Source organism: Catenulispora sp. GP43 (assembly GCF_041260665.1).
In the GTDB taxonomy this organism is placed as follows: domain Bacteria; phylum Actinomycetota; class Actinomycetes; order Streptomycetales; family Catenulisporaceae; genus Catenulispora.
Genome location: NZ_JBGCCT010000048.1, coordinates 1 through 51355, shown reverse-complemented (window position 1 = coordinate 51355; position 51355 = coordinate 1). Strand labels below are relative to the sequence as shown.

Genomic DNA, 51355 nt, shown 5'->3' with positions numbered 1-51355 from the left:
GCCGAGATCCGCCGCCTATTCACCCGGATCGGCACGCAGGCCCAGCACCTGCTGTTCACAATCGGCTGGAGCATCTGGCGCCGTCATCATCAAAAACGCGCTCAACGCAGCCACTTCCGACGACGCGGCCAGACCCCACCCTAACCACCAAGTGCGGCTGCAGTACTAGCCGCCGTTGACCGCGATGCGGTCGATGGCGGCGGCCAGGTCAGCCATGGTCTGCAGGATCTCGGCGGGATCGGATTCCGGCGGGGCGTGGTAGGGGCGCAGGATGGTGGCGGCGTCGAAGCCGCGGGCGTTCAGGACGCTGGCGGTCATGGTGCGGGCCAGGTCCAGGCCGGTGGCCGGGTCGTCGACGAAGACGCCGTAGGCGTTCCTCATCGCGGTGTCGAGGTAGTCGACGTCCTCGGGGGTGAGGCGGCGCGGGAGGGTCGAACCCGGGTAGACGCGGAACCATGCAGTCATCGTGTCCTCCTTGTCGGTGCGGTGTTTCATGGCCGCTATGTCCGCGTCTTCCCATGCCAAACGGTGGTAGTTGTTTAGCGGCGGGGTTCCGGGACATTGCGTTGTACTGACGATGCGTTCGAATCAGCGACTTCTGCGAGGCGGCGTCATGCAGCATTCCTGCGGTACCGAACCGGTCGATGTGGGCAGCACGGCCCGTCGTAAATCCGGTGGGCGGCGGGGGCGCGCGCTGCCCGAGCAGTCCGGTGTCAATTCCCTGTCTTGGTCGTTTCCCGGGACCCCGGCGGATGTGTCGTGTTCGCGGCAGTGGCTGGCGGTCGCGGCCACCGAGGTGTGGGGCGACTGCGAGGACACCGATCGGCTCGTGCTCGCCTACAGCGAGATCGCGACCAACGCCGTCGTGCACGGCGCCGGGCCGGTGACGGTGGCCGCGCAGATCTGCCCCACCAGCGCGCGCTGCGAGATCGCCGACCGGTCGGCGCGGATGCCGAGCATCCGGCACGCGAGCGCCGCCGACATCGGCGGGCGGGGGCTGGAGATGGTGCAGCTCACCGTGGACCGGTTGCAGGTGGCGGCCGATGAGGCGGGGAAGACCGTGTCGTTCGAGGTGGGGCGGCACGATGACGGCCGGGGGCAGGCCGCGGGCTCGGGGGACGGGTCGTAGGAGCGCTATTTAGCCGCTTTGGCCACTTTGGCAGTTTTGACGGCTTTGGCGACTGTAGCAACAGTGGCGGCTTTGGCTGCTGGCGCCGACTCGCCGGGCAGTTCCGCGAGCAGTCTGAGGAAGGGCCCCACCAGCAGATCGTGCTGGGCCGGGTGGCGGAACGGAAGATCGAGGTGGACGACGTAACGGTTCCGCCGGCCGACTCGGCTGCGCGTCACGTAGCCGGCGGCGTCCAGGTCGGCGATGATCGCTATGGCGGCACGCTCCGTGATCCCGGCCGCCGCGCTGATGTCCCTGATCCTGGCGTCGGGGTTCCTGGCGATCTCGACCAGGACGTGGCCGTGTGACGTCAGCAGGGTCCAGGCATCACGTTTGCGGTCATTCGCCACGTCGCGGATCATACCGAATCGGGTGAGTCGTCACCCTGTTCGGCGGCGCCGGACAGCTGATCCCCGGTACCGTTCATATGTAAAATTAAGCATGAAAAGGAGATCAGGTATATAGACGCGGGCGGGAGGACGCCATGGCCGGCCTTTCGCAGGGCTGCACATCTGTCGGGAAGGACATGCTGGCGCGGCTCATCGCAGCGGTCAGGGTCAACGAGGTGGTGGCCTGGACCGATGCCGCGACCCACGCCGAGCGAGAGGTCGCCGCGCTGTGGGGTGACCGCGCACACGCCGGACGGGCGGCGCCGGTCGAGGTGACGACCGAGGTGCTGTACCAGCTGGCGGCCGCGGCCGACACGGCGATCGGCGCGCGGCACGCTTCGGGCTCCGAGTGGGCCCTGCAGGTCGGGATGGACCTGGCCGAGGTCCGCAAGCTCATCGCGGAGGCGACGACAGCGGCTGAGTGAGGGGTTCGGCAAGCGGGGCAGGCAAGGCAACGGCCAGGCAGCCCGCAGCACAGAGAAGACCGGCCCTGCGGGCGCTACACCCGGGGCCGGCCGGTCGGCGCGCAGCCGCTCAGCGAACTCCTTACTTGTTCAAGTGCTCCTTGGCTCGCGCGCCCAGCTGCTCGACCTTGCCCTTGGCCTCCATGCCCTCGTCGTCGGTGACGGCTCCGGCCACTTCCCGGACCTTGCCCTTCGCCTCCTGGCCGGTGTTCTTCACCGTGTCCTTCGCCTTGTCGGCCGCGTGGGCGGCGTGGGCCTTGTCCTGGTCGGCCTGGCCTTCGGCCTGCATGCGCTCGTTGCCGGTGACCTTGCCGGTGGCTTCCTTGGCCTTGCCCTTCGCGTCCTCGACCGCGTGCTTGGCCTTGTCACTGACGCTCATGGTGGATCCCTTCGTCGAGCTGTTCCTCGTGAAGCGCCCTCGTAGCCCGTCGCACGGGGATGAAACGGGCGTTTAGTTCCCGTGGGGCTGGGCACCCGGCCACGTATGTGCCGTTTGTTCGCCATGACCAGCGCTCCGGAGCGCGTGCGGGCCACGTTCTGGCTCCTGGACGCCGCGGACAGCCTGTCCGCGCAGAGCAGGCGGGATCCGGACGGGACCGGGCTGGGCTACTTCCGGCCCGACGGCGAACCGGTGCTGCACAAGGCTCCCATCGCCGCGTACGAGGACCGGGCCTTCGCCGAGGAGGCCGCGACCGTTGAATCCTCGACCTTCATCGCCCACGTCCGCTACGCCACCACCGGAGCGCTTTCCATACGCAACACGCACCCCTTCTGTGCCGACGGCCGCATGCTGGCCCACAACGGCGTCATCGAGGGCAAGGACATCCTCGAACGGCATCTCGGCGACGCCATGGCCCAGGTGCGCGGTGACACCGACTCAGAACGCTTCTTCGCGTTGGTGAATCGCGAGACCGAGGCCGCCGGCGGCGATGTGGCCGCCGGCCTGGAGTCCGCGGCGCGCTGGGTCGCCGAGAACCTGCCGCTGCTGGCTCTCAACATCGTGATGACCACCGCCGACAGCCTGTGGGCGCTGCGCTATCCCGAGACACACAGCCTCTATCTGCTGGAACGGCGCGCCGACGGTCCCCACCAAGGTCGCGGCCTGGACCAGAACGGGAGCGGCGGACGCATGCGGGTGCGGGCCGACGGCCTCGCCGACCGGTCGTCCGTGGTCGTGGCCAGCGAACGGCTCGACGACCATCCCGGCTGGCGTGCGCTGCGCTCCGGCGAACTCGTACATATCGGTCCCGACCTGCACGTCACCAGCCGTATCGCGCTCCCGGACCCGCCAGCGCATCCGCTCACGCTCGCAGACCTCGATCCGCACGCCGCACAGGCTCAGAGAACGAGCTGAACCCCGGCCAGCGGACCCGGCGTCAACCTCGTTCCATTGCCACAGGGATATGGTGGAGGAATGGAGGAGGCAGAGGAACGTCGAAGGTGGACGCTGCTCACCTCCCACGGACACGTCCTCGTGGAGATCGCCCGCAATCCGCGGGCCCGCGTGCGGGACATCAGCGCGATCATCGGCATCACCGAGCGTGCCACCCAGGCCATCATCGCCGACCTCGAACGGGCCGGGTATGTGCAGCGCGTCCGGGTCGGACGGCGCACGCGCTACGTGGTGCACATGGACAATCCGTTCCGGCACGCGGCACAGGACGGCCTCCAGGTGGGGCCGTTTCTGGAGATGCTCGCCGGCACCAGCACCCTGGCCGCCGCGGTGACGCCTGAGGAAGGCATCACCCCCGAAGACCTCATGGTGAACCCTGTCGTCGCGCTGCCGGATCCGCTCGCCGCAGCCGGCGCCGGTGCAGAACCGACCGCGATGCCCCCGGCTCCCCTTGCGGCACCGGAGCCCCCGGAACTCCCCGGGTCCCCGGCCGGCGGGGAATACCCGAAGAATTGATCACGATTCGCGCTTCCGCGGGTATCATCGCGGCGTGGCAGCAGGCGACGGCAGGCGCGACGCGTGGACGTTGCTGACCTCGCACGGCCGCGTCCTGGTGGAGATCGCCCGTGATCCGCAGGCCCGTATCAGAGAGCTGAGCGCCGCGGCCGGGATCACCGAGCGGGCCACCGCCGCGATCATCGCCGACCTGGAGGCCGCCGGATACGTGACCCGCAGCCGGGTCGGGCGGCGCAACCACTACGCCGTGAACCTGGATCTGGGCTTCCGCCACGCGGCCCAGCGCGATCTGCAGGTGGGCCCGTTCTTGGCGTTGCTGTCGGGAAACCACGGTGCCGGAACGGCCGTGGAGCGGGATAAATCTCTCAAGGGCGTGTGAAGCAGCGGATCCGGGTTATCCGGCGTCGGTGAGTCTTACCGCTGTGAGCGCTGTCAGCCAGGGTCTGTTGGGCAACCGCTACCGGCTCGGTGAGCGCATCGGGCTGGGCGGCGCGGCCGAGATCTACCAGGCCGCCGACCTCCGCCTGCGGCGTGCCGTCGCGGTCAAGGTCCTCAGGACCGGTGACGACCGCCGCGACTTCACCGCGCGCTTCGTCGAGGAGGCACGGCTGCTCGCCGCCGTCGACCACCCGAACCTCGTCCCGCTGCTGGACGCCGGCCGGCACGGCGCGTGGCGCTATCTCGTGATGCCGCTGATCCACGGCGAGGACCTGGCGCGGATCATCGGGCGCGGACCGCTGCCGCCGGCGGAGGTCGCACGGCTGGGCGTCGCCTTGGCCGACGCGCTGGACCACATCCACTCGCGCGGCATCGTCCATCGCGACCTGAAGCCCGCCAACGTCCTCGTGGAACCGGACGGCGGGATCTTCCTGGCCGACTTCGGGGTCGCCCATGCGTGGGACGGTCCGGTGCACACCGGCAGCGGCCTGGTGGTCGGCACCGCAGGGTACATGGCACCGGAGCAGGCGCAGGGCTGCGGGCCGATGCCCGCATCGGACGTATTCTGCCTCGGGCTGGTCCTGCTCGAAGCGCTTACCGGGCAACCGGAATACCCCGGTCCGGCCTTGGACCGGATCGCCGACGTGGTCAACAGGCCGCCGCGCATCCCGGCGGACCTTTCGCCGCGGTGGCGGGCCCTGCTCGCCACGACGTTGCGCCGCGAGCCCGGCAGGCGTCCGACGGCCGGGCAACTCAGGGACCTGATCCGCGCGGAATGCGAGCAAGCCGCTCCGGCCGGGCCGGCTCACCCGCGGCACCGCCGGCCGACCGAACCGGCCGAACCGGCCGAACCGCCCATATCAGCATCACCATCAGCACCCAGAGTCGTCCCACCGCTGGCTGCGTCACCGTTTATCGCCGATCCGACTGGACACCCGGAGGACTCCGCCGGATCCGACGGATCGGCGGACACGCAGCGATGCGGGAGGAGTGACTTCAGTGACCGAGACCTCAAGCGACGACGTCATCGCCGTCCTTACGCACGATCATCGGGAAGTCCTGGCGCTCTTCGACGAGCTGGACAGGACGCGGGACAGCGCCGATCCGAAGCGGCGTAAGAACCTGGCCGACCGGGTCACGATCGAACTCGTCCGGCACGCGACGGCCGAGGAGCAGTTCCTCTACCCCGCCGTGCGTCTCAACGTCGACGGCGGCGCGGAACTGGCCGACCGCGAGATCGGCGAGCACGCACAGGTCGAGCTGGCCCTGAAGGAACTCCACGGCATGCAGCCCGACGACGAGCCGTTCGAGGCGACGCTGCGGCTCGTCATCGACCTGGTGAGCGCGCACATCGCCGAAGAAGAACAGATCCTGTTCCCCCGCTTGCGGGCCGTGTGCACCGCCGAGGACCTCGTGGCGATCGGCAAGATGGTGACGACGGGCAAGAAGCTCGCCCCCACCCGGCCCCATCCGGGCGCCCCCGACACGCCGCCGGGGAATCTCACCGCTCCCGGTCTCGCGGTCGTCGACCGGATCCGCGACGCGTTCAGCGGCCGCGGACGCGAAGCCTGAAGACCCTGAAGACCCTGAAGGAGTAGCAGGTGATGACGAACGAATTCGACATCCACACGGCGACCGAGGCGGCGGAGGAGGCCGGCGCGGGCCGCCCTGCCCGGCCGCGGGACGTCTCACTGCTCGACGACGAGAAACGCGCGGCGTTCCTGGGCGAATGGCAGGCGGTGCAGACCGGTTTCGCCACCGACCCGCAGCGCGCCGTCGAGGCCGCCGAGCGTCTGGTCGCCGCCTTGGCCGAGAGCGTCGTCCGGCGGATTGACGAGATCGCCGACGGCGTGAAGGGGTCCGCGACTCCAGGTGCCGACGAGGAGGCCCGGCGCGAGCACTTGCTCCGCTGCCGCGAGGCGTTCCACCTCCTCATCGACAGCTGACATCCGGCCCGGACCGACACTGAGAATCGAGAAGCGAGAAGCGAGAAGCGAGAAGCGAGACCACACAAGCAGACATGCAGAGGAGTGGTGGCAATGGCGCACATCGTCGACGAGGGAATCGGCATGCTCCAGGCGGCCGGGCATAAGGTGCAGGACGGCGTCAGCGCCGTGCAGAAGCAGGCACAGAAGCAGACGCAGAAACAGACGCAGAAGCGGAAGAAGTCCGCTTGGCCGGCGCGCGCGGCCGGACTGGCCGCCTCCGTAGCCGGGGCGGTCACGGCGTTCCTCGTCAGCAGCAGGCTGGTTCGCTCTCGCCTCGGCCGACGCGGGCAGTGATCCGCGCATGGGCATCCGATGACCCCGGCTGTGGCCATGGACCACGGAAGCCCACAGGCACGCCCCGGCGAACCGGAATCCGGACGGACCGTCGTCACGATCCACATCCCGGCCCAGCCCGAGTACATCGCGGTCCTGCGCGCGGCGTGCGGGCAACTCGCGCCGCGGCTGGGCTGCGGCTCGGCCGAGACCGCCGACCTGCAACTGGCGGTCGACGAGGCGTGCGGGTTCCTGCTGCGCACCTGCCTCACGGCCGGCGGCGATCCGGAGCAGGACGGCGGCCTGGCGGCGTCCTTCGTCGTGGCAGGCCCGAGCCTGCACATCACGGTGCAGACCCAGGCCGACGTCTTCATCTCCCCGGACGACGACGAGTTCGCCGGCCCCATCCTCACCGCGCTGGTGGACGACTTCGCCTGGCATGTGGAGGGCTCGGCCGTCCGGGTGGAGATCCGGAAGCAGCGCGCGGACGGGATGCGGGGATGACCACGCCGCAGGATCGACCTGGGCCGGCGCCCGGCGACCTTAGCCAGGGCGACGTTTGCCGGGCCGGGGCAGGGGGCACGAGGGCCCTGTCGGGGTGCGCAGCTGCCTGCCCGGCGGAGGTGAAGGCATGACGTGCGATGAAGAGTTCAACGCCTTGCGGCGGGCGGAGCAGGATCTAGCCGCTTGGCGGGAGCTGCATTCCCGCCCGAGCGCCGCTCCCGAGGCCGAAGTCCTGCGGCGGTCCGCGGAACTGACCGCCGCTCTCCGCGAGAGGCAGGACGCCTACAACAGGTGCCGGGGAGCGAAGATGGCGCACGACGACTTCGAGGCGCTGATGCGGGACGAAACCGGTGCGCCGCTCGGTGGCGGCGCCGGGCCGCCGATGTAGCAGCGCAGATGTAGGGGCGCGCGCGACACCGACACCGACACCGATCGCGACGTGCGGTGCCACGCGCGACGCGCTAACCAGCAGCGCCACCGAGGCGGGCCCGGACAACGGTCCCCTGACCCGGCGCCGAGCGGATCTGCAACAGGTCACACACCTGGTTGACGATCCACAGCCCGGCGTTCCCGCCCAGCCCGCCGGTGGGCCGGCGGCGCCCGGCCAGCGGGTCGGTGATCACACCGTCGTCCCGTACCTCGCACACCAGGGCCGCGACATCGCGCCACAGGCGCAGGACGCCGGCTCCGCCGCCGTACTTGATGCTGTTCGCCGCGAGCTCGCTGACGACCAGGACCGCATCATTCGCTCCCCGGCCGCCCACCACGGGCTCGGCGAACTTCGCGACGTGGTCGCGCAGCTCTCTGAGGCTGTCCAGGTCGAAACCGAGTTCCCACACCGGCCCCGACGGTTCCTCCAGGGGCTCGTCGGACATGGCGGTCCGGCTGAATCCGGAGCGCGGATAGCTGGCGCTGCGCTCTCTGGTGTCGTGGGCGACGACGCTGGGGTGGCTTCGGTGCACGCTGTCGATCACCGGCTGCGGCAGCGCTTCGGCGTCGTAGGGGCACAGCAGCCACCAGGCGGGGCCGGTGTCGAAGGCGGTGTTGAGCAGTTGCTCGTGATGCCGGCATTCGGCGATCTCGCTGGGGGTGCGGCCGCTCCAGATCGGTTCGCCGACCCCGCGGAAGCCCCGCGCGGTGGGCGCGTTGCGGTCGACCCAGTCCTGCCAGGCCGGGATGATCCGGGCCGGGTTGCGGCCGGTGAGCGCCATGTCGAGGAACTCGACGCGGTCGGCGTCCCGGCCCAGGGCACGCCGCAGCAGCGCGGCGCGGGCCGCGATGACCGCGACCAGCACCGCCTCGCCGGCGTCCAGCCCATCGCGCACGAACGCGGTGGTACCGGCCAAGAAATGCTCATCCCCGGAATACAGAAACGCCTCGTGGCGGAACGTGTCCGCCGAATCGAGGGTCTGAGCAGCGAAGGGAAGCCTGCTCACGCTCTCACCTCACCATGAACGACTGACCACGGATTACCGCTTTGGCCCGGACTAAACGAACAGGTGGACGAAGAATGGTCCGGGTGCGGCCTCGATTCGGTCACGGAGCCCGCGGTCTCGGATCCGCTCGTCCGGGGGCCTCACTCCCGAAGCCCGATACACGAGATATAATTCATGTATCAGTTGACAGAGTTGTCGGCGATACCGAAAGCTGGAGCCGCCACCGGCGCCGGCACGACGCCGCACCGGGGCCCACAACAAGGAGCCGGCCATGGAGTTCTCTAGTACCGCGACACGCATCGCGGACCGCGTGGTCCTGACCGTCGCCGGCGACATCGACCTCGCCGCCCACGGCCGGTTCCAATCCGACCTCGACCAGGCCTGGGACGCCGACTGCGACCTGGTCATCGACTGCTCCCGCGTCACCTTCCTGGACTCCATGGGACTGCGTGTGCTGGTCCATGCCATGCAGCGGGCCTCCACCCACGGCCGTGACATCGCTCTGGCCGCTCCTTCCGAACCCGTCCAGCGTGTCCTGGACCTGGCCGGCATCAGGAGCCTGTTCACCGAGATCGGACCCGTCGCCGAAGCAGGAGCCGAAGCCGATTCGGATCACGCCGTCTAAGCGGCGCGCGTCTGGGTACCCGCACTCCCTGACGGCGAAAGGAGAATCATGAGGCCACCTCGGATCATGGTCCTGGGCGATTCGCTCGCCAGCGGGATGCAGGACGACTACACGTGGCGCTGGCAGCTGGCCCAGCACTTCCGGCGTACGGGCACGGCGGCCGAGTTCGTCGGTCCGCACACCGGGACGTTCTCGATGTACGAGGATCCGGTGCTCCTGGCTCTCGTGGAAGGACGCCCGGTACCCACCGGGCCCGATGTCGGCAACCCGATGACCGGCCCCTATCGGGAGGGCGGCTTCGAGGGCGGGCACTGCGCGCGCCCCGGATGGACGGCGAACTCCGCGAAGGCGTCGGTGCGCGAGCACGTCGCCGCCGAACGCCCCGATTTCCTGCTGGTCCAGTTGGGCTTCAACGACCTCGCGATGGTCGGGCCGCCCGACCAGGCGTTGCGGGATCTGGCGGCCGTCGTGGCCGAAGCCCGCGCCGGCGCGCCCTCGGCGGTCTTCCTGGTGGCGAACATCGCCGGAACCAGCACGTGGGGGAACGAGTGGTTCCGGGAGACGATCCGGGACTACAACGCCAAGCTGCCGTCCGCGCTCGCGGAGCTCTCGACGGAGCAGTCACCCGTCGCCTTGGTGGACGTGCACAGCGGCTTCGATTCCGACACCGACACCTACGACGGCATCCATCCGAATCCGGCCGGCGAGCTGGTCATGGCCGGCCGCTTCGCGGACACGCTGCGGCGGTTCGGCGTCGGCAGCGAGCCGTTGCGGACGCCGCGGACGCGGCCGCGTGAGCTTCCGTTGGCCGAGCCGACGATCGTCGCCGTACGGGCTCAGGACGACGCGAGCGTAAGGATCGAGTGGAGCCGGGTGCGAGGAGCCTCCGGCTATCAGGTCGCGCTGCGTGATGTCACGCTCGGGCAGCCGCGCCGGGTCGGGCCGATCCCGGTCCTGGGCGACCACTGGCTGGCCCAGGGGCTGACGGCGGGCCACGTCTACGAGTTCGACGTGGCCTCGGCGCGCGGCGGGACGCTGGGGCCGCGCTCGGAGCCGCTGCGGCTGGCCGCCGGGTGCTGAGGAGTACCGGCCGGCCGCTCAGCGGATCATCTGGAGCGTGCGCCGCTGCGGCGGGACCGGACCGCGCCGACGCCCAGTCCGATGACGAACAGGACGATCCCGATGACCAGGAGCCATAGCAGGCCCTTGATCACCACGCCCAGGACGCCGAACAGCACGGCCAAAACGAGAATGAGAAGTATCCAGCCCATGCCTTCATGATTCGCCGGTTTCGGCGAAGTCGCAGCCGCACCGGCTGGCGCTTGCGGTGATCGGGTGCGACACCGCTTTACTGCGGAGGCGCCTGCGGGGCCTGTGGGGCCTGTGGCGGCTGTGAGACCTGGGGCGCCTGCGGTGCCTGCGGAACCTGCTCCAAGAGGCGCTCGCGGTCCTGGTGCAGGCTGCGTGCCTTGCGCCGCAGCTGAATGATGCGTCCCGCCCCGGGCACGACGACGAGCAGCACGCCCAACGCCGCGGCCATCAGCAACGCGACGCCAAGCGGCGCGTTCCAGTGTGCGCCGTACAGGTGGATCTGGATGCGTTGGCCGTTCTGCAGGATGAAGACCAGCAGCAGCACCAGCACGACGGCGCCGCTGGCCAGCATCACCCACAGACCGCCCAGGCGGCTGCGCCCCGGCACCTTCTCGTGTTCCGGAGCGATCGTGGTCCCACCTGCTCCGGGCACCACCGCGCCACGGGCAGGGTCGGGTTCTTGTGGAGCGTTCCCAGCCATGAGCCCCGCTCCTCTCGCGTGTCGTTCTTCCGGATATAAAACCGTTCGCCCCCAATACCCCCATTCGGTCAAGTCAAGCCGTCGTAGCATGGGCAGATCAACACCCGCCGCCCGAGTGACGAAGGAGCAGCCGCTTGCGCCTGCTGCTGATGTCGGACACCCACGTCCCGGCCCGTGCCCGGCTGCTCCCCGAACCACTGCTGGACGCGGTGGACGCGGCCGACGTCGTGTTCCACGCCGGGGACTGGGTCGACGCCGACACCCTCGACCTGCTCCAGCAGCGTTCCAAACAGCTGGTCGCGGTCTACGGCAACAACGACGGGCCGGAGTTGCGGCGGCGGCTGCCGCTGGTGGCGGAGGTCGAGCTCCAGTCGTGCCGGTTCGCCGTGGTCCACGAGACCGGCCCGGCCAAGGGACGCGAGCAGCGGTGCGAAGCTCGTTTCCCCGGCATCGACGTCCTGGTGTTCGGGCACAGCCACATCCCTTGGGACAGCCAGGCTCCCGGCGGCATGCGGCTTCTCAATCCCGGCTCGCCGACCGACCGGCGCCGGCAGCCCTATGCCACGTACCTGACCGCGTCGCTGGAAGACGGGCGGCTCGGGAATGTCCGTGTGCACGAACTGCCGCGCCGGGGCTGAAGGCGATCGAGCCGCCTTCACTTGGCCGCGTTGTCGGCGCCGGGGTCTATCGTCGCTTGCCATGACGACAGATGAGCAAGGCGGGCCGCGCCTCCCCACCGACGAGGAAGAGAACCGGTTCTGGTCGTTGCTGGCCGAGGCACGGTCGGGGGCCGGCGGCTCGACGGAGCGGCTTCTGGAAGCCTTGTCAGATCTCTGCGAATCGATGTCGTCCAGCGAGCTCACCGACCTCGACCGGGTGGTGGAGCGCAAGCTGTACGACATCGACCGCGCCGACATCCACGCCGTCACCGACGGCTCGGACGACGGGTTCCTTTATGCCCGCGGGTACATCGTCGCCTCGGGCCGCGAGACGTACTACGCCGTGCTCGCCGACCCGGACACCGCGGAGGAGGACGAGGAACTGGAGGAGATGTGCTACTTCTTCGCCCATCTCCACGACAAGAAGTACGGCTCGTGGCCCGAGACGGGTTCCGGTATCTCGCGCGAGTCGTTCTCGAACGCTGAGGGATGGCGCTCGGCGTGATCCGGTGACTCGGTGACTCGGTGGCTCAGTTGTGCGAAAGAAGGGCGTCGGGCGCCACGAACTGCTCCACGCCCGCCGCCGCCGCCATCTGCTCCAGGGTGAAGGGGAACGGGTCGTAGACCGAGCCCGGCTGTTCGGTCGCCGAGCTGTTGTCGTAGCCGTCCACGGCCACGATGGTCAGGGCGGCTCCGGACTTCAGGACCCGCCTGGCCTTGGCCGAGACGCGGTCGCCGTTCTGCACCTCGCTGACGGTGACCGTGGAGCCGTCCTTCAAGGTCTTGGTGCTCTTCGGGATCCAGGCCGCCGCCCCGGTGCCGATGCCGGGTGCGCGGTTGGCAAGGGTCATGTCGCTGGACATCTGCGACGGGTCCGGCGCGCCGGGCAGGGAGAACGTGACCGAGACGAAGACCTGGGGGAGCTCCTCGCAGTCGGCCTGGTGCGGGTTCGAGGCCCGGCCCTGGTTGTTGTAGCAGAGGCCGGCCGAAGTGGCGACCGCCTTCCCCTTGACCATCGTCTCGCCCCACACGATGTCCGGCGCGATCACGCGACCGCTCGCGTCGGTCTCCACCAGATGCTTCCCGGCAGGGTCGAGGATGCCGTCGATGGCGCGCAGGGCCGGGCACTCCTGAAGGGCCACTTTCTTGCCCGTCGGATCGGACAGGGTCAGGACCGCGCTCACGTCCGCCGCGCAGACCGCGTCGTACGGCGCGGAGGTGGGGGCCGCGAGCGGGCTGGTCACGGCCTTCGTCGGGCCCGCGGCCGTCGTGGCCCGGCCCTGGCCGACGGCGCCCGGCAGGGCGGCGACCGCGATGCCGACCGCGGCGATGCCGGCGGTGGTGCCGCCGACGGCCGCGAGGCGGCGGGTGCGCGCTCCCCGGCGGCCGGCGGCGGCGATGCCGTCGGCGGTGAAGCTCAGCGGCGGCGCCGGGTCGTCGGCAACCTGGGCGAACATCGCGTGGACACGGTCGTCGTGGTTGTGCGTGTCATTCATCGATCCCACTCCTTGTCGGGCAGGCGGATGGAGGGTGCGGTGATCGGTTCGAGCAACGTGCGCAGCGCGGCCAGTCCGCGCGCGGACTGGGATTTGACGGTGCCGGCCGTGCAGCCCAGCACGTGGGCCACCTGCTCGACCGACATGTCCTCCCAGTACCGCAGGACCAGCGTCGCGCGCTGCCGGGGCGGGACCTTCGCGAGCGCGGCGAAGATCTCGTCGCGGTTCCCGAGCCGGACCTCGAACCCTGATCCGGCCCTGCCGTCCTCGCCGCCGGCCCCGTCCTCGTCCCGCATGTGCAGCCCGACTTCGGGCATCTCCGCGAAGGGACGTTCCCGGCGCCAGCCGCGCCGCCGCTCGTCGATCAGGCAGCGGACGAGAACCTGGCGGACGTACGCGTCGCGGCTGTCGCTGCGCTGGACCTTCGACCAGGACCGGTACAACCGCAACAACGCGTTCTGCACCAGGTCCTCGGCCTGATGCCAGTCGCCGCACATCAGATAGGCGGTACGGCGCAGCGCGAGGGATTGCGCGGCGACGTATTCCTTGAACTCTGCCTCATCTCTAAGGCGCATTCAGCAGCTCCCTCCCATGTCCCGCCTAGGACGGAAGGAATGAGGTTGCAGGTTGCACGAAGGACCGGAGAAGTTTCGCAGACCCTTAACCGGCAACCCTTATGAGAACTCTGATTCACACCGGGGAGCTGCGGGGAGGAGCCGTTCATGTTGTACGGGCGGTCGAGGATCTTCGACTTCGCGGAAGCCGCGTTGCAGCGCACTCACGCCCCGGTCCGGCCGCTCCCCCTCGTGCCGCTTCTGGGTCCGCACGGGGCCGGGGGCACCGCCGTCCTGGGACGGCTGGCGAAGCTGGCCGCGGACCATCCCGGTGCGGCGCTCGACCTCGCCGGCGCGCAGGACGTCGGCAGCGTGGTGTTCGCCGCGGTGCACGAATTGGGGCGCCAGCACATCCGCGGCGTCCGGCGGGTGCAGCACTTCCCCCGGCTCGGCGTCGTCACAGCGACACTCGGCTACTCCGGCAAGCCGGAGGACGGGCAGGCGTTCCGGGCGCATGTGCGTGACAGCCTCGGCACCGCGAACCTCGCCGCGACCCTGGAGTCCTGGACCGACCGGGCGGCCCCGCTGGTGGCCACCGCCGCGCCGCCGGACCTGACGCGGTTCCTGGTCACCGTGCTCGGGGCGCTGGTGTCCGGGGTCCGGGCCAAGCGGGTCGACGGCCTCGCCGAGTCGCTGGGCGGGTACGACCTGCTCAGAAGACAGACCAACAGATGGCGCGAAGGGCTCGAAGGCGAGCCGGGACAGATCGCGCAGCGCACGGTGGACCACCTTCTGGTCACCGCCTTCATCAGTGATCTGCGGGCCGACTTCAACCACGGCCCCTCGTACAACCAGCGCCGCTCCAATGCCTTCCTGCTCCTGGACAACTGCGACGACCAGACCGCCGTCGAGTTCCTGGAGCACATCGCCGACGCCCGCCGCCTGGCCTTCACCGCCGCCGTCGAGCCGGACCCGTTGCTGGTGTTCGCGGTCCAGCACGGCGAGTTCCACGACTACGAGCGCCGGCCCCTCTCCTCGACCGACCCCGCGCTGGTCTTCATCGAACCGGACCGGAACGAGCGCCGGGAGGACCATCCGCGCCTCTGGCTGCCGGTGAGCCTGGCCCCGCTGGTGCGCCCCGATGTACAGGCGATGATCGGGACCAGCCCGCGCGGCCGCATCGCGCAGGACACGACGTTCGTGCTCGCTCTGACCGCGGGACATCCGGCGGCGACAGCACTGGTCACGAAACTGATGGCGGAATTCGGCAGCGCCACGTTCGACGTCCCCGGGATCCTCGGTCGCGCGCTGCCCGACGAGCTCGAACTGCCGCACATCCCTCGTTCGCAGCGCGGCGGGACCGTGCTCGACGTGCTCCTGAGAACCCTGATACAGCTGAACCCGGCAGAGGCTCCCGGCGCGGATCCGTCCCCCATCGCGCGGCTCGCGGTCTGCGCCGCGACCGATCCCCTCGATCCGGACGGCGCCGACGCGGTGTTCCGCTATCTGCGCTGGCCGGACGGCGCATCGGCGGCGCTCGACGTCTTCAGGGCGGGCCTGTGGCTCGCGCCGGGGGCCGAGCCGCACCTGCACCCCCTGCTCACGCGCCTGCTGCGGCGTTGGCTGGCCCGGTTCCCGGCGTTGTGGACCGACGTGCATCAGGCCTATGCGAACTACTACGGCGAGAAGCCCGGCCCGCAAAGCATGATCCACACGTTGGCCCTGGTGGATCCGGCCCACCGCGATCCGCTCGCGACCGTGGTCTCGCACCTGGAGCGGGAGATCCGGCGGCGCTCGAAGGCGCAATGGCACGACCACCTCGCCGAGATCACCCGCGCGCCGGGCCGGATGCCGGTCTCCGACGACCCCTCCAACACGGTCAACCAGATCGCCGGGATCCGCGACGGCATGGACCTGCGCCGCACGATCGCGCGCCTGACGGTCGCCACCTGGCTGCACCGCGACGTCCCCATGGACCCCTACGAGAGGCTCGCGCCGATCGTCGCCGAGGAGGACGCCTCGTTCAGCGCCGGCTTCCCCCCGAACCAGCCGAATTGAGCGACCGACAGGAAAGGCCGGCTATGCCCGAGCGCCCCCGCACCCTCGTCCGCTCGCTCCGCCACTGGTTCCGGCGTCTGACGCTGCTCCAGCAGCGGCTCACTCAGGCGTTGGCGGTGGTGGTCTGCGCGGCCCTGGTTTTCGCCGGCTTCCAGCTGTGGCAGTCGGTGAAGCCGAACTCCTACTGCGCGAACCAGGGCTCGACGATCGTCCAGCACGCCTCCGGGGAATGCGTCGGCATCTCGGACGGCCGCTTCGTCTTCGCGCCGGAACTGGCCGACGTGGAACACCGCATCCTCGCGGAGAACCAGCTCGTCGCCGCCCAGCATCCCGGCGGGTACGTCAGCGTCGTGCTGCTGCTGCCGATCTCCGACAGCAGCGGCAGCATCGAGGCGATGTCGAACGTCCTGGAACAGCTCCGCGGCGCCTATATCACGCAGTACCGGGCCAACCGCACCACGGTGGACGGCATCGTGCCGGCGATCCAGCTGCTCATCGGTAACGACGGCTACCAGGCGAACCAGTGGCCGACCACGACGCGCATCATCAAGCAGACCGAGCAGCGCACCCACGTGGCGGCCGTCGCGGGCCTCGGCGTCAGCCTGACCACCACGATCGCCGCCACCGACTACCTGACCTCCCAGGCCGGCATGCCGGTCTTCGGCGCCACGGTCACCGCCAACGACTTCGACAACATCAGGAAGTTCGTCCGCGTCGCCCCGAGCAACCACGACACCATCGCCGTGGCCGTGCAGTACATCGGCAAGCAGTTCAAGAGCGCCCTCCTGGTCCAGGACGAGAACACCGGCGACGCCTACGACGGCACCCTGGTGACCGGCTTCGAACAGTTCGCCGACCCGGCGCACGCCCTGGTCGGCCGCGAGACCTTCGACAGCACCCCGCGCACCGCGGCGGCCACGGAGGCCGGCCGCGTCCAGGCGAACCTGATGATCCGCAACCGGATCAGCCAGATGACATCCAACATCTGCACCGCCCAACCGGCCGCGGTCCTGTTCGCCGGCCGCGGCGAAGACCTCGCCGAACTGGTCGCCGACCTGGCCGACCGCCCCTGCCTGAACACCCCGATCACCATCATCAGCGGCGACGACGTCACGAACCTGCCCTTCACCGACGCCGTCCGCAAAGGCCTGAGCACCAACGTCACCGTCGACTACGCGGGCATCGCGAACCCCGGCGAATGGACGATCCCCACTCAGGACCCGACCACGAGCGCGAAGGGCGCCCAGGGCTTCAAGGCCTTCAACGACTACGCCCAGCAGCTCTTCCCCGGCGCACCCCTCAGCGACGGCAACACCATGGCCGCCTACGACGCGATGCTCACCGCCGTCTCAGCCATCCGCCTCACCTCCCTGCCCCAACCCACCCTGGACGCGGTCGCCGGCGAACTCGGCGCCCTGCACGGCTCGAACGAGGTCCTCGGCGCGAGCGGCCCGCTGGACTTCTATGCCGACTACGACACCAGCAAGACCGGGAGCGACCCGGACGGCAAGCCGATCCCGATCCTGAAGCTGGCGCCGAACGGCGACGCGGCGGTGCAGTCGATGGAGATTCCGAAGAGTCAGGTCGCGCCGTAGCAAACCGCGCTAACCGGCCCGCAGCTCCCGCACAAACTCCCGCACATCCCCCACCAACTCCTCCGGCGCCTGCAACGAAGCAAAGTGCCCACCCACACCGAACTCCCGCCACCGCACGACCGTGTTCGCCCGCTCCGCGAGCCCCCGCACCGCGCGGTCCCCGAGGAAGTTCGCGACGGCGGTCGGCACCCCCGACGGCTCCGGCCTGCTCCCCCACGACGTCCCCGACTCCCGATAGAGCCGCGCCGCCGAACCCGCCGTGCCGGTCAGCCAATACGTCGCCACGTTCGTCAGAATCGCGTCGCGGTCGATCGGCGCGCGGTCGGTGGCCGTCGGATCCCAGTCCACGAACCACTCCAGGTTCCACGCCAGCTGGCCGGCCGGGGAGTCGTTGAGCGAGTAGGCGATCGTCTGCGGGCGCAGCGCCATCTGCGTCGCGTAGCCGTTGTGGCCGAACCACCACATCTGGTTCGCGACCGCCTTCTGCCGGTCCTCCTCCGACAGGTCGCTCAGCTCGTGGCCCGAGCCGCCCGCCGTCGCGGCGTCGGCGAGGGCGTTCACGTGCACACCCATGACCGCCTTCGGCGCCACCCGGCCCAGGGCACACGACACGAGGCTGCCGTAGTCGCCGCCCTGCGCGACGTAACGCTCGTAACCGAGGCGTGCCATCAGTTCCGCCCAGGCGCGGGCGATGCGGGGGACGTCCCAGCCGGTGGCGCCGGTCGGGCCCGAGAAGCCGAAGCCGGGCAGCGACGGGGCCACCACGTGGAAGGCGTCGGCCGGGTCGCCGCCGTGGGCGCGCGGGTCGGTCAGCGGGCCCAGGATGTCGAGGAAGTCGGCCGGGGTGCTGGGCCAGCCGTGGGTGACGACCAGCGGTGTGGCGTCGGGCTCGGGCGAGCGCACGTGCAGGAAGTGCACGTTCTGCCCGTCGATGGCCGTGGTGAACTGCGGGACCTCGTTCAAGCGGGCCTCGTGCGCGCGCCAGTCGTAGCCGGTGCGCCAGTACTCGGCGAGGTCGAGCAGGTAGTCGCGGTCGACGCCGTAGGACCAGCCGACGCCGGGCAGCGCGTCGGGCCAGCGGGTGCGGGCGAGCCGGTCGTTCAGGTCGTCGAGGTCCGCCTGCGGGACGTCGATGCGGAAAGGGGTGATCTCGGATGAAGTGCCGCTCATGAAGCAAGCATCTCCTCTGTGTAGGACAGTTTCGGTCCTACATGTGCGAGAAGATCGATCCATGTCGGAGACCACCCCTGCACGACTGCTGCGCCTGCTGTCCCTGCTCCAGATGCACCGCGACTGGACCGGCACCGAACTGGCCGAGCGCCTCGAGTGCACCACCCGCACGATCCGGCGCGACGTGGATCGGTTGCGGGAGCTGGGATATCCCGTGCACGCCTCGATGGGCCCGGTCGGCGGCTACCGGCTCGGGGCCGGCGCGAAGCTGCCTCCGCTGCTGCTGGACGACGACGAGGCGGTCGCCGTCACGCTGGGGTTGCAGGCCAACGCGACCGGCGGCGTCACAGGGATCGAAGAAGCCTCGCTGCGCGCGCTGACCAAGGTGGAGCAAGTGCTCCCCGCACGGCTGCGCCACCAGGCCGCCTCGCTGCGCGCCGCGGTGGTCGCCATGCCGCCGCGCTACGAGACCGGCGCCGGCGTCGGCGCGGAGACGCTCACCGCCATCTCGGCGGCGATCCGCGGCGCCGAGACCCTGCGCTTCGACTACCTGAGCCACCACGGCGACGGGACCCGGCGCGCCGTCGAGCCGCACCGGATCGCGCACTGGGGCCACCGGTGGTACCTCGTCGGCTGGGACACCGGGCGGGACGACTGGCGCACCTTCCGCGTCGATCGCATGACCCTGCGAACCCCCAACGGCCGGCACTTCGCGCACCGCCCCTCCCCCGACGGCGACGTCGCCGCCTACCTGCGCCGGACGATCTCGTTCGATCCGTGGCCGTACCGTTCCGTCGTCCGCGTCCACGTCCCCGCCGAGGAACTCACCGGACGCGTCGAGGGCATCATCACCCCGATCGACGAGCGCACCTGCCGGCTGGAGATGGGGTCCGACTCCTATGCGCTGGTCGCGCTGGTGATCGGAATGCTGGACGTGGAGTTCGAGGTCGAGTCGCCGCCGGAGTTGCGCGAGCATCTGGAAGCCCTCGCAGGCCGGTTCACCCGCGCCTCAGCCATCAAGTAAGGATCTTGAGCCCCTGTTGGTCTGGACCAATTTATGGCAAAGCCCATTGACTGGTCTGTACCAATTTTGTTCACTCCCAAGTGACCCCGCTCACGCCTTTCCCCCCACAGAGGAGTGGCTCATGACCCTTACTCACCGGCCGAGAAGTACTCGGCTGCTGGCGCTGCTGGCCGTACTGGCCAGCATGCTCGGCCTGGCGCTCGTCGCCCTGCCGGCCACGCAGGCCCACGCGTCGACCGCCTGCGCCGCGCCGTGGAGCTCCACGGTCGCGTACACCGGCGGCCAGACCGCCTCGTACAACGGGGACAACTGGTCCGCCAAGTGGTGGACCCAGGGCGACGTCCCGGGTAACAACGCCCAGGACGTCTGGGTGGATCAGGGTGCGTGCACCGGCGGGAGCGGCGGAGGCGGAGGGGGTGGCGGCAGCAGCTGTAGCTACCCGGCATGGGTGGCCGGCCAGTACTACAACGTCGGCGCCATCGTCACGTACACGCCTAACGGCAATCTCTACATAGCCACCAACGCCAACCCCGGCTACGACCCGACCATCAGCACTTGGTACTGGTCGCCGTACACCTGCACCGGCGGCGGTGGGGGCGGCGGAGGCGGAGGCGGCGGCTCCAACGGATTCGTCGTTAGCGAAGCGCAGTTCGACCAGATCTTCCCGAACCGGAACTCCTTCTACACCTACAGCGGCCTGGTTTCCGCCATCAGCGCCTTCCCCGGCTTCGCCACGACCGGAAGCACCGCGACGCAGCAGCAGGAAGCCGCGGCGTTCCTGGCCAACGTGGACCATGAGACCGGCGGCCTGGTCTACATCAGGGAGATCGACCAGTCCGGCAACTACTGCGCCAGCGAGTCCTACGGCTGCCCGGCCGGCAGCAACCAGTACTACGGCCGCGGCCCGCTGCAGATCAGCTGGAACTTCAACTACTACGCGGCCGGAAACGCTATCGGCGTCGATCTGCTCGACAACCCCGACCTCGCGGCGACGGACTCGGCCACCTCCTGGAAGACCGCGCTCTGGTACTGGATGACCCAGAACGGGCCCGGCACCATGACCGCGCACAACGCGATGGTCAACGGCGCCGGCTTCGGCCAGACGATCTGGGCCATCAACGGCAGCATCGAGTGCAACGGCGGGAACACCGCCGAGATGCAGGACCGGGTCAACGACTACGAGAGCATCACCGGCGTTCTCGGTGTCTCTCCGGGCGGGAACCTCACCTGCTGAACTGCGCGACCAACGATGGAGCCGGCGCTGATGGCGCCGGCTCCATCCGGTTATCCCGCCGCATGTACGGCCGCTGCTACATACCGGCGCTCAACGCGTCCTGCCCCGAGGACGTGCAGCGGTAGCCGGTCTCCTGCGCGGAGCTGGCACCGCCCCACAACATCCCCTTCTGATTGAACCCATATGTGTCCTTGGCGAGGATCGACGTCGCCTGCGTCGCCATGAACGACGCGAAGCTGTTGTCGTTCGCGTCGCGCGCGTACTCGTACAGGTTCCGGACGAAGATCCCCTTGAACAGCGAGTCGTCACTGTCGCAGTCGTTGTTCCCGACCGGCTCGCTGAGCACGCCGCCCGACACCAGCCGCGTCGTCGCGGCCTGCGCGATGGTCTTCGCCCGCGCCAGCAGGGTGCTGTCGCCACCCCGCGCGATCGACAGCTGCGCGAGGCCGTCGAGGATCACGCCCTGGTTGTAGGTGAACGTCCCGCCGCCGTTGTTCTTGCACGTGCCGTCGGTAGTGAGGCCGTCGTTGACCAGGCCGGACGAGTTGATCATCCCGGTGCCGGCGAACCACTGCCATTCGGCGTTCGCCCGGCCCAGATCGGTGGTGTTCTTGGTGTGGTTGTACAGGGCCGCGTTCAGCTTCAGGTACAGCTCGTTGGTGATGGCGTTCTTGTAGCCGGACGAACCGGTACTGGTGTTCCACCACACGCCGCCGCCGCAATAGCCGTCCCAGTGGCTCGCCATGATGTCGGCGTCGGTCTGGGCCATGTTCAGATAGTCCGAGACCCCGGTGTAGTCGTAGGCCCGCAGCCACGCCAGACCCCACCAGCCGATGTCGTCGTTGTAGCCGTAGGTGTCGTAGTTCTGGCTGATCTGGCTGCCGTCGTTGCGGAGGTTGTGGTACCAGACCTGGCGGATGACGTAGTCGTAGCTGTGGTCGCCGGTGCGCTGCAGATAGTCGATGAGCGACGTGAGCGCGTTCGCGTCGGTCCAGCCGTACGCCCCGGACCACAGGCCGGTGCGCGGGCTCCAGTACTGGCTGACCGCGGCGGCGCCGTCGGCCTTGCCGCCGAGCTCCGGCCGGAACCAGCCGGTGCAGGCGATCTCCGGCCGGTTACCGGCCTTGCCGCAGGCCCGCAGCACGCCGACCTGCTCGGTCAGCCGGTCGTCGAAGTTGTACATCATCGTGCGCCAGCCGGTCTGGCCGCTCGGGATCGTGGTGTCGCCGATCTTCGAGCCCGAACTCCAGGTGGCCCCGTTGTCGTACGAACGGTCCATCCACGCCTCGTCGGTGGGCTGGCCGTTGTCGATGCTCGCCCAGGCCATGTCGTCGGCGTCGGAGACGTGCAGGACGATGTTCCGCCCCCACTGCGAGGCCGTACCGGCCTGCCGGTCGCCGGCGGCCACGCCCGGATCGCGGACGTCCGGATAGTGGTTCACCGCGGCGGTGGCCTCGCTGAACCAGCCGGTGCAGGCGATCTCCGGCCGGTTGCCGGCCTTGCCGCAGGCTCGCAGCACGCCGTGCTGGCCGCCGCCGGGGTTGTCGAAGTTGTACATCATCGTGCGCCAGCCGGTCTGGCCGCTCGGGATCGTGGTGTCGCCGATCTGCGCGTCGGAGCTCCAGGTGGCGCCGCCGTCGTAGGAGCGGTCCATCCAGACCTCGTCGGTGGGCTGGCCGTTGTCGATGCTGGCCCAGGCCATGTCGTCGGCGTCGGACACGTGCAGGACGATGTTCCGTCCCCACTGCGAGGCCGACGCGGCCTGCCGGTCGCCGGCCGACCAGCCGGGATCACGGACGTCGGGGTAGATGTTGGTGACGGCGACGAACGCGTGTGCCTTCGCGGCGGTCGCGAACGTCGCTGTCGCGGTCAGCAGGAGCGCAAAGGCCACGGCGGCCGCTGCTTCCCAAGTGTGCCGGCCACGTGCTGTTCGATGAGACAAGGGCCTTGTCCTTCCTCGGGGCCGAATAAAGCAGTGATCGGACCACCGGGAAGGGTAGTCACGCCCGAGCCGCCCGTTAAGTAAGGCCACTGGCTATTCTCGTGCAGGACACGAAGATCGGCAGGAAGGCGGAACGATGAGTTCTCTGACCGTGGTCACCGGAGCGACCGGCAACGTCGGCGGTGCGTTGGTGACGGCCCTGGTCGAGGCGGGTATGCCGGTGCGCGCGGTGGTACGTGCCGAGGCGGACGCGGCGCGGTTCGCCGCCGCCGGCGCGCAGACCGCGATCGGCGACCTGAACGAGCCCGCGTCGCTGGCCGCCGCGCTGGAGGGCGCGCAGGCCCTGTTCCTGCTGCCCGGCTACGCGGACATGCCCGGCCTTTACGCCGCGGCGCGCGAAGCAGGCGTCGGCCATGTCGTGCAGTTGTCCGGCGTGTCGGCGGGGAGCGGCGACATGTCCAACGCCGTCACGGCGTACATGGTGCGCAGCGAACAGGCCGCGGCGGAGTCGAAGCTGCCGTACACCGTGGTCCGGCCCTCGGCGTTCATGACGAACGCACTGCGCTGGGCCGGGCAGGTCCGCGACGGCGACACCGTCACCCTGCCGTTCCCGAGCGTGGCCACCGCCTGCCTGCACCCGGCGGACCTCGGCGCCGTCATCGCCGCGGTGATCGCCGAGCCGGACCGGTACAGCGGCGAGGTACTTCTGCCCACCGGCCCGGAGGCCCTGCTCCCCGGCGACCAGGTGGCGATCCTGGCCGGCGTCCTGGATCGGCCGCTGCGCTTCGAAGGACTCACCGACGAGCAGGCGCGCGAGGCGATGGTCGCGGACGGCACGCCGCAGCCGTACATCGACGCGTTCCTCGACTTCTATGCGAAGGGAAGCCTCGACGAGTCGCCGGTGCGCACCACCGTCGCCGACGTGACCGGTAGCGCGCCCCGGACCTTCGCCGCGTGGGCGGCGGACAATGCCGCCGCTTTCACACGTCGTTGAAAGCCGGACTGATCAGGGCATCGACAGTCCGGCACCGGGATCCCAGCCCTCCGGCCGAGCGCTCGGCAGCGCCCCGAGCGCGGCCAGCCTCAGCAGATGGTGCTGGAGGCGGGCCGCGAAGTCGGCGGGATCGCGGCGCTCGTCGCTCCACGCTCCTTCGGCCAGAGCGCACAGGCGCGGGTAAAGCAGATGCCTGACGACCTCCGTCGTCGGCGCGGACTCGGTCCACAGCTGTGCCTGGGTTCCCAGGACGCCGGGTCCGCCGGAGGCGTCGTCCAGAGCTGCGGCGCCGACGGCGGTCAGACCTGTCGGTAGCGGGTCAAAAAAGTAGGCGTCGGCGAGGGTCAGGACACGGTCGTCCGCCGAGGGGGGTTCGTCGGGGTGGCCGGTCTGGCGGTAGTCCAGGTAGGTGTGCTCGTGCGGGGCCACGATCACCTGGTGGCCGCGCGCGATCGCCTCCGCGGCGTGCTCCGGCTTCAGCCAGGCGGTGGCGACCACGCCGGGGTCCAGGTTGCCGACGCCCACCGCGTCGTTCCAGCACACGGCGCGGCGGCCGTTCTCGGCCAGGAATCCCTGCATCCGGCTCAGGAACCAGCCCAGGAGTTCGGCGACGTCGAGCAGACCGGCCTGCGCGGCTCGGCGGCGGGCGTCCTCGCTGTGCTCCCACTGGACCGTCCGGCACTCGTCGCCGCCGATGTGGATATTGCGGGACGGGAAGAGCGTCATGACGTCGGACAGCACGTGCCGGCAGAAGTCGAGGGCTTCGTCGTGCACCGCGAGGATGTCCTCGCTGATGCCCCAGGAGGTCCACACCGGAAGCCTGATGTCGGGGTGGTTGCCCAGCGCCGGGTAGGCGGCGAGGGCCGCGCGGGTGTGGCTGGGCATGCCGATCTCGGGGACGATGGTCACACCGCGGGCCGCCGCGTACTCGACGAGCCCGGCGAGTTCTCGCCGCGTGTAGTAGCCGGAGTGCGGGACGCCGTCGAACACGGTCGATCCGGCGCGGCCGACCATCGACTCGGTGCGGGTCGAGCCGATCTCGGTGAGCAGCGGCAGACCGTCGATCTCGACGCGCCAGCCCTGGTCGTCGGTGAGGTGCAGATGCAGGATGTTGAGTTTGTGCAGGGCGATCTCGTCGACGAGACGGTGCAGGAACTCGATCGGCATGAAGTGCCGTGCCACGTCCAGCATCACGCCGCGCCAGGCCAGGCGCGGCGCGTCGCGGATGTGGCAGGCCGGCCAGCGCCAGTCGCCGGCCGGGGCCGCGGCCGGATCGGCTGACAGCGCCTGGGCCGGGAGCAGTTGCCGCAGCGTCTGCACCCCGTTGAAGAGCCCTGCTTCGCTCGGCGCCGCGAGCGTCACCTGGTCCGGGGTGATCCGCAGCTCGTAGCCGTGGGGATGGTCGTGGGCGCCGTCGTCGAGGCCGACGGAGATAGCCGTGGCCGCGGCTGCGGCCGGGCCGGCGGCGGTGCGCGGGCGGCCGGCGCCGAGGTAGGCCGCGAGCAGGTCGGCGGGACGTTCGGCACCGGGACCGGCGTGCAGGTTCAGCTCCGGTCCCAGGACGAACTCGCCGGGGCGCGCGGTGTACTCGGCGGGGCGGGGGATCATCACGAAAGGCCTTTCGGTTCAGCCAGAGTTCAGCCCTTGACGGCGCCGGCGGTCATGCCGGCGGTGAGCCGGGTCTGCGCGATCAGGAAGAAGACGACGGCGGGGAGTGCGAACAGCGTCGAGCCCGCGATGAGGCCCGCGTAGTCGGTGCCGGTGTTGGTGGAGAAGGTGGCCAGCCACACCGGCAGCGTGTAGTGGGCGTCGTCCTTCATCATCACGTAGGCGTAGATGTAGTCGTTCCAGGCCGTGATGAACGCGAAGATCGAGGTGGCGATGATGCCGGGGGCCAGCAGCGGGAGCATGACGTGCCGGATGACCTGCCCGGGGCTCGCGCCGTCGAGTCTGGCGGCCTCCTCCAGCTCGACCGGGATGCCCTGGGCGAAGCCGCGCAGGATCCAGATGGTGAGCGGGACGACGAAGGCGGTGTAGGTGAGCCCGAGCGACAGCAGGTTGTTGAGCAGGTGCAGGTTCTTCATGGTGAGGAACATCGGGATCACCAGCGCGGGGGCCGGGATCATCTGGATGCCGAAGATCGTGACGAGGATGGCGCGCCGGCCCACGAAGCGGAAGCGGGCCAGGGCAAGCGCCGCCAGGAAGCCCACGACGGTCGCCACGACCACCACGGACAGCGTCACGATGAGGCTGTTGACGACGTAGTGGCCGAAGTTCGGCTTGCCGACGGCGTCGGCGAAGTTGGCCAGCGTCAGCGGGAACGGCAGGAACTTCGGGGTGGTGGTGAGGATGTCGTGCTGCGGCTTGAAGGCGGTGTTGACCATCCAGTACAGCGGGAACGCCCAGACCAGGACGAAGACCGAGCCGCCGATGTTCAGCAGGACCCGGTTGCGGCCCTTGGCTGTCATGATTCCTCCCCGGACACGACCAGACGCCGGACCCACCAGCCGACCAAGACGGCCAGCAGGACCACCGAGAACACCGCGATCGCCGCGCCCTGTCCGTAGGACTGCGAGGCGAAGGCCTGGGTGAAGGACCAGATCGCGATCGTGGTGGTGGCGCCGTCGGGGCCGCCCTTGGTGAGGATCCAGATCTGGTTGAAGACGTTGAAGTCCCAGATCACCGACAGGACGGTGACCAGCATGAGCACCGGACGCAGGAACGGCACCGTGACGGTGCGCAGCTGCCGCAGGTATCCGGCGCCGTCGATCGCGGCGGCCTCGTAGTAGTCGCCGGGGATCTGGCTCAGGCCCGCGTACAAGGTCAGAGCGACAAAGGGCACTGATATCCAGACCACGAGCAGCCACACGACGACGAAGCCGGAGGTCGTTCCGGCGAGGAAGTCGTGCTGTCGCAGGTCGCCGAAGACGTGCAGTTGGGTGAGCAGCCAGTTGATGACGCCGTAGGTCGGCTGGAAGAGCCACTGCCAGACCAGCGTCGAGGCGACGGTCGGCATGGCCCAGGCCCCCAGCAGCGCGAGCATCATCGCGACCCGCAGCCGCCGGCCCGCGGCGACCATCATCAGCGCCGCCCCGAAACCGATGACGACCGTCCCGGCGACGAGCGTCGCGGCGAACACGACGGTCCGGAGCAGGACCGGGACCAGCTGCGAGTCGTGCAGGATCGCGGTGTAGTTCGCGCCGCCGACGGAGGTGGCGCGCCCGGTGATCAGGGTACGGAGACCGAAGCCCTGGGTGGAGATGACGCCGAGGCGCACGAGCGGGTAGCCGACGACCGCGGCCAGCAGGACGATCGCGGGTATCAGCAGGATGTAGGGCTGGAGTTGGCGAGGCCGGCGCGGCCCGGCCGCCCCCGGGGTGTCGGGGGCGGCGGGCTTGTGCGGCGGCGTGCCCTGGCGCCGGGGCGCTTGGGTGGGCAGCGCGTTCACGGGTGGGTGCCTCCAGGTGCGCCGGAGGTCGGGGCGGCGGCCACCCCCGTCATCAGAACCCTCATTGCGCCGGCGCGTTCAGCGCCTGGTCCAGGTGCGCGTCCAGGGTCTTGGCGGCGTCGGCGGTCGACTTGCGGCCGGTGGCGATGTCGGCGAAGAAGTCGTTGATGGACTTGTCCGACTCGATCGTCGCCCAGCCGGCGACGGCCGGGGTCGCCACCGAGGTCTTGGCCGCCGTGAAGAAGGCCTTCGAGATGTCCGGCAGGCCGCCCATCGACTGGTCGATGACCTCGGAGGAGGCCGGGATCCAGTGGTCGATGCCGACGATCGCCGAGGTCTGGACGCCGGGGTCGGTGGCCGCCTTCAGGTAGGCCAGCGCCAGGGCCTGGTTCTTGCTCTTGGCCGCGACCACCAGGTCGGAGCCGCCGAGGAAGACCGGCTGGGTCTTGCCGTCGGTGGCGCTGGGGAAGGGGAAGGTGCCGAGCTCGTCCTTCAGCGAGGGATCCACCTTCAGGATCTTGTTGACGTTCGAGTTCAGGATGGTCGCGGTCTTGCCCTGGGCGAACAGGGTGTTGAAGTCCGGGGCCGTGGTGTCGACGTCCTGGGAGGCCTTCGAGGAGTACTTGCCGATGAAGTCCTTCCAGGCCTGAAGCCCCTGCTGGGCCTGGGGCGACTCCAGCTGGCCGGTCCACTTGCCGCCGGACTGTGTGGCGAGCTGGCCGCCGGCGTCCCACACGAACTGCATCGCGCCGTACCAGTAGCGGCCGGGGAAGTAGAAGGCTGAGAAGTCGGGGGCGGTGTTCTTGGCCTTGATGGCGTCCAGGTCCGCGGTCAGCTGCGCGTAGGTGGTCGGGACCGCGGTGATGCCGGCGTCGGCCCAGATCTTCTTGTTGTAGATGACCGCGCGGTTGCCGGCGAACAGCGGCGCGCCGTAGCTGTGGCCGTCGACGGTGGCCGGGCCCGCGAGCCCGGGCAGCCAGTGCTGGCCGGCCTGCAGCTGGGTCAGGACCGAGGTCAGGTCGGTGAGGCCGGAGCTGGCGGCGAACAGCGGGACGTCGGTGTTGCCGATCTCGATGACATCCGGCGGGTTGTCCTGGGCCAGCGCGGTGGCGATCTTGGTGTTGATGCCGTCCCACTGCTGGATCTCGACCTTCACCTGGGCGCCGGTCGAGGCGGTGAACTTGTCGTTGATCGCCTTGGTGGCGGCGTCGGACAGGTCGCCGTCCATGTACCAGACGGTCAGGGTCTTGCCGGCGCCGGAGCCCGCCCCGGCGATCGCGGCCTGCTGTGCGCCGGAGTTCGAGGACCCGGAAGACCCGGAGCCGGCGCTGGAGCAGGCCGCGACGCCGAGCACGAGGACACTTCCCACGGCCAGCGCGGCCGATGTGCGTATGCGCATGGTGTTCCTTACCTTCGAGCTCTGTCGGATGACGACGGATGAAGATGAGCGAGGTGCGACGGATGCTTGCACTTTCCCATTGGTAATGTCAATGGTCACCCCGCACGGCCTGCCAGCACCGGCGAAGAGTGACCGAAGGTCTTCTGTGACCTCAAGAAATGGCCATTTCGGGCGTGCCGAGACGAGGTCTTGACAGACCAGTGACGCGGTCGCATCCTGAACGCCAGCACCGCTAAGAAGTTACCTATGGTCCTCTCGCAGGCCACCTCACCGCACCGTCACGGCAGCACCGACCCCACCAAGGAGTTCCCTGACATGCGCCACCGCCCCGCCCCGCGCCGCTCGCTCGCGGCCTTCACCGCCGCCGGCGTGGCCGGCGCCTTCGGCCTCACCGCGGCCGTGCTGACCACCACCGCGCACGCCGCCGGCGCCCCCGCCGCGCTGGCCTACCACGTCGGCTCGACGGGCTCGGACATGGTCGAGCCCTGGTTCACCGTCACCAACACCAGCGGCGCGGCCCTGGACCTGTCGACGGTGAAGATCCGCTACTACTTCACGATCGACTCCGCGCCCTCATACCAGTTCACCTGCGAATGGGCGCAGATCGGCTGCGGGAACATCACCGGCGCCATCGGCACCCTGGCCGCACCGACCGCGACCGCGGACCACTACCTGGAGGTCGGGTTCGCCAGCGGCTCCCTGGCCCCGGGCGCCTCGACCGGCGACATGCAGCTGCGGATGAACGCCGCCGGCTGGGCCCCGGTGAACCAGGCCGACGACTACTCGTTCAACGCGTCGCAGACCTCTTACGCCCCGTCGGGCACGATCACGCTGGCGGTCAACGGGGCGATCGTCTCCGGCACCGCACCCGGCGGGAACCCGCCGCCCACCAGCCCGTCCAGCTCGCCGAGCACCAGCCCGTCGAGCTCCCCGAGCTCCGGCGGTGGCGGCGGGACGCCGTCCGGCACGCTGTTCGACGACTTCTCCTACACCGGCCCGTCCGACCCGAACCTGGGCGCGCACGGCTGGGCGATCCGCACCGGCTCCGGCGGCCCGGGGGTGCAGAACACCTGGTCCGCGGACACGTTCAGCTTCCCGAGCGACTCCACCGCGCAGGGCGGGCACGTCATGGACCTGACGGCCTCGACCGACGGCACCAGCTCCGGCACCAAGCAGGCCGAGATCGACACCACGCAACAGAAGTTCTTCGAGGGCACCTACGCCGCCCGCGTCTACTTCAACGACGCCCCGACCACCGGCCCCAACGGCGACCACGTGAACGAGACCTTCTACACGATCACCCCCGACAACTCGCTCTACAGCGAGGACGACTTCGAGTACCTGCCCAACGGCGGCTGGGGCGGCCCGGCGAACTCGATGTACACGACCAGCTGGTACAGCGCCGACGCGATGGACCGGGTCACCAACGACACCATCGGCAGCCTGCAGGGCTGGCACACCCTGGTGGCCACGGTCTACGGCGGCACGGTGACGTACTACATCGACGGCAAGCAGGTGTTCTCCAGCACCGGCAAGTACTACCCGCGCGAGGCGATGACCATCGACTTCAACGAGTGGTTCATCGACCTGCCGATCACCGGCGCCCGCACCTGGAACGAGAAGGTCAACTGGGTGTACTACGCGAAGGGCGTGGCGCAGTCGCCGACCGACGTGCAGAACGCGGTCAACGGCTACTACAAGGGCGGCACGCACTTCACGGACACGGTGCCGAGCAGCTGAGTCCGGCGCTCGCCCCCCGCTCCGGCCACGGGTCACGCCCGCGGCCGGAGCGTTCCCGACCGGCGGCGCGGCCCGACCTGAGCACGGGCCGCGTCGCCTTAGGGCCCGCAACCGGCAGTGTTGCGACCACGCACCCGCTGTACAGCATGGCCGCATGACCGCATGACCGCCCCAACCGACCACAGCAGGGAAGCCCGCAGGCATTGCAGCCGCCGAACCGAACCACCACCGCGCCCGACCGACGCCCCGCCGCCTACCACCCCACCGCCCACCGCCCGCCGCTCCGGCCGGCCGGGGCGCCCGACCGGCCAGACCTGGCAGAATCATCCGATGTGACTGGCAGCCAGACCCGCCCGGCCCGCAAAGTGGCCACCGCCAAGCGCGACCGTGTGCGCGACCACCTGCTGCAGCTGATCGACACCGCCGCTCCGGGGACCAGCCTGGATTCCGAGCGCGACCTGGCCGAGAGTCTGGGGGTGTCGCGGCCCACGGTGCGTGCCGCGTTGCAGGATCTGGCGCGGTCCGGGTACCTGGTGCGGCATCAGGGGCGCGGGACGTTCACCAGTCCGCGCAAGATCGATCAGGCGCTGACCGGGGACGGCGGGGACGGGGCCGCGGCGTTGGCCGCGCCGTCGGCGGAGGGGACCTGGACCAGTCACGTCGTCACGTTCCGCACCTCGGCGGCCGGGCCGTCGCGGGCGACGCGGTTCGGGATCGCCGCCGACGCGCCGATTCTGCGGATCGTGCGGGTGCGGCTGGTCGAGGGCGAGCCGATCGCGATCGAGCGGCTCGACGTGCCCGCCGCGCTGGTGCCGAACCTGAAGCCGGCCGATGTCGAGTCCGGCAACTTCTACCATCTGCTGCGCGACCGGCACGGCATCAAGGTCTGCGACGCCGTGCAGACCATGGAGCCCACGGTCGCCAATCCCGAGCAGGCCGAGCTGCTCGACATCGAGGTCTACGCGCCGCTGTTGCAGGTCGAGCGGACCACCAAGGACACCACCGGGCGGGTCGTGGAGTTCGCGCACTCGGTGTACCGCGGTGACCGGTACCGCATCACGACACGGCTGCATCTGGACGCGACCTCTGGCTGAGCAGAAAACTCAGGGCCGCCCCCACCGGTAGGTATGGACGGCCGAAGTCCGCGATCCCCCCCGCTGCTACTGCGTCTGGTGCGCCCGGTGGTTCCGGACCACTTCGTCGATGATGAAGTTCAGGAACTTCTCCGCGAACTCCGGGTCCAGCCGCGCCTCCTCGGCCAGCGACCGCAGCCTCTTGATCTGCACGGCCTCCCGGTCGGAGTCGACCGCCGGCATCCCGTGCTTCGCCTTCAGCCGACCGACCTGCTGCGTGCACTTGAAGCGCTCCGCGAGCAGGTGCACGACCGCCGAGTCGAGGTTGTCGATGCTGGCGCGGAGCTCCAGGAGGCGGCTGCGCGCGTCCTGCGATGCCTCTTCGTCTTGCAATGTGGACAAATCGCTCGTCATGCCGCCCAGGGTACCCGAGGACAGAGCACTGATCACTTGAGATTCATCTCGTATCGCAAGACGAGACGGATGGAGGCATATTAGAGCTCTGAATAAGTCGGAAACCGAGCTCGCGAGGTGGGGCCCATGACCCGTCCGTTCCGATTCGGCGTCAACATGATCACTCCGGCCGATGCCGGCGCGTGGCGGGAGAAGTGCCGCAAGGCCGAGGCGATCGGCTTCGACGTGATCACCGTGGCCGACCACCTGGGGATGCCCGCGCCGTTCCCCGCACTCGTCGCCGCCGCCGAGGCGACCGAGCGGCCGCGCCTGGGGACCTTCACGCTCAACGCCGGGTTTTTCAACCCGACCCTGCTCGCCCGCGAGGTGGCCACCACCGACCAGCTCACCGGCGGCCGCCTCGAACTCGGGCTCGGAACCGGCTACGTGCGGGCCGAGCACGACACGGCGGGCCTGCCCTTCGGCACGCCGGGCCAGCGCGTGGCGCACCTGCGCCGCACCGTCGAGGAGCTCGAACGGCTTGCCCGGGCTGAGGATTTCGCGCCGCACCCGGTGCAGACCCCTCGGCCGCCGCTCCTGATCGGCGGCAACGGCGACCGCATGTTGGAACTGGCAGCCCGCCACGCCGACATCGTCGCGTTCACCGGCGCGGGCTTCGACCCGGCCGACCCGACCGGCACGCCGCGCGCAATCAGCGCGGAGCAGTTGGACGAACGCGTCGCCGCGTACCGGACGTTCGCCGCCGACCGCGCCGAGCCCGCCGAACTCAACCTCCTGATCCAGATGGTCATGCCCGCCCCCGACCGCCGCGCCGCCATCCGGCCGCACCTGGACCACGTCCCGCACCTCACCGAGGACCAGGCGCTCGGCCTGCCGATCCTGCTCATCGGCACCACCGAGCAGATGGCCGAGCAGGTGCGTGCGCAGCGGGAGCGCTACGGCTTCACGTATCTCACGGTGCTCGAGCCGTGGATGGACACGTTCACGCCGGTCATGGAGGCGCTGCGCGGGGAGTGACTTCTGTACCTACTAGTATGTACACTGTTCCTCATGACGACGAGGGAACGGCTCATCGAGAGCACCCGCACCCTGTTGTGGGAGCGCGGCTACGTCGGGACCAGCCCGAAGGACATCCAACACCGGGCCGGGGCCGGCCAGGGCAGCATGTACCACCACTTCTCCGGCAAGGAGGAGCTGGCGCGGGTCGCGATCGACCGGACCGCCGAGGAGATGCGCGCCGGCGTGGACGCCCTGCTGTCCGGGCCGGGCACCCCGCTGGAGCGCATCTCGGCCTACCTGCGCAGGGAACGCGACGTCCTGAAGGGCTGCCCGATCGGCCGGCTGACCCAGGACCCTGACGTGATGGACGCGCCGCTCCTCGTGGCGCCGGTCGCCGAGACCCTCACCTGGCTGCGCGAGCGCCTGGCGGCCCTGGTGGCCGAGGGCGTCGACGACGGCGAGCTGAATCCGGCCCTGGATCCGGCGGCCACGGCGGCCGCGATCGTCGCCACCCTCCAGGGCGGATACGTCCTGGCCCGCGCCGACGACGACCCCGAAGCCTTCCAGCAGGCGGTAGAAGGCATTCTGGCGCTGCTCGGCGCCCCTTCCGCCCGCTGACCACCGAACGACCAGGCTCGAAGGAAGAGTGATCATGCAGATCTCCCGCGCTCCCCGCACCGGCGTGCCCGCCTCGTCCGAGTGGATCACCGGCGACGCCGTCATCGAAGAACTCGCGGCTCCGACCGGACCGTCGCGCACCCAGGTCGACAGCGTGCGCTTCGCTCCGGGCGCTCGCACCCGCTGGCACCACCACCCGCTCGGGCAGGTGCTGGTCGTCACGGACGGCACCGCTTTGGTCCAGCGTCGCGGTGGCGCCGTCGAGACCGTCCCCACCGGTGACACGGTGCGGATCGAGGCCGGCGAATGGCACTGGCACGGCGCCACCCCCGATGCGGCGATGACCCACCTGGCCATCGAGGAGCTGCCGGAGGACGGCCGGATCGCGGAGTTCGCCGAAGCGGTCACGGACGACGAATACACCGCCGGACGCACGGACGCGGCCGATGCACAGTCCGAAACACAGGCCGAGCCGACGCCGCCCATGAGCCGAGTCATCGTCATGGACCAGAAGCTGCCCGAACCCCTTCTCACCCACCGCCTCGAGATCCGGCGGATCACCGTCGCCCCCGGCTACGCCGCCGGGCTGCACGTCCACAACGGACCGGTCTTCGGCAACATCGAGACCGGCTCGGCCATGTACCAGATCGAGGGCGAGCAGGCCGTCCTGCTCCGGCCCGGCGACGTGTTCTACGAGCCGGAAGGCGTCCGGATCGCGCGCTTCGACGCGCAAGAGGACGGCGTCACCTTCTTCGGCTACTTCCCGCTCGCCGACGGGGTCGACGCCGAGCTGGTGTTCCCGGAAGACTGAGCGCGCCAGCCGAGCGCCACCCGAGCGTTCGCCAGCATTCCCGGACCCCCCTCTTCTGCGCTTAGGCATGCCTAAGTAAGGTGTGCCTAGTTTCGTCGTCTCAAGGAGGTTCTCGGTGCTCACGCATGCCGTGCGGTCCGGTCGGAAGTCAGCGGCGGTCGCCATCGGGGCGGCTGTGACCAGTGTGGTGCTGGCGGCGTGCGGCAGCGGGTCCTCGAAGCCGGTGGCGACTGGCCGGTCGGCGGGCGGGTCGCTGGCCGGCCAGTCGATCACCCTCTACAGCGGGCAGCACGAGCAGACCGTGCAGGCGCTGGTGAAGGACTTCGAAGCCAAGTCCGGCGTGAAGGTGAACGTGCGGTCCGGGGACGAGGCCGAGCTCGCGAACCAGATCCTCACCGAGGGCAAGGCCTCGCCGGCCGACGTGTTCTTCGCCGAGAACCCGCCGGCGCTGACCACGCTGGAGGAGAAGGGCCTGCTGGCCAAGGTGGACCCGGGCACGCTGAGCGCGGTGCCGGCCTCGGACAGCTCGGCCGGCGGCGACTGGGTCGGGGTGTCGGCCCGCAGCGCCGTGTTCGCCTACAACACCTCGGCGGTGCAGGCTTCGCAGCTGCCGACGTCGGTGAAGGACCTGGCGGGCCCGGCGTGGAAGGGGAAGCTCGGGATCGCGCCGAGCGAAACCGACTTCTCGCCGATCGTCACCCGCATGATCAAGGCGGTCGGCGCCGACGCGACCAAGACCTGGCTGCAGGGGCTCAAGGCCAACGGCAAGGTCTACGCCTCCAACGAGGACCTGATCTCCGCGATCAACAAGGGCGAGGTCGCCGGGGGCGTCGTCGACCACTACTACTGGTACCGGATGCGCGACGAGGTCGGCACCGGCGCCGTGCACAGCGCGCTGGCCTCGTTCACCGCCGGGGACCCTGGGGCGATGGTGGACGTCTCCGGGATCGGGGTCCTGTCCTCCAGCAGGCATCAGGCCGCGGCCCAGGCGTTCCTGGCCTACCTGGTGTCCCAGCCGGGCCAGCAGATCATCGCCACCTCGCAGAGCTATGAGTACCCGCTGCTGCCCGGTGTGACCGCCGCGAAGCTGGACAAGCCGCTGTCCGCCGCCGGCGCGCTGGTGCCGGCCACCGATCTCGGCGACGGCAAGCAGGCGCTGGACCTGTTGCAGAGCGTCGGCCTGCTTTCGTGAGCCAGCCCGCCGTTCCCACCCGCGCCCTGCCCCGCTCCGTCCTCAGGGCGATGAACCCGGCGACACTGCGTCGCCGGGCTTCCGGCGCTCCGTTCGTGCTGCCGGTGGTGGCCGCGGCGGTCGCGATCGTCGTGTGCTGCCCGCTGGTGTTCGTGGTGATGCAGGCCGGCCAGTCCGGATGGGACTCCGTCCGGCAGCTGCTCGGCCGACCGCTGGTCACCACGTTGTTGTGGCACACACTGGAGCTCACCGTCACCGTCACGGCGGCGACGCTGCTCGTCGGCTTCTGCGCCGCCTTCCTGACGCAGCGCACTGACATCCCCGGCCGCCGGGTTTTCACGGTGCTGCTGGCGATGCCCCTGGCGGTCCCGGAGTTCGTGCACGGGTACTGCTGGGTCTCGCTGTTCCCGTCGGTACAGGGCTTCTGGGGCGCGGTGCTGGTGATGACCACCTCGCTGTACCCGCTGGTGTTCCTGCCGGTGGCCGCGACCCTGCGGGGCAGCGACGCCGCCACCGAGGAGGTGGCGCGCAGCCTGGGCCACAGCCGGTGGCGCGTCCTGTGGCGGGTGACGCTGCCGCAGACCCGGCCCGCGCTGGCCGGCGGCGCGCTGTTGGTGTCGCTGTACCTGCTCGGCGAGTACGGCGCGTTCGCGATGGTCCGCTACACCACCTTCGCCACCGCGATCTACACGCAGTTCGAGACCAGCTTCGACACCGTCTCGGCATCGGTGCTGGCGCTGGTGCTGATCGTGTTGGCGGTGCTGGTGATCGGGGCCGAGGCCGGAGCGGGACGCCGGCGGGGCCGGGTGGTCCGGGAAGGCGCGGCGGCGCGGCCCGCCGATCCGCTGCCGCTGGGCCGGGGGCGGATCCCGGCCCTCGTGGGACTGGCCGCGGTGGTCGGCACCACGCTCGGCGTCCCCGTGTACGCACTCGGGTACTGGCTGGCCAAGGGCAACTCCAGCACGCTGCCGTCGGCCTCGATCTGGTCGGCGACCGCCACCACCGCGGGGTACGCGCTGGTCACCGCCGCGGTGGCGACCGCGGCCGCGGTGCCGGTCGCGCTGCTGGCCTGGCGGCACCCGGGGCACGCCTCCGAGGGGATCGTGCGCCTGGCCTACCTGACGCGGGCCCTGCCGGGCATCGCGGTGGCGCTGGCCGTGGTGTTCTTCGCGATCCGCTACGCCCAGCCCTGGTATCAGCAGCCTCCGATGCTCGTCGCCGGCTACGTGGTGCTGTTCTTCCCGCTCGCCCTGACCGCGGTGCGCGCCTCGCTGGCCCACGTCCCGCACGGGGTGGAGGACGTGGCGCGCTCGCTGGGCCGGCGCCGGCTGGCCGTCCTGGTCCGGGTCACGCTGCCGCTGATCGGGCCGGGGCTGGCGGCCTCGTTCGCCATGGTCGCGCTGACCGCCAGCACCGAGCTCACCGCGACGCTGCTGTTGCACCCCACCGGAACCGAGACGCTGGCGACGCGGTTCTGGTCGTACACCACCGGCCTGGCCTACGGCGCCGCCGCTCCCTACGCGGCGATGATGACCCTCTTGTCGGTCCCGGCCGTGGTCCTGCTGACCCGCCGCACGCTCGGCCCCGCCCGCAGCCTCAAGGAAGAAGCCTGACATGAGCGGACTCACGATCACGGGCCTGCGGGCCGGCCACGGCGGCGCCACGGTCCTGGACGGCCTGGATCTGACGGTCGAGGACGGGACGCTGGCCTGCATCCTCGGTCCGTCCGGATGCGGCAAGAGCACGCTGCTGCGGGTGGTCGCCGGATTCCACCGGGCCGGCGCGGGGACCGTCACGGTCGGCGGACGCGTGCTGAACGACGACCGCACCCAGGTGCCGGCCGAGCGCCGGCGCATCGGCTACGTCCCGCAGGACGGCGCACTGTTCCCGCACCTCTCGGCCGCGGCGAACATCGGTTTCGGCCTGCCGCGCGCCGGCCGGGGTGAGCGCGTCGAGGAACTGCTGGACCTGGTCGGGCTGTCAGGGCTCGGCGACCGGCATCCGCACCAGTTGTCCGGCGGCCAGCAGCAGCGCGTGGCGCTGGCGCGCGCACTCGCCCCGCGCCCGGAGTTGTTGTTGCTGGACGAGCCGTTCGCCGCGTTGGACGCCGCGCTGCGGACCGAGGTGCGGGCCCAGGTGGCGGCAACGCTGCGGGCGGCAAACGCCACCGCGATCCTGGTGACCCACGACGTCGACGAGGCTTTGTCGTTCGCGGACCTCATCGCGGTGCTGCGCGGCGGACGGATCGTGCAGGCCGACAGCGGCCACGCGCTGTACCACCGGCCAGCCGACGCCGACATAGCGCGGACCCTCGGCGAGGCCAACCTGCTCCCTGCGGTCGTGCGCGGCGGGCTGGTCGAGACGGCGCTGGGTACCGTCGCGCTGCCCGACGGAACCGAGGTCCCCGACGGCTCGGCGACCGTCATGCTGCGCCCCGGCCAGCTGCGGATCGCGGCCTCCGGACCGGACACCGCTCCGGCGCGGATCCTCGATTCCCGTTTCCGGGGCACCGACTGGCGCGTCGAGCTCACCCTCGAGGACAGCCATGTCGCCGGGCCGCCGCTGATCGCCTACGTCACTGAGGCACCGCCGGCGGCCGGGCAGGAAGTCGGCCTCCGCGTAGCGGGATGCGCCTCCCCGATCGGTGCGTCGGCTGATCCGAAAAGCGCCGCCGGCGTCGGCGTGACGGCGGGCACCGCACAACTATGATCCGTAGCACTCAGCGGCCGGAGGATGACGGACTCCCGCCAGCGATCAATGGTTACTTCGTAACCTGACTGAAAAACGCAGGCCAAAAGACGTTACCGGTGCGTACGCCTTCTACGGTACTCAGTGGTTTTGTATCCATGCTCTTACATAAGAGACCGTTGACCGACCCTCTCCGTGGCGCTACTTTCCCTACTCGAGGCCTGGAGGGGACCGTCCGTTCGGTCGGCACGACGCGCGGTCGTTCTCGCCAGCAGAACAGCAAGGCGTACACAAACGGCACGGCCGGATCGAGACGCGTTGGTCAACTGCGGCGGAGACCCACCAGGTACCCCACCTCCGCATGCGGCTGACGCACCCCACACGCACCGCCAGGTCTCCTCTCGGTCGACCGCGCCCAAACCCCACTGACAGGCGGCTGTCCGGAGAGTCCTGCCGCCTCCCCACACCGAGAGGGAAACCATCCCCGTGAGAATCAGTTCTCGCCTGCGCGCGACCGCGCGCCTGGCAACAGCCGTTGCCCTGGGCAGCGCGCTGACCGTCGCCGTCGCCTCGGGGGCCACCGCCTCCCCGGCGCCGGCCGCGACCACTTCGGCGTCGACAAACCTGATCGCCGCGGAGGCCGCCGGTTCCGCCCACGCCGCGCAGCCCGCGACGACGGCGCAGAACCAGGGCTCGACGCACGCCTGCTCGGCCGTGATCGTGGCCGGGCACCAGTCCTGCTTCGCCCTGAAGCGCAACGGCATCCACTCCATGACCGCCGCGGTCTCCCCCAACGCGATCCCGTCCGGTGTCGGGTACGGCCCCTCTCAGCTGCAGTCGGCGTACAACCTGACCTCCGCCGCGGCGTCGAACGGCGCCGGGCGCACCATCGCCATCGTCGACGCCTACGACGACGCCAACGCCGCGTCCGACCTGGCCGCGTACCGCACGGCGGCGGGCCTGCCGGCGGCGAACTTCAAGAAGGTCAACCAGAACGGCGCGACCTCCCCGCTGCCCGCGGCCCCGCCGTCGGGCGACGACTGGACGCTCGAGGAGTCCTTGGACCTGGACATGGCCTCCGCGATCTGCCCGCTGTGCAGCATCGTGCTGGTCGAGGCGAACGACGACTCCAGCAACGGCCTCTACGTCGCACAGGCCGCCGCCGCCAGCGTGGCCACCTACATATCCAACTCGTGGGGCGGCTCGGAGTCCTCGACCGACCCCTCGTCGGACAACACCTACTTCAAGCACGCCTCCGGCACCGTGACCACCGTGTCCGCCGGTGACTCGGACTACGGCGCGTCCTACCCGGCGACCTCGCCGAACGTGGTCTCGGTCGGCGGCACCAACCTGACCACCGCCTCCACCAGCCGCGGCTGGACCGAGTCGGTGTGGAACACCACCACCGGCTCGGAGGGCACCGGCTCGGGCTGCTCGGCCTACGAGGCCCAGCCGGCGTGGCAGACCTCGCTGAACCTCCCGTCGGGCTGCTCCAAGCGCATCGACAACGACGTCGCCGCCGACGCCGACCCGGCCACCGGCGTCGCCGTCTACGACACCTCCAACGGCAACACCGGCTGGAACGAGGTCGGCGGCACGTCGGCGTCCTCCCCGATGGTCGCCGCGATGTACGCCCTGGCGGGTAACGCCGGCGCCACCCCGGCGCAGGACATCTACCAGCACACCAGCAACTTCTACGACGTCACCTCCGGCAACGACGGCAGCTGCACCCCCAGCTACCTGTGCACCGCCGGCACCGGCTACGACGGCCCCACCGGCATCGGCACCCCGAACGGCATCGCCGGCCTGCAGACCGGCGGCAGCGGCGGCACCGAGACGGTCACCGTCAACAACCCGGGCAACCAGAGCTCGACCGCCGGCACCGCGATCAGCACCCTGCAGATCTCGGGCTCGGACTCGGCGAGCAAGGCGCTGACCTACTCGGCCACCGGCCTGCCGGCCGGCCTGTCGATCAGCAGCTCCGGCGCCATCACCGGCACCCCCACCACGGCCGGCACCTCGACCGTGACCGTCACCGCCTCCTCCGGCACCGCTTCCGGCTCGACCTCCTTCACCTGGACGGTCAGCTCCACCGGCGGCGGCTGCAGCGCGACCCAGCTGCTGGGCAACCCCGGCTTCGAGACCGGTAGCGCCGCGCCGTGGGCCGCGTCCTCGGGTGTCATCAACAGCGACACCGCCTCCGAGCCGGCCCACTCCGGCAGCTACGACGCCTGGCTGGACGGCTACGGCACCACCCACACCGACACGCTCTCGCAGTCGGTGAGCATCCCCGCCACCTGCAAGACGGCGAACTTCGCCTTCTGGCTGCACGTCGACACCGCTGAGACCTCGACCACCACCGCGTACGACACGCTGAAGGTCCAGGTCCTGAACTCCTCCAACACCGTCCTGGGCACCCTGGCCACCTACTCCAACCTCAACCACAACACCGGCTACACCCAGCACTCCTTCAGCCTGGCCAGCTACATCGGCCAGACCGTCACGCTGAAGTTCACCGGCACCGAGGACTCCTCGCTGCAGACCTCGTTCGTCATCGACGACACCGCGCTGAACGTCAACTGACGCTGATAGCGCTGTTCTGAGACAGCGGGCGGCGGATCGGGTTTCCGATCCGCCGCTCTTTGCGTTCGGCGGCTGCTGGTCATCGCGTTCCTGCTGATCGTCGCCCCGGCCGTGGGCTGCGAGACGGCAAATCGTGTCTAACGTGCGGTAGCGGACTTCTGTAGGCGAAACTCATTCCATGGGATTCGACCTCGCCGAACTACTCGCCGCGCGCCGAGGCGAGGGATACGGCCTGCACGCCAGGTACGGCAACCCCCAGCTGGCCCGGACGCTGCGGACCATCGGGTTCGACACCGTTTACGAACAGGCGGAGGGGGCCTATCTGACCGGTGCCGACGGGCAGCGGTACCTGGACTTCCTCAGCGGGTTCGGCGTGTTCGGGCTCGGTCGCAACCACCCGGTGGTCCGGCAGGCCCTGCATCAGTACCTCGACGCGCAGGTCGCCGACCTCGTGCAGTTCGACTGCGCCCTGCTGGCCGGCCTGCTGGCCGAGCAGCTGGTCGGCAAGGCGCCGGGGATGGAGCGGGCGTACTTCGCGAACAGCGGGACCGAGGCGGTGGAGACGGCGTTGAAGTTCGCGCGGTGTGCGACCGGCAAGCCGCGGGTGCTGTACGCCGACCACGCGTTCCACGGGCTGACCGCGGGGTCGTTGTCGGTCAACGGCGCCAAGGAGTTCCGGAGCGGGTTCGGGCCGCTGTTGCCCGGCGACGCCGTCGCGTTCGGGGATCCGGCGGCGTTGGAGGCCGAGCTCCGCAAGGGTGACGTCGCGGCGTTCATCGTCGAGCCGATCCAGGGCAAGGGGGTGTTCCTGCCGCCGGCCGGGTACCTGCCGCAGGCCCAGGAGCTGTTGCGCAAGCACAAGGCGCTGCTGATCTGCGACGAGGTGCAGACCGGGTTGGGGCGGACCGGCACGTTCTTCGCGTACGAGGCCGAGGGGCTGGAGCCGGATCTGGTGACGGTCGCCAAGACGTTGTCGGGGGGATTCGTGCCGGTCGGCGCGACGCTGGGCAAAGAGTGGATCTTCCAGAAGGTCTACTCCTCGATGGACCGGGTCCTGGTGCACGACTCGACGTTCGGGTCGATGGCGATGGCCATGACGGCGGGGCTGGCCACGCTGGCGGTGCTGGAGGAGGACGACCTGACGGCGAACGCCGCGCAGGCCGGCGACCAGCTCACCGCGGGGCTGAAGGAGATGATCGGACGATACGAGATGCTCGCGGACGTGCGAGGACGGGGGCTGATGATCGGGATCGAGTTCGGGAAGGCCTCCTCGCTGCGGCTGAAGGCGGGATGGTCGATGCTCCAGGCGGCCCGCAAGGGGCTGTTCTCGCAGATGATCGTCATGGCGCTGTATGGGCGGCACCGGATCCTGACCCAGGTGTCGGGGGACTATCTGGAGGTGGTGAAGCTGCTGCCGCCGCTGACCGTCGGCGAGCGGGAGGTCGCGGAGTTCTTGGCGGCCTTCGAGGACGTCATGGAGGACGCGCACAAGGGGACCGGGATGATGTGGGATTTCGGGAAGACACTGATGAAGCAGGCCCGGTCGGCCTGAGGGCGGGCGCCCGTCTTCATCCGGCGCGCTGGAGTTCGGCGAGCACTTGGTCGCGGAGCTGCTCCAGGGGGACGTGCTCGTCGTGCAGGATCTGGGCGGCCCGGCCTTGGCCCTCGCGGATGAGGCCGAGCAGGACGTGCTCCGTGCCGATGTAGTCGTGATTGAGCGCCTGGGCTTCGCGCAGGGACAGCTCCAGGACCTTCTTGGCGCGCGGAGTGAAGGGGATGTGGCCGCGCGGGGCTCCGCCGGTGCGCTGCTCCTGGCGGGGCCGCCGCCACCACGGGCCCTGATGCCGCTGGGCGTTTCCGCCATCCAACGCGCCGGGGCCGAACGACTCCTCGACGGCGGCGCGTACCGCGTCGAGGTCTATGCCGATGGTCCGCAGCGCCGCGGCGTCCTTCTCGGCCAGATCGCGCTCCGGCTCCTGCCGGGCCTGCTCGATCCGCTCGATGCCGGCGATCACCCGCTCCCGCCAGACCCCGGCCCCGGCGAGCACCCGGCCCGCGACCTCGACCTCCCCGCCGGCGATCAGCCCGAGCAGGACGTGCTCGGTCCCGATACCCCGGTGCCCCAGAAACCGCGCCGAGTCCTGAGCGACGACCACTGTCGCCCGCGCGCCGGCCGTGAACCGTTCGAACATCACATCTCCCGTCCGGACGCGGGCAGGGACGCTCCCCGCGTCCGCCCGGCGTGCTTCTTGTGGACAGCCTGCTTGCTGACGCCGAGCTCGTCGGCGATCTCCTGCCATGACCAGCCTTTGGCCCGGGCGTGACTGACCTGGAGGGTCTCCAGGCTTTCCAGCAGCCGGCCCAGCGCCGCCACCGCGCGGAGGCCTTCGCGCGGGTCGGTGCTGCCGGCCGCGGCGGCCAGATCTGTTGCCTCGGTCATGGTGTCAATGTAGGTTGACGGCCGGGCCGGTGTCAACCGGAGTTGACGGCAGGGGTCCGCGGTGGGTGCGCGAGAAAGCGCGAATCGGCGCAGGCACCAGGCGGGCTTGCGCCGCGGGTCAGCACTCGCGCAGCCGGCGACCTTCAGAGCCGCAAGCCGACGCGGGCTCACCGGCCGGGCTCAGCAGCACCCCAAGCCGAGCGAGCCCCCGCCGCTCCCTCTCATTGATATGACTATCGCGAACCCGGTTCCCGGCATTGTCCGTGCTGGATGATGTTCCCGTCCATCACCGCGAACAGCGTCGAGTGGTCCCTGGCGATGTTCGTCATCGTCTTCCCGGCACGCTCCGCGCCCGGGGCCGCCGCGGCGATCCGCTCGACCAGCCGGCGCACCGCCTCGTCCGCGCCGGGGTTCTCGGCCAGGACCCGCGCCAGGTGCTCGCGCCAGCGTGCCACCAGTATCTGGCGCAGGACCGCGACGTGTGCGGGGTCGGCGGCGCCGAGCATGCGCGCGTTCACGTCGAGCTCGGCGACCAGGACGCCCTCCAGGCCCGGCCCGGCCTCGTGGAGCGCCTCCAGCGCCGCCTCGCGCAGGGCCGGCCAGGCCGGCGTCGGCATCGCGGCGACCAGGGCCTCGCCGCCCTCGGCGGCCAGGCGGGCGGCGTCGGGCTCCGCGTGCTCGGCGTGTTCCGCGTAATCGGCTGGCTCGGCGGGCATCAGGGTCCGGTCCTGTCGGTCGCAGTCCGCGGAAGGCCGTGCAGGTGCATGTCGCCGTGCTGGACGGCGAACACGGTGGCGTAGTCGTGCGCGACGGCGGTCTGGTAGGTGAGGAAGACGCGCTGGTCCTCGCTCAGGTCCGAGGCGTAGGCCACGACCAGTTCGGCGAGCGGGACCCGGCATTCCGGGTCGTCGTTCAACAGCGCGGAGAACTCCAGCGTCCACCGGCCGAGCAGTGCGCGGCGGGCGGCGTCGGGCTCGGCGGCGCGCGCCACGGCGGCCGCGTCGGCGTCGAGTTCGGCCTCGATCCGCTGGGCGGCCCTGCCGCGCCGGCGCCGGCGGAACAGCTTCGCGACCTTGTCGCGGACCCCGGTCCAGGTGTCCGTGGCCATGGCCGTCACCAGGGTCGCGGCGGCCGCGGCCGCCAGGGTTGCCATCTCGTCCATGGATTCCGTTCAGAGGTTGTGGATGTGCACGTCGCCGTGCTGGACGCCGATCGCCCGGGCGGAGTCGTTGGCGACGACGGACATGGACGCGCGACCGTCCGACGGCTGCGAAGGCCCGTCCGACCGCTGCGAAGGCCCGTCCTCCCGCGCCGGTCCGCCGGCCGGCGCCCCGGGCACGTACAGCCACGCCCCGGCCGCGTACTCCTTCTCCTCCACCTCGACCCGGCGGAACTCAGCCGCCTCGATGCCCACATAGCCGTGGGCGATCGCCTCGTCGTAGAAGTGCTGGGAGACGAGCAGCGCCAGCGGTGTCGACTCCGGTGCGCTCGCCAGCGCCTCGCGGCAGGCCCGCGAGTCGAGCATGCGGGCCAGGACGATCAGCGAGCTGCCGGCCGGGACGCCCTGCGGCCCGATGAAGACGTCGCCGGAGTGCACAGCCATCCGCACCCGGATCCGGCCGAGGGCGGCGTGCATCCGGTTGTGACCGCGAAGCCGCGCGACCAGTTCGGTGACGAGCGGATGGACCAGGGCGGCCCGCGCGGTGCCGGCCGGCATCGTCACCCGAAGCCCGTCCCCCAGGTCCTCGACCAGACAGTCGTCCCAGACGATGCCGCTGTGGTCGATCGACTCGGTCAAGCAGCGCCTGAGCGCCTCGCGGATCGTCAACAGGGCATGATTGCCGCGCCCTGAGGACTTCTCGATGTCGACGGCGAGGATCGAGCGGTATTCCGGTTGGTCGTTCACGATTCCCCTTACGTCTGCTCACGTCTGCGGCGCGCCGAGGCACCGGAACCACGCTCCCGAACCCCGCACCTGATGCCAGTCCTCGAGCGCGTAGCCCTCGTCGCGCAGGTCGGTGTACAAACCGTCGGACAGCACCACCGCGAATCCCCCACGCGCGTGGCCGCCGACCGCGGTACGGAGCGCGGCGTCGTTCGCGAGGCCGCGGGCCCGGTCCAGGCCCGCTCCCGCGAAACCGTCGTCGAGCACCCGCATGAGGCCGACGTTCAGGGCCAGCAGCGTCGGCGGACGCCCGGCCTGCGCCGCGTCGGGCAGCCGCGCGCTCACCGCGCCCACGAGGTCGCGGACCAGCCGCACCTCGTCGATGCCTGCCGGTGCTATCGCGGCCTGTGTCCCGTCGTCCAGCACCGCCAGGAACAAGCGGCCGAACTGTCCCCGGCCGCACGCCTCGGCCAGGATCCCGGGCCGGTCCGACGACAGCGCCGCGCACAGGCGTCGGGATCCGCTATCCGGGCCTTGCGATCCATTCCCCTCGTCCGTCATACGAACCCCCTTGGTATTCAGAGCATTGGAGCCGGCTCCTCCCCTCCGGACCCCACTGTTCACCAATTCGTGCGAGCGAACCCCGTACCAATACGGATTCCGTGGAATCCCCTGGGCTTCTGTGTAAGGGGCGCGGGTCAGAAGTCCGCGGCGCACAATGTTCTCGGCAATCCCGCTTCCCCGGCGATGGTGGAGGAGAACCGCATGGACCGTCTGGACCGTTCGGGCCCGGATCCCCTGCTAAAGCCACAGCGGGCCGCCGCGCGCGGTACGTGGCGGTGGCCGGAGACCAGTCTTCTGGGCGGCCTGTCCGATGCGGCCCGCGAACGGTTCCTGAGCCTGGGGATCATGGCGCAGCGGCCGCCGGGCACGGTGCTGATCCGGGAGGAGGACCAGTCGACGTCGGTGCTGATCCTGCTGGACGGCGTCGTCAAGGTCACCGGCCGCACGCAGGACCAGCGCGAGGCGCTGTTGGCGGTGCGGGTCGGCGGCGATCTGATCGGCGAGTTCGGCGCGCTGGACGGCAAACCGCGCTCGGCCACCGTCACCAGCTGCGGCCCGCTGGTGTACCGGCTGGTCACCCGCTCCGATTTCCTGGCCGCGCTGACCACGGACGCGGTGTTGTCGCAGGCGGTCAGCCGCTCGGTCGTGGACAAGCTCCGGGTCGCCAACAGCCGGCGGATCGACTTCGCCGGCAGCAACGCGCCGACCCGGCTGGCCCGCGTCATCTATGACCTGGCCATGACATACGGCGAGCGTGAGGGCACGGACATCGTCATCCGCTGGCCGCTGACGCAGCCGGAGATCGCGTCTCTGGTCGGGGCGGCCGAGCCCACCGTTTTCAAAGCGTTGAAACATTTGCGCGAAGCCGGCATTGTCAACAACGGTTATCGTCGGATCGCCGTACGGGATATCGAGAAGCTGCGCGGCGTCGCGTTCCCTTGAAAAGGTGTTTGCGCGTACCGCAGGGTAACCTCCCATCGGGAAATCTCGCGAATCCCGTACTAAAACCGTTTGTCCGCCTCGCGACAGGTCCACCGTGGTCCTGACATCGAGGAGGACGAACATGAACGAGCCGAACGACGGCCCGGACGGCCCCGGCGGCGACGTCGGCGCCATGGACCACGTGCGCGCGGCGTGGCGGACCCCCGGCGGCAAGATCCTCGCCGTGATCCCGGCGGTCGTCGCGCTGATCGTCGGGGGCGCGGTGGGCACGGCGCTCGGCGGTGGCGGCGGGTCGACCACCACGGCCGGGCCGCCCGGCCCGACGGTCACCGTCACCGCGCCGGGGGCGACGTCCGCGATATCCGGCGACGGAGGGGGCACAGGAGCCACCGGTGACGGCGCCGGCACTGGTACCGGCACCCCGACCGGGACCGGCACCGGATCGCAGCCCGCCACCCCGCTGACCCCGAACACCACGGAGATCGGCGTCGTCCCGCTGTCCGACCTGACGCCGGCCGGCGGGGCGTGGAAGTCGCAGGACGCCAATCCCATGCTCAACGGGACGCTTCAGCAGTTCACGATCGCCCAGGACCTGCAGGACGCGAACAACAACGGTGACGTGGGCTACAACCTCGGCCGCGACTACACGAAGTTCACCGGCCTGATCGGGCTCGACGACAACTCGGCGAAGTCCACGCTGCACCCCACGATCGAGATCGACGGGGACGGCGACAAGATCGCCACCTTCACGCCCACGCTCGGCCACCCGGCGCAGATCAACCTCGACGTGAGCGGCGTGCTGCGGCTCGACATCAAGTACGTCAGCCTCGACAGCGACGGTATCGGCAGCATCGCCGGGACGCTCATCCTCGGCAACGGCCAGCTGACGACGGTCGCCGGCTACCACCCGCCCCCGCCCAGCTCGTCCTGAGACTCACCGCCCCGCTCCACCACGACACCGCTGAAAGGAGTCAGCACCATGGCACGCGAAGGCACCCGCTTCACGTTCGACGGAGGCGCGGCCACGTTCTGGGGCACCGCCCTGCTGGCCGGACTCGTCACCGTGCTCACCCTCGGCATCTGCTACCCGTTCGGCGTGGTGCTGATGCAGCGCTGGCAGGCCAAGCACTCCTACATCGACGGCCGGCGGCTGGTGTTCACCGGGTCGGCCTGGGGCCTGTTCGGCAACTGGATCAAGTGGTGGTTCTTCACCTGCATCACCTTGGGGATCTACGGGTACTGGGTCATACCGCGGCTGACGCGGTGGAAGTGGGAACACACCGAGTTCGACCCGGCGGCCGAGGTGGCCTCGTACATTTAGTAGGGCAACCCGGTAGGTCCGGCGCCTAGGACGTCCGGTGTACCCCGCGGGGGCGGACTCAGCCGTCCCCGCGCCGGCCGCCGTCGGCCAGCAACCGCGCGACCGGCAGCGTCGCCGCGCCGAGCGCCGTCGCCGAGGGGCCGAGTTCGCCCGGCTCGATGCGCGTGAACTCGTCCAGGTACGGAAGGGCGTGCTGGCGCACCGCAGAGCGGACAGCGGGCAACAGCGACGCCTGGCACAGCAGCGCGCCGGCCCAGCCGGAGATGATGACGCGGTCCGGCGCCACCAGGTTGATCAGATTGCTGATTCCCACACCGAGGTACGCGGCGGTCGCTTCCAGAAGGGCGAGCGCCGCGGGTTCCCGGTGCTGCGCGGCGCGTGCGACGAGTTCGGCGAGCTGCGCCTCGACCCCGTCCGCACTGCTCAGCGGCGTGCTGCCCGGCGTGGCTTCGTACCGCGCGAGGATCGCTTCGGCTCCGATGTAGGCCTCCAGGCAGCCGCGTGCTCCGCAGCGGCAGATGGGGCCTTCGAGGTCGACGACCGTGTGTCCCCACTCCATGGTGAAGCTGCGCGCCCGGCCGCCGGGACCGGCGGCCAGCGACAGCGCCCCGCCGGCTCCGATGCCGAGCAGGAGGGTCACGGCGCGTTCGGCGCCGCGCGCGGCTCCGCGCCAGGCTTCGGCCTGGCCCAGGGCCATGGCGCCGTTGTCGACGTCGGGGGTGAAGCCGAGGCGGTCCCGGAGCAGCCCGGCCAGCGGGACGGCGGACCAGCCGAGGGTGGGCGCGTGGATCACCGATCCCCCGGCGCCCGGAACGCCGATGCCGACGCCGACCAGGTTCCCCACCGCGATCCCGGCGCGCTCGGTGACCGCGTATATCTCGGACAGGATCTGGTCGGCCACTTCCCGCGGCGGCACTTTGGGAGTGTCCACCGGCCGCACTTCGTCGGCGACCGGGTTCAGGGTCCAGTCGAACAGCCCGACCCGGACCTCGGTCTCGCCGATGTCGACGCCGACGACGTGCCCGTACGCGGGGAGCACGCGCAGCAGCGAGCGCGGGCGGCCGCCCGCCGAGCTCAGCGAGCCGTTCTCGCCGACCAGGCCGTCGGCGATCAGGTCGGAGACCACGTTGCTGACCGTCGCCGCGCTCAGCCCGGAGGCCCGGGCCAGATCGTTGCGGTTGGTGGCCTCGCCCAGATACAGCCGCGTCAGCAGATCCGAGCGGTTGTGCCACCGCAGGTCACGTGTCGTTTTCTGGGCGCGGGAGGTCACGGGAGGCGATTCTGCCACGACCTCGGTGCCGCGGGTCGGTTCCTGCTGATCCACACCGGACACCGATCCCGCCGATTGGTTTAGACCCTTGACGAGAGCGGGCGCCGGGAGTTCAATCACGTCTTGAACTAAGAAGTGAATAAAAGGGCTGATGATCAAGCAGCAGTCCGTGCGCCTTCCCCACTCCCCCACAAGCGGTTCCGAGGTGCCACCATGCCGAAAACGTCCCCAGGCCCGACCGCGAGACGCCGGATCAGGCTTCTGATCCGCTCGGTCACCGCCGCGGCACTCGTCACGTCCGGGTTCGCGCTCGCCGACGTCCCCGCGCACGCCGCGAACGAGTCGGTCAGCATCTGGCTGACGAGCACCAACGACTCCGGCGGACGGAATGTCACCCGCGGTCTGCAACAGCAGGCCCCGATCTCGTTCAACGCCGGCTCCGGCAGTGCCGGTCAGGTGGTGAACGTCAACGAGAACAATCATTACCAGCAGTTCACCGGCGCCGGGGCGTCCTTCACCGACACCGCGGCGTGGCTGATCAACAGCAGCGGAGCGCTCAGCGCCGCCACTCGCAATACCCTGATGACCAACCTGTTCAGCCCCACGTCGGGCATCGGCCTGGACTTCCTGCGCAACCCGATGGGCGCCTCGGACCTGGCCCGGTACAACTACACCTTCGACGACATGCCGTCCGGCCAGACCGACCCCACCCTGGCGAACTTCTCGATCGCCCACGACCTGGCCGACGTCCTGCCGCTGACCAAGCAGGCGCAGCAGCTCAACCCGGGCCTGAAGGTGATGGCGACGCCGTGGACCGCGCCGCCGTGGATGAAGGACAGCGGCGCCTACAGCCAGGGCTGGCTCCAGTCGCAGTACTACGCCGCCTACGCGCAGTACTTCGTCAAGTACATCCAGGCCTACCAAGCCCAGGGCGTCCCGATCGACTTCGTGTCGGTGCAGAACGAGCCCACCTGCTGCTCCGGCTACCCCTCGATGCAGTGGAACGGATCGGGCCTGGACTACTTCACGGCCAACGACCTGCTGCCGGCCTTCCACGCGGCGGGGCTGTCGACGAAGGTGCTGGCCCTGGACTGGAACCCGGACAGCTACGCCTCGTACGGCGCCCCCACCGTCGACGACGCGACCGTCCGCAACGACCCGAACTTCGGCGGCATCGCCTGGCACGGGTACGAGGGCAGCGTCACCACACAGACGGACATCCACAACCAGTACCCGAACGTGGACGCCTACGACACCGAGCACTCCGGCGGCACCTGGATCGCCAACCAGCAGCAGGAGGACATGAACAACATCATCGACTACACCCGCAACTGGGGTAAGTCGGTGGTGAAGTGGTCGCTGGCCGTGGACCAGAACATGGGCCCGCACAACGGCGGCTGCGGCACCTGCACCGGGCTGGTCACCGTGCACAACGGCGACGGGGAGTCCGGCCAGGTCGACTACAACATCGAGTACTACGACATGGGGCAGCTCACCAAGTTCGTGAAGCCCGGCGCGTACCGGATCGACTCCACGGCGAACAGCAGCATCCCGAACGTCGCGTGGCAGAACCCCGACGGCTCCAAGGCCCTGGTGGCGTACAACGAGTCCGGCAGCACTCAGACGCTTACGGTGAACTGGGGCAACGAGACGTTCAGCTACTCGCTGCCGGCGCAGACCTCTGCGACGTTCACCTGGAGCGGTACGCAGGGCACCGGCGGCGGAACCGGCGCGCCGACCGGCCAGATCACCGGCTACGGCGGCAAGTGCATCGACGTCGCGGGCGCGAACTCGGCGAACGGGACCGCGGTGCAGCTGTACGACTGCAACGGGACCGGCGCCCAGCAGTGGACGGTCGCGGCGGACGGGTCGCTGCAGGCGCTCGGCAAGTGCATGGACGTGACGAGCGCCGGGACGGCGAACGGGACGCAGGTGCAGTTGTACGACTGCAACGGAACCGGCGCGCAGAAATGGCAGCACCAGGCCAACGGGGAGTTGGTGAACACCGGCTCGGGACGGTGCCTGGACGCCACGGGACCGAGTTCGGCGAACGGGACCAGGTTGCAGATCTGGGACTGCACGGACGGGGCGAACCAGCAGTGGAACCTTCCTTCCTGATGCGGGAGGGCTGACGGGAGGATGAGTGGGGGGGGGGGGGGGGGGGGGGGGGCGCCCCCCCCCCCGCGGGGGGGGGGGGGGGGGGGTTTGGGGGGAGCACCGAGCCCGCGCCCCCCCCGGCCGGGGCGGGGGGGCGGC

Annotated in this window: 56 protein-coding genes; 34 read left to right on the top strand and 22 right to left on the bottom strand. The window is 70.2% G+C overall.

Going from position 1 to position 51355, the window contains the following annotated elements:
* Positions 1-165: 165 nt before the first annotated feature.
* Positions 166-465, bottom strand: a complete 300-nt coding sequence (locus tag ABH926_RS50545) for a hypothetical protein (protein ID WP_370374581.1) — start codon at positions 463-465, stop codon at positions 166-168.
* A gap of 112 nt (positions 466-577) precedes the next feature.
* Between ABH926_RS50545 and ABH926_RS50540 the strand changes: the two genes are divergently transcribed.
* Entirely contained in the window at positions 578-1129 is a 552-nt protein-coding gene (locus tag ABH926_RS50540) for an ATP-binding protein (protein WP_370374580.1), read from the top strand.
* A 5-nt stretch (positions 1130-1134) separates the two neighbouring features.
* On the opposite strand, the gene ABH926_RS50535 is transcribed toward ABH926_RS50540, so the two are convergent.
* The gene (locus ABH926_RS50535) at positions 1135-1530 is read right to left on the bottom strand and encodes a MarR family transcriptional regulator (protein ID WP_370374579.1); all 396 of its coding nucleotides are present in this window, start codon (positions 1528-1530) and stop codon (positions 1135-1137) included.
* A 122-nt stretch (positions 1531-1652) separates the two neighbouring features.
* Between ABH926_RS50535 and ABH926_RS50530 the strand changes: the two genes are divergently transcribed.
* Entirely contained in the window at positions 1653-1982 is a 330-nt protein-coding gene (locus ABH926_RS50530) for a hypothetical protein (RefSeq protein ID WP_370374578.1), read from the top strand.
* 121 nt (positions 1983-2103) lie between these two features.
* On the opposite strand, the gene ABH926_RS50525 is transcribed toward ABH926_RS50530, so the two are convergent.
* Complete coding sequence (locus ABH926_RS50525) at positions 2104-2400, bottom strand: CsbD family protein (RefSeq protein WP_370374577.1); 297 nt, start codon at positions 2398-2400, stop codon at positions 2104-2106.
* Between the two features lie 105 nt (positions 2401-2505).
* Here ABH926_RS50525 and ABH926_RS50520 point away from each other — a divergent pair, with 105 nt between their 5' ends.
* The 9 genes from ABH926_RS50520 to ABH926_RS50480 all read left to right on the top strand — a co-directional run bounded on the left by ABH926_RS50520 (position 2506) and on the right by ABH926_RS50480 (position 7521).
* Positions 2506-3375 (top strand): class II glutamine amidotransferase, encoded by an 870-nt coding sequence (locus ABH926_RS50520; protein ID WP_370374576.1) that lies wholly within the window; start codon positions 2506-2508, stop codon positions 3373-3375.
* 60 nt (positions 3376-3435) lie between these two features.
* Positions 3436-3930 (top strand): helix-turn-helix transcriptional regulator, encoded by a 495-nt coding sequence (locus ABH926_RS50515; RefSeq protein WP_370374575.1) that lies wholly within the window; start codon positions 3436-3438, stop codon positions 3928-3930.
* Between the two features lie 34 nt (positions 3931-3964).
* Positions 3965-4309, top strand: a complete 345-nt coding sequence (locus ABH926_RS50510) for a helix-turn-helix transcriptional regulator (RefSeq protein WP_370374574.1) — start codon at positions 3965-3967, stop codon at positions 4307-4309.
* Positions 4263-5486, top strand: a complete 1224-nt coding sequence (locus ABH926_RS50505; RefSeq protein ID WP_370374573.1) for a protein kinase — start codon at positions 4263-4265, stop codon at positions 5484-5486. Before ABH926_RS50510 ends, ABH926_RS50505 begins: the two co-directional genes overlap by 47 nt.
* Positions 5368-5940: a hemerythrin domain-containing protein gene (locus tag ABH926_RS50500; protein ID WP_370374572.1), complete on the top strand. Its 573-nt coding sequence runs from the start codon at positions 5368-5370 to the stop codon at positions 5938-5940. Before ABH926_RS50505 ends, ABH926_RS50500 begins: the two co-directional genes overlap by 119 nt.
* A gap of 32 nt (positions 5941-5972) precedes the next feature.
* Positions 5973-6314, top strand: a complete 342-nt coding sequence (locus ABH926_RS50495) for a hypothetical protein (RefSeq protein ID WP_370374571.1) — start codon at positions 5973-5975, stop codon at positions 6312-6314.
* Positions 6315-6407: 93 nt separating this feature from the next.
* Positions 6408-6650: a hypothetical protein gene (locus tag ABH926_RS50490; protein ID WP_370374570.1), complete on the top strand. Its 243-nt coding sequence runs from the start codon at positions 6408-6410 to the stop codon at positions 6648-6650.
* Positions 6651-6668: 18 nt separating this feature from the next.
* Positions 6669-7133, top strand: coding sequence for an ATP-binding protein (locus ABH926_RS50485; protein WP_370374569.1), 465 nt, complete (start codon positions 6669-6671; stop codon positions 7131-7133).
* 127 nt (positions 7134-7260) lie between these two features.
* Positions 7261-7521, top strand: a complete 261-nt coding sequence (locus ABH926_RS50480) for a hypothetical protein (RefSeq protein WP_370374568.1) — start codon at positions 7261-7263, stop codon at positions 7519-7521.
* Positions 7522-7594: 73 nt separating this feature from the next.
* On the opposite strand, the gene ABH926_RS50475 is transcribed toward ABH926_RS50480, so the two are convergent.
* Entirely contained in the window at positions 7595-8569 is a 975-nt protein-coding gene (locus ABH926_RS50475; protein WP_370374567.1) for an anti-sigma factor RsbA family regulatory protein, read from the bottom strand.
* 271 nt (positions 8570-8840) lie between these two features.
* Between ABH926_RS50475 and ABH926_RS50470 the strand changes: the two genes are divergently transcribed.
* Entirely contained in the window at positions 8841-9194 is a 354-nt protein-coding gene (locus ABH926_RS50470) for an STAS domain-containing protein (protein ID WP_370374566.1), read from the top strand.
* Between the two features lie 48 nt (positions 9195-9242).
* Positions 9243-10274, top strand: coding sequence for a GDSL-type esterase/lipase family protein (locus ABH926_RS50465; RefSeq protein WP_370374565.1), 1032 nt, complete (start codon positions 9243-9245; stop codon positions 10272-10274).
* Positions 10275-10300: 26 nt separating this feature from the next.
* Here the strand turns inward: ABH926_RS50465 and ABH926_RS50460 are convergent, their stop codons facing one another.
* A complete protein-coding gene (locus ABH926_RS50460; RefSeq protein ID WP_370374564.1) occupies positions 10301-10465 on the bottom strand; it encodes a hypothetical protein in 165 nt (54 codons plus the stop codon).
* Positions 10466-10542: 77 nt separating this feature from the next.
* Positions 10543-10986 (bottom strand): lipopolysaccharide assembly LapA domain-containing protein, encoded by a 444-nt coding sequence (locus ABH926_RS50455; protein WP_370374563.1) that lies wholly within the window; start codon positions 10984-10986, stop codon positions 10543-10545.
* A gap of 134 nt (positions 10987-11120) precedes the next feature.
* Here ABH926_RS50455 and ABH926_RS50450 point away from each other — a divergent pair, with 134 nt between their 5' ends.
* Together ABH926_RS50450 and ABH926_RS50445 are read left to right on the top strand one after the other, a co-directional pair.
* Positions 11121-11624, top strand: a complete 504-nt coding sequence (locus ABH926_RS50450; RefSeq protein WP_370374562.1) for a metallophosphoesterase — start codon at positions 11121-11123, stop codon at positions 11622-11624.
* Positions 11625-11685: 61 nt separating this feature from the next.
* Positions 11686-12150 carry a DUF4240 domain-containing protein gene (locus ABH926_RS50445; RefSeq protein WP_370374561.1) on the top strand — a complete coding sequence of 155 codons (465 nt, stop codon included), beginning with the start codon at positions 11686-11688 and terminating at the stop codon, positions 12148-12150.
* A gap of 25 nt (positions 12151-12175) precedes the next feature.
* Here the strand turns inward: ABH926_RS50445 and ABH926_RS50440 are convergent, their stop codons facing one another.
* Together ABH926_RS50440 and ABH926_RS50435 are read right to left on the bottom strand one after the other, a co-directional pair.
* Positions 12176-13141, bottom strand: a complete 966-nt coding sequence (locus ABH926_RS50440; RefSeq protein ID WP_370374560.1) for a hypothetical protein — start codon at positions 13139-13141, stop codon at positions 12176-12178.
* Positions 13138-13716 carry a SigE family RNA polymerase sigma factor gene (locus ABH926_RS50435; RefSeq protein ID WP_370374559.1) on the bottom strand — a complete coding sequence of 193 codons (579 nt, stop codon included), beginning with the start codon at positions 13714-13716 and terminating at the stop codon, positions 13138-13140. The genes ABH926_RS50440 and ABH926_RS50435 overlap by 4 nt, the downstream gene beginning before the upstream one ends.
* Positions 13717-13863: 147 nt before the next feature.
* Between ABH926_RS50435 and ABH926_RS50430 the strand changes: the two genes are divergently transcribed.
* Both ABH926_RS50430 and ABH926_RS50425 read left to right on the top strand, forming a co-directional pair.
* Complete coding sequence (locus ABH926_RS50430) at positions 13864-15753, top strand: hypothetical protein (RefSeq protein ID WP_370374558.1); 1890 nt, start codon at positions 13864-13866, stop codon at positions 15751-15753.
* Positions 15754-15776: 23 nt separating this feature from the next.
* On the top strand, positions 15777-17348 hold the full coding sequence (locus tag ABH926_RS50425) for an ABC transporter substrate-binding protein (RefSeq protein WP_370374557.1): 1572 nt from the start codon (positions 15777-15779) through the stop codon (positions 17346-17348).
* A 9-nt stretch (positions 17349-17357) separates the two neighbouring features.
* Here ABH926_RS50425 and ABH926_RS50420 read toward each other — a convergent pair whose 3' ends face one another.
* Positions 17358-18518, bottom strand: a complete 1161-nt coding sequence (locus ABH926_RS50420; RefSeq protein ID WP_370374556.1) for an epoxide hydrolase family protein — start codon at positions 18516-18518, stop codon at positions 17358-17360.
* Positions 18519-18579: 61 nt separating this feature from the next.
* Between ABH926_RS50420 and ABH926_RS50415 the strand changes: the two genes are divergently transcribed.
* Positions 18580-19542 (top strand): helix-turn-helix transcriptional regulator, encoded by a 963-nt coding sequence (locus ABH926_RS50415; protein WP_370374555.1) that lies wholly within the window; start codon positions 18580-18582, stop codon positions 19540-19542.
* Positions 19543-19663: 121 nt separating this feature from the next.
* On the top strand, positions 19664-20776 hold the full coding sequence (locus tag ABH926_RS50410; protein WP_370374554.1) for a glycoside hydrolase family 19 protein: 1113 nt from the start codon (positions 19664-19666) through the stop codon (positions 20774-20776).
* 76 nt (positions 20777-20852) lie between these two features.
* Here ABH926_RS50410 and ABH926_RS50405 read toward each other — a convergent pair whose 3' ends face one another.
* Positions 20853-22667 carry a glycoside hydrolase family 76 protein gene (locus ABH926_RS50405; RefSeq protein ID WP_370374553.1) on the bottom strand — a complete coding sequence of 605 codons (1815 nt, stop codon included), beginning with the start codon at positions 22665-22667 and terminating at the stop codon, positions 20853-20855.
* A 187-nt stretch (positions 22668-22854) separates the two neighbouring features.
* Between ABH926_RS50405 and ABH926_RS50400 the strand changes: the two genes are divergently transcribed.
* On the top strand, positions 22855-23712 hold the full coding sequence (locus ABH926_RS50400) for an NmrA family NAD(P)-binding protein (protein ID WP_370374552.1): 858 nt from the start codon (positions 22855-22857) through the stop codon (positions 23710-23712).
* 12 nt (positions 23713-23724) lie between these two features.
* Here ABH926_RS50400 and ABH926_RS50395 read toward each other — a convergent pair whose 3' ends face one another.
* The 4 genes from ABH926_RS50395 to ABH926_RS50380 form a co-directional block, all read right to left on the bottom strand.
* Positions 23725-25323 carry a beta-N-acetylhexosaminidase gene (locus tag ABH926_RS50395; RefSeq protein WP_370374551.1) on the bottom strand — a complete coding sequence of 533 codons (1599 nt, stop codon included), beginning with the start codon at positions 25321-25323 and terminating at the stop codon, positions 23725-23727.
* 26 nt (positions 25324-25349) lie between these two features.
* Positions 25350-26180 (bottom strand): carbohydrate ABC transporter permease, encoded by an 831-nt coding sequence (locus ABH926_RS50390; RefSeq protein WP_370374550.1) that lies wholly within the window; start codon positions 26178-26180, stop codon positions 25350-25352.
* Complete coding sequence (locus tag ABH926_RS50385) at positions 26177-27160, bottom strand: carbohydrate ABC transporter permease (RefSeq protein ID WP_370374549.1); 984 nt, start codon at positions 27158-27160, stop codon at positions 26177-26179. The genes ABH926_RS50390 and ABH926_RS50385 overlap by 4 nt, the downstream gene beginning before the upstream one ends.
* Before the next feature lie 61 nt (positions 27161-27221).
* Positions 27222-28559 carry an extracellular solute-binding protein gene (locus ABH926_RS50380; protein ID WP_370374548.1) on the bottom strand — a complete coding sequence of 446 codons (1338 nt, stop codon included), beginning with the start codon at positions 28557-28559 and terminating at the stop codon, positions 27222-27224.
* A gap of 246 nt (positions 28560-28805) precedes the next feature.
* On the opposite strand from ABH926_RS50380, the gene ABH926_RS50375 reads away from it, so the two are divergent.
* Both ABH926_RS50375 and ABH926_RS50370 read left to right on the top strand, forming a co-directional pair.
* On the top strand, positions 28806-30299 hold the full coding sequence (locus tag ABH926_RS50375) for a cellulose binding domain-containing protein (RefSeq protein ID WP_370374547.1): 1494 nt from the start codon (positions 28806-28808) through the stop codon (positions 30297-30299).
* Positions 30300-30631: 332 nt separating this feature from the next.
* Positions 30632-31393, top strand: a complete 762-nt coding sequence (locus ABH926_RS50370; RefSeq protein ID WP_370374546.1) for a GntR family transcriptional regulator — start codon at positions 30632-30634, stop codon at positions 31391-31393.
* Positions 31394-31459: 66 nt separating this feature from the next.
* Here the strand turns inward: ABH926_RS50370 and ABH926_RS50365 are convergent, their stop codons facing one another.
* Complete coding sequence (locus tag ABH926_RS50365) at positions 31460-31786, bottom strand: chorismate mutase (RefSeq protein WP_370344552.1); 327 nt, start codon at positions 31784-31786, stop codon at positions 31460-31462.
* Between the two features lie 126 nt (positions 31787-31912).
* Between ABH926_RS50365 and ABH926_RS50360 the strand changes: the two genes are divergently transcribed.
* From ABH926_RS50360 to ABH926_RS50325, 8 genes are all read left to right on the top strand, one after another.
* Positions 31913-32803 carry an LLM class F420-dependent oxidoreductase gene (locus tag ABH926_RS50360; protein WP_370374545.1) on the top strand — a complete coding sequence of 297 codons (891 nt, stop codon included), beginning with the start codon at positions 31913-31915 and terminating at the stop codon, positions 32801-32803.
* A gap of 33 nt (positions 32804-32836) precedes the next feature.
* A complete protein-coding gene (locus ABH926_RS50355) occupies positions 32837-33403 on the top strand; it encodes a TetR/AcrR family transcriptional regulator (RefSeq protein ID WP_370374544.1) in 567 nt (188 codons plus the stop codon).
* 34 nt (positions 33404-33437) lie between these two features.
* On the top strand, positions 33438-34214 hold the full coding sequence (locus tag ABH926_RS50350) for a cupin domain-containing protein (protein WP_370374543.1): 777 nt from the start codon (positions 33438-33440) through the stop codon (positions 34212-34214).
* A 115-nt stretch (positions 34215-34329) separates the two neighbouring features.
* Positions 34330-35406, top strand: coding sequence for an iron ABC transporter substrate-binding protein (locus ABH926_RS50345; RefSeq protein ID WP_370374542.1), 1077 nt, complete (start codon positions 34330-34332; stop codon positions 35404-35406).
* On the top strand, positions 35403-37019 hold the full coding sequence (locus tag ABH926_RS50340; protein WP_370374541.1) for an ABC transporter permease: 1617 nt from the start codon (positions 35403-35405) through the stop codon (positions 37017-37019). Before ABH926_RS50345 ends, ABH926_RS50340 begins: the two co-directional genes overlap by 4 nt.
* Before the next feature lies 1 nt (position 37020).
* On the top strand, positions 37021-38115 hold the full coding sequence (locus ABH926_RS50335) for an ABC transporter ATP-binding protein (protein ID WP_370374540.1): 1095 nt from the start codon (positions 37021-37023) through the stop codon (positions 38113-38115).
* A 465-nt stretch (positions 38116-38580) separates the two neighbouring features.
* Entirely contained in the window at positions 38581-40677 is a 2097-nt protein-coding gene (locus ABH926_RS50330; RefSeq protein ID WP_370374539.1) for a putative Ig domain-containing protein, read from the top strand.
* Between the two features lie 178 nt (positions 40678-40855).
* Positions 40856-42229, top strand: a complete 1374-nt coding sequence (locus tag ABH926_RS50325; protein ID WP_370374538.1) for an aspartate aminotransferase family protein — start codon at positions 40856-40858, stop codon at positions 42227-42229.
* Positions 42230-42245: 16 nt separating this feature from the next.
* Here ABH926_RS50325 and ABH926_RS50320 read toward each other — a convergent pair whose 3' ends face one another.
* The 6 genes from ABH926_RS50320 to ABH926_RS50295 all read right to left on the bottom strand — a co-directional run bounded on the left by ABH926_RS50320 (position 42246) and on the right by ABH926_RS50295 (position 45563).
* Positions 42246-42869: a Clp protease N-terminal domain-containing protein gene (locus ABH926_RS50320; RefSeq protein ID WP_370374537.1), complete on the bottom strand. Its 624-nt coding sequence runs from the start codon at positions 42867-42869 to the stop codon at positions 42246-42248.
* On the bottom strand, positions 42869-43117 hold the full coding sequence (locus ABH926_RS50315; protein ID WP_370374536.1) for a helix-turn-helix domain-containing protein: 249 nt from the start codon (positions 43115-43117) through the stop codon (positions 42869-42871). The genes ABH926_RS50320 and ABH926_RS50315 overlap by 1 nt, the downstream gene beginning before the upstream one ends.
* A gap of 233 nt (positions 43118-43350) precedes the next feature.
* Positions 43351-43833, bottom strand: a complete 483-nt coding sequence (locus tag ABH926_RS50310; RefSeq protein WP_370374535.1) for a hypothetical protein — start codon at positions 43831-43833, stop codon at positions 43351-43353.
* Positions 43833-44279: a hypothetical protein gene (locus ABH926_RS50305; RefSeq protein ID WP_370374534.1), complete on the bottom strand. Its 447-nt coding sequence runs from the start codon at positions 44277-44279 to the stop codon at positions 43833-43835. The genes ABH926_RS50310 and ABH926_RS50305 overlap by 1 nt, the downstream gene beginning before the upstream one ends.
* A gap of 9 nt (positions 44280-44288) precedes the next feature.
* A complete protein-coding gene (locus ABH926_RS50300) occupies positions 44289-45023 on the bottom strand; it encodes a hypothetical protein (protein WP_370374533.1) in 735 nt (244 codons plus the stop codon).
* A gap of 18 nt (positions 45024-45041) precedes the next feature.
* Entirely contained in the window at positions 45042-45563 is a 522-nt protein-coding gene (locus ABH926_RS50295) for a hypothetical protein (protein WP_370374532.1), read from the bottom strand.
* Between the two features lie 204 nt (positions 45564-45767).
* Here ABH926_RS50295 and ABH926_RS50290 point away from each other — a divergent pair, with 204 nt between their 5' ends.
* From ABH926_RS50290 to ABH926_RS50280, 3 genes are all read left to right on the top strand, one after another.
* A complete protein-coding gene (locus ABH926_RS50290; RefSeq protein WP_370374531.1) occupies positions 45768-46508 on the top strand; it encodes a Crp/Fnr family transcriptional regulator in 741 nt (246 codons plus the stop codon).
* Between the two features lie 121 nt (positions 46509-46629).
* Complete coding sequence (locus tag ABH926_RS50285; RefSeq protein WP_370374530.1) at positions 46630-47439, top strand: NPCBM/NEW2 domain-containing protein; 810 nt, start codon at positions 46630-46632, stop codon at positions 47437-47439.
* Between the two features lie 48 nt (positions 47440-47487).
* Positions 47488-47829, top strand: coding sequence for a DUF898 family protein (locus ABH926_RS50280; protein ID WP_370374529.1), 342 nt, complete (start codon positions 47488-47490; stop codon positions 47827-47829).
* Between the two features lie 58 nt (positions 47830-47887).
* Here the strand turns inward: ABH926_RS50280 and ABH926_RS50275 are convergent, their stop codons facing one another.
* Positions 47888-49099 carry an ROK family protein gene (locus tag ABH926_RS50275; RefSeq protein ID WP_370374528.1) on the bottom strand — a complete coding sequence of 404 codons (1212 nt, stop codon included), beginning with the start codon at positions 49097-49099 and terminating at the stop codon, positions 47888-47890.
* Positions 49100-49312: 213 nt separating this feature from the next.
* On the opposite strand from ABH926_RS50275, the gene ABH926_RS50270 reads away from it, so the two are divergent.
* On the top strand, positions 49313-51217 hold the full coding sequence (locus tag ABH926_RS50270; RefSeq protein WP_370374527.1) for a ricin-type beta-trefoil lectin domain protein: 1905 nt from the start codon (positions 49313-49315) through the stop codon (positions 51215-51217).
* Positions 51218-51355 lie beyond the last annotated feature (138 nt).

What these genes read in the sequence shown, in the direction of transcription:
- ABH926_RS50490 (WP_370374570.1), top strand. Translation starts at nt 6,408, where the DNA reads ATGGCGCACATCGTCGACGAGGGAATCGGCATGCTCCAGGCGGCCGGG.
- ABH926_RS50445 (WP_370374561.1), top strand. Translation starts at nt 11,686, where the DNA reads ATGACGACAGATGAGCAAGGCGGGCCGCGCCTCCCCACCGACGAGGAA.
- ABH926_RS50285 (WP_370374530.1), top strand. Translation starts at nt 46,630, where the DNA reads ATGAACGAGCCGAACGACGGCCCGGACGGCCCCGGCGGCGACGTCGGC.
- ABH926_RS50485 (WP_370374569.1), top strand. Translation starts at nt 6,669, where the DNA reads ATGACCCCGGCTGTGGCCATGGACCACGGAAGCCCACAGGCACGCCCC.
- ABH926_RS50325 (WP_370374538.1), top strand. Translation starts at nt 40,856, where the DNA reads ATGGGATTCGACCTCGCCGAACTACTCGCCGCGCGCCGAGGCGAGGGA.
- ABH926_RS50335 (WP_370374540.1), top strand. Translation starts at nt 37,021, where the DNA reads ATGAGCGGACTCACGATCACGGGCCTGCGGGCCGGCCACGGCGGCGCC.
- ABH926_RS50540 (WP_370374580.1), top strand. Translation starts at nt 578, where the DNA reads ATGCGTTCGAATCAGCGACTTCTGCGAGGCGGCGTCATGCAGCATTCC.
- ABH926_RS50280 (WP_370374529.1), top strand. Translation starts at nt 47,488, where the DNA reads ATGGCACGCGAAGGCACCCGCTTCACGTTCGACGGAGGCGCGGCCACG.
- ABH926_RS50295 (WP_370374532.1), bottom strand. Translation starts at nt 45,563, where the DNA reads ATGACGGACGAGGGGAATGGATCGCAAGGCCCGGATAGCGGATCCCGA.
- ABH926_RS50320 (WP_370374537.1), bottom strand. Translation starts at nt 42,869, where the DNA reads ATGTTCGAACGGTTCACGGCCGGCGCGCGGGCGACAGTGGTCGTCGCT.
- ABH926_RS50530 (WP_370374578.1), top strand. Translation starts at nt 1,653, where the DNA reads ATGGCCGGCCTTTCGCAGGGCTGCACATCTGTCGGGAAGGACATGCTG.
- ABH926_RS50270 (WP_370374527.1), top strand. Translation starts at nt 49,313, where the DNA reads ATGCCGAAAACGTCCCCAGGCCCGACCGCGAGACGCCGGATCAGGCTT.
- ABH926_RS50430 (WP_370374558.1), top strand. Translation starts at nt 13,864, where the DNA reads ATGTTGTACGGGCGGTCGAGGATCTTCGACTTCGCGGAAGCCGCGTTG.
- ABH926_RS50380 (WP_370374548.1), bottom strand. Translation starts at nt 28,559, where the DNA reads ATGCGCATACGCACATCGGCCGCGCTGGCCGTGGGAAGTGTCCTCGTG.
- ABH926_RS50470 (WP_370374566.1), top strand. Translation starts at nt 8,841, where the DNA reads ATGGAGTTCTCTAGTACCGCGACACGCATCGCGGACCGCGTGGTCCTG.
- ABH926_RS50525 (WP_370374577.1), bottom strand. Translation starts at nt 2,400, where the DNA reads ATGAGCGTCAGTGACAAGGCCAAGCACGCGGTCGAGGACGCGAAGGGC.
- ABH926_RS50415 (WP_370374555.1), top strand. Translation starts at nt 18,580, where the DNA reads ATGTCGGAGACCACCCCTGCACGACTGCTGCGCCTGCTGTCCCTGCTC.
- ABH926_RS50375 (WP_370374547.1), top strand. Translation starts at nt 28,806, where the DNA reads ATGGTCCTCTCGCAGGCCACCTCACCGCACCGTCACGGCAGCACCGAC.
- ABH926_RS50305 (WP_370374534.1), bottom strand. Translation starts at nt 44,279, where the DNA reads ATGGACGAGATGGCAACCCTGGCGGCCGCGGCCGCCGCGACCCTGGTG.
- ABH926_RS50315 (WP_370374536.1), bottom strand. Translation starts at nt 43,117, where the DNA reads ATGACCGAGGCAACAGATCTGGCCGCCGCGGCCGGCAGCACCGACCCG.
- ABH926_RS50455 (WP_370374563.1), bottom strand. Translation starts at nt 10,986, where the DNA reads ATGGCTGGGAACGCTCCACAAGAACCCGACCCTGCCCGTGGCGCGGTG.
- ABH926_RS50390 (WP_370374550.1), bottom strand. Translation starts at nt 26,180, where the DNA reads ATGACAGCCAAGGGCCGCAACCGGGTCCTGCTGAACATCGGCGGCTCG.
- ABH926_RS50425 (WP_370374557.1), top strand. Translation starts at nt 15,777, where the DNA reads ATGCCCGAGCGCCCCCGCACCCTCGTCCGCTCGCTCCGCCACTGGTTC.
- ABH926_RS50355 (WP_370374544.1), top strand. Translation starts at nt 32,837, where the DNA reads ATGACGACGAGGGAACGGCTCATCGAGAGCACCCGCACCCTGTTGTGG.
- ABH926_RS50520 (WP_370374576.1), top strand. Translation starts at nt 2,506, where the DNA reads ATGTGCCGTTTGTTCGCCATGACCAGCGCTCCGGAGCGCGTGCGGGCC.
- ABH926_RS50545 (WP_370374581.1), bottom strand. Translation starts at nt 465, where the DNA reads ATGACTGCATGGTTCCGCGTCTACCCGGGTTCGACCCTCCCGCGCCGC.
- ABH926_RS50435 (WP_370374559.1), bottom strand. Translation starts at nt 13,716, where the DNA reads ATGCGCCTTAGAGATGAGGCAGAGTTCAAGGAATACGTCGCCGCGCAA.
- ABH926_RS50515 (WP_370374575.1), top strand. Translation starts at nt 3,436, where the DNA reads ATGGAGGAGGCAGAGGAACGTCGAAGGTGGACGCTGCTCACCTCCCAC.
- ABH926_RS50420 (WP_370374556.1), bottom strand. Translation starts at nt 18,518, where the DNA reads ATGAGCGGCACTTCATCCGAGATCACCCCTTTCCGCATCGACGTCCCG.
- ABH926_RS50400 (WP_370374552.1), top strand. Translation starts at nt 22,855, where the DNA reads ATGAGTTCTCTGACCGTGGTCACCGGAGCGACCGGCAACGTCGGCGGT.
- ABH926_RS50350 (WP_370374543.1), top strand. Translation starts at nt 33,438, where the DNA reads ATGCAGATCTCCCGCGCTCCCCGCACCGGCGTGCCCGCCTCGTCCGAG.
- ABH926_RS50410 (WP_370374554.1), top strand. Translation starts at nt 19,664, where the DNA reads ATGACCCTTACTCACCGGCCGAGAAGTACTCGGCTGCTGGCGCTGCTG.
- ABH926_RS50360 (WP_370374545.1), top strand. Translation starts at nt 31,913, where the DNA reads ATGACCCGTCCGTTCCGATTCGGCGTCAACATGATCACTCCGGCCGAT.
- ABH926_RS50495 (WP_370374571.1), top strand. Translation starts at nt 5,973, where the DNA reads ATGACGAACGAATTCGACATCCACACGGCGACCGAGGCGGCGGAGGAG.
- ABH926_RS50535 (WP_370374579.1), bottom strand. Translation starts at nt 1,530, where the DNA reads ATGATCCGCGACGTGGCGAATGACCGCAAACGTGATGCCTGGACCCTG.
- ABH926_RS50460 (WP_370374564.1), bottom strand. Translation starts at nt 10,465, where the DNA reads ATGGGCTGGATACTTCTCATTCTCGTTTTGGCCGTGCTGTTCGGCGTC.
- ABH926_RS50365 (WP_370344552.1), bottom strand. Translation starts at nt 31,786, where the DNA reads ATGACGAGCGATTTGTCCACATTGCAAGACGAAGAGGCATCGCAGGAC.
- ABH926_RS50465 (WP_370374565.1), top strand. Translation starts at nt 9,243, where the DNA reads ATGAGGCCACCTCGGATCATGGTCCTGGGCGATTCGCTCGCCAGCGGG.
- ABH926_RS50480 (WP_370374568.1), top strand. Translation starts at nt 7,261, where the DNA reads ATGACGTGCGATGAAGAGTTCAACGCCTTGCGGCGGGCGGAGCAGGAT.
- ABH926_RS50310 (WP_370374535.1), bottom strand. Translation starts at nt 43,833, where the DNA reads ATGCCCGCCGAGCCAGCCGATTACGCGGAACACGCCGAGCACGCGGAG.
- ABH926_RS50290 (WP_370374531.1), top strand. Translation starts at nt 45,768, where the DNA reads ATGGACCGTCTGGACCGTTCGGGCCCGGATCCCCTGCTAAAGCCACAG.
- ABH926_RS50440 (WP_370374560.1), bottom strand. Translation starts at nt 13,141, where the DNA reads ATGAATGACACGCACAACCACGACGACCGTGTCCACGCGATGTTCGCC.